The organism is Paenibacillus chibensis (genome assembly GCF_004001045.1).
Lineage (GTDB): Bacteria > Bacillota > Bacilli > Paenibacillales > Paenibacillaceae > Paenibacillus_AQ > Paenibacillus_AQ chibensis.
Genome location: NZ_BIMK01000018.1, coordinates 1 through 57,671 on the forward strand (window position 1 = coordinate 1; position 57,671 = coordinate 57,671).

At 53.6% G+C, this 57,671-nt stretch carries 47 protein-coding genes, 1 pseudogene and 1 riboswitch (1 of these 49 running past the window's edge); of the genes and pseudogenes, 12 read left to right on the plus strand and 36 right to left on the minus strand.

All coding sequences use genetic code 11. From position 1 onward, the window contains the following. Positions 1 to 29: 29 nt before the first annotated feature. From PCH05_RS15450 to PCH05_RS15465, 4 genes are all read right to left on the minus strand, one after another. Entirely contained in the window at positions 30 to 1,373 is a 1,344-nt protein-coding gene (locus PCH05_RS15450) for a glycoside hydrolase family 30 protein (protein ID WP_127603442.1), read from the minus strand. Positions 1,374 to 1,525: 152 nt separating this feature from the next. After that, positions 1,526 to 3,118, minus strand: a complete 1,593-nt coding sequence (locus tag PCH05_RS15455; RefSeq protein WP_127603444.1) for an extracellular solute-binding protein — start codon at positions 3,116 to 3,118, stop codon at positions 1,526 to 1,528. A 72-nt stretch (positions 3,119 to 3,190) separates the two neighbouring features. Next, on the minus strand, positions 3,191 to 4,072 hold the full coding sequence (locus PCH05_RS15460; RefSeq protein WP_127603446.1) for a carbohydrate ABC transporter permease: 882 nt from the start codon (positions 4,070 to 4,072) through the stop codon (positions 3,191 to 3,193). A gap of 88 nt (positions 4,073 to 4,160) precedes the next feature. Further along, on the minus strand, positions 4,161 to 5,075 hold the full coding sequence (locus tag PCH05_RS15465; protein ID WP_246049610.1) for an ABC transporter permease: 915 nt from the start codon (positions 5,073 to 5,075) through the stop codon (positions 4,161 to 4,163). A gap of 362 nt (positions 5,076 to 5,437) precedes the next feature. Here PCH05_RS15465 and PCH05_RS15470 point away from each other — a divergent pair, with 362 nt between their 5' ends. Beyond that, the gene (locus PCH05_RS15470) at positions 5,438 to 6,448 is read left to right on the plus strand and encodes a LacI family DNA-binding transcriptional regulator (RefSeq protein ID WP_127603447.1); all 1,011 of its coding nucleotides are present in this window, start codon (positions 5,438 to 5,440) and stop codon (positions 6,446 to 6,448) included. Positions 6,449 to 6,554: 106 nt separating this feature from the next. Here PCH05_RS15470 and PCH05_RS15475 read toward each other — a convergent pair whose 3' ends face one another. From PCH05_RS15475 to PCH05_RS15530, 12 genes are all read right to left on the minus strand, one after another. Further along, on the minus strand, positions 6,555 to 7,604 hold the full coding sequence (locus PCH05_RS15475; protein ID WP_127603449.1) for a glycoside hydrolase family 76 protein: 1,050 nt from the start codon (positions 7,602 to 7,604) through the stop codon (positions 6,555 to 6,557). A gap of 31 nt (positions 7,605 to 7,635) precedes the next feature. Beyond that, positions 7,636 to 9,177 carry a glycoside hydrolase family 76 protein gene (locus PCH05_RS15480; protein WP_127603452.1) on the minus strand — a complete coding sequence of 514 codons (1,542 nt, stop codon included), beginning with the start codon at positions 9,175 to 9,177 and terminating at the stop codon, positions 7,636 to 7,638. Positions 9,178 to 9,249: 72 nt separating this feature from the next. Next, positions 9,250 to 10,176 carry a carbohydrate ABC transporter permease gene (locus tag PCH05_RS15485; RefSeq protein WP_127603454.1) on the minus strand — a complete coding sequence of 309 codons (927 nt, stop codon included), beginning with the start codon at positions 10,174 to 10,176 and terminating at the stop codon, positions 9,250 to 9,252. Between the two features lie 13 nt (positions 10,177 to 10,189). Further along, positions 10,190 to 11,038, minus strand: coding sequence for a carbohydrate ABC transporter permease (locus tag PCH05_RS15490; protein ID WP_127603684.1), 849 nt, complete (start codon positions 11,036 to 11,038; stop codon positions 10,190 to 10,192). A gap of 120 nt (positions 11,039 to 11,158) precedes the next feature. Next, positions 11,159 to 12,460, minus strand: coding sequence for an ABC transporter substrate-binding protein (locus PCH05_RS15495; protein ID WP_127603456.1), 1,302 nt, complete (start codon positions 12,458 to 12,460; stop codon positions 11,159 to 11,161). Between the two features lie 62 nt (positions 12,461 to 12,522). Continuing rightward, on the minus strand, positions 12,523 to 13,815 hold the full coding sequence (locus PCH05_RS15500) for a glycoside hydrolase family 125 protein (RefSeq protein ID WP_127603458.1): 1,293 nt from the start codon (positions 13,813 to 13,815) through the stop codon (positions 12,523 to 12,525). Positions 13,816 to 14,087: 272 nt separating this feature from the next. Continuing rightward, the gene (locus tag PCH05_RS15505) at positions 14,088 to 15,248 is read right to left on the minus strand and encodes a GntR family transcriptional regulator (protein WP_127603460.1); all 1,161 of its coding nucleotides are present in this window, start codon (positions 15,246 to 15,248) and stop codon (positions 14,088 to 14,090) included. A gap of 362 nt (positions 15,249 to 15,610) precedes the next feature. Continuing rightward, the gene (locus tag PCH05_RS15510; RefSeq protein ID WP_127603462.1) at positions 15,611 to 16,354 is read right to left on the minus strand and encodes an ABC transporter permease; all 744 of its coding nucleotides are present in this window, start codon (positions 16,352 to 16,354) and stop codon (positions 15,611 to 15,613) included. A gap of 1 nt (position 16,355) precedes the next feature. Further along, complete coding sequence (locus PCH05_RS15515) at positions 16,356 to 17,072, minus strand: ABC transporter permease (RefSeq protein ID WP_127603464.1); 717 nt, start codon at positions 17,070 to 17,072, stop codon at positions 16,356 to 16,358. Continuing rightward, a complete protein-coding gene (locus tag PCH05_RS15520) occupies positions 17,072 to 17,986 on the minus strand; it encodes an ABC transporter ATP-binding protein (protein ID WP_127603466.1) in 915 nt (304 codons plus the stop codon). The genes PCH05_RS15515 and PCH05_RS15520 overlap by 1 nt, the downstream gene beginning before the upstream one ends. Positions 17,987 to 18,080: 94 nt before the next feature. Then, positions 18,081 to 19,529, minus strand: coding sequence for a sensor histidine kinase (locus PCH05_RS15525; RefSeq protein WP_127603468.1), 1,449 nt, complete (start codon positions 19,527 to 19,529; stop codon positions 18,081 to 18,083). After that, positions 19,526 to 20,200 carry a response regulator transcription factor gene (locus PCH05_RS15530; protein ID WP_127603470.1) on the minus strand — a complete coding sequence of 225 codons (675 nt, stop codon included), beginning with the start codon at positions 20,198 to 20,200 and terminating at the stop codon, positions 19,526 to 19,528. Before PCH05_RS15530 ends, PCH05_RS15525 begins: the two co-directional genes overlap by 4 nt. A gap of 329 nt (positions 20,201 to 20,529) precedes the next feature. On the opposite strand from PCH05_RS15530, the gene PCH05_RS15535 reads away from it, so the two are divergent. After that, entirely contained in the window at positions 20,530 to 22,275 is a 1,746-nt protein-coding gene (locus PCH05_RS15535; RefSeq protein WP_127603473.1) for an alpha-glycosidase, read from the plus strand. Positions 22,276 to 22,416: 141 nt separating this feature from the next. On the opposite strand, the gene PCH05_RS15540 is transcribed toward PCH05_RS15535, so the two are convergent. From PCH05_RS15540 to PCH05_RS15590, 11 genes are all read right to left on the minus strand, one after another. Further along, complete coding sequence (locus tag PCH05_RS15540) at positions 22,417 to 23,568, minus strand: ABC transporter permease (RefSeq protein WP_127603475.1); 1,152 nt, start codon at positions 23,566 to 23,568, stop codon at positions 22,417 to 22,419. 1 nt (position 23,569) lies between these two features. Next, positions 23,570 to 24,694, minus strand: coding sequence for an ABC transporter permease (locus PCH05_RS15545; protein WP_127603477.1), 1,125 nt, complete (start codon positions 24,692 to 24,694; stop codon positions 23,570 to 23,572). A gap of 23 nt (positions 24,695 to 24,717) precedes the next feature. Further along, positions 24,718 to 25,659, minus strand: coding sequence for an ABC transporter ATP-binding protein (locus tag PCH05_RS15550; RefSeq protein ID WP_127603479.1), 942 nt, complete (start codon positions 25,657 to 25,659; stop codon positions 24,718 to 24,720). 253 nt (positions 25,660 to 25,912) lie between these two features. Then, on the minus strand, positions 25,913 to 27,028 hold the full coding sequence (locus tag PCH05_RS15555; protein WP_127603481.1) for a sensor histidine kinase: 1,116 nt from the start codon (positions 27,026 to 27,028) through the stop codon (positions 25,913 to 25,915). 21 nt (positions 27,029 to 27,049) lie between these two features. After that, the gene (locus tag PCH05_RS15560) at positions 27,050 to 27,760 is read right to left on the minus strand and encodes a response regulator transcription factor (protein ID WP_127603483.1); all 711 of its coding nucleotides are present in this window, start codon (positions 27,758 to 27,760) and stop codon (positions 27,050 to 27,052) included. 130 nt (positions 27,761 to 27,890) lie between these two features. Beyond that, on the minus strand, positions 27,891 to 28,397 hold the full coding sequence (locus PCH05_RS15565) for a GNAT family N-acetyltransferase (RefSeq protein ID WP_127603485.1): 507 nt from the start codon (positions 28,395 to 28,397) through the stop codon (positions 27,891 to 27,893). Positions 28,398 to 28,442: 45 nt separating this feature from the next. Further along, a complete protein-coding gene (locus tag PCH05_RS15570; RefSeq protein ID WP_127603487.1) occupies positions 28,443 to 30,494 on the minus strand; it encodes a methyl-accepting chemotaxis protein in 2,052 nt (683 codons plus the stop codon). 90 nt (positions 30,495 to 30,584) lie between these two features. After that, positions 30,585 to 31,430 (minus strand): sugar ABC transporter permease, encoded by an 846-nt coding sequence (locus tag PCH05_RS15575; RefSeq protein ID WP_127603489.1) that lies wholly within the window; start codon positions 31,428 to 31,430, stop codon positions 30,585 to 30,587. Further along, positions 31,427 to 32,728, minus strand: a complete 1,302-nt coding sequence (locus PCH05_RS15580; RefSeq protein WP_127603491.1) for a carbohydrate ABC transporter permease — start codon at positions 32,726 to 32,728, stop codon at positions 31,427 to 31,429. The genes PCH05_RS15575 and PCH05_RS15580 overlap by 4 nt, the downstream gene beginning before the upstream one ends. A 207-nt stretch (positions 32,729 to 32,935) precedes the next feature. Beyond that, positions 32,936 to 34,258, minus strand: coding sequence for a sugar ABC transporter substrate-binding protein (locus PCH05_RS15585; RefSeq protein ID WP_127603493.1), 1,323 nt, complete (start codon positions 34,256 to 34,258; stop codon positions 32,936 to 32,938). A gap of 322 nt (positions 34,259 to 34,580) precedes the next feature. After that, positions 34,581 to 36,314, minus strand: coding sequence for an alpha-amylase family glycosyl hydrolase (locus PCH05_RS15590; protein WP_246049612.1), 1,734 nt, complete (start codon positions 36,312 to 36,314; stop codon positions 34,581 to 34,583). 593 nt (positions 36,315 to 36,907) lie between these two features. Between PCH05_RS15590 and PCH05_RS15595 the strand changes: the two genes are divergently transcribed. The 4 genes from PCH05_RS15595 to PCH05_RS15610 all read left to right on the plus strand — a co-directional run bounded on the left by PCH05_RS15595 (position 36,908) and on the right by PCH05_RS15610 (position 41,601). Next, positions 36,908 to 37,945, plus strand: a complete 1,038-nt coding sequence (locus PCH05_RS15595; RefSeq protein WP_127603495.1) for a LacI family DNA-binding transcriptional regulator — start codon at positions 36,908 to 36,910, stop codon at positions 37,943 to 37,945. 276 nt (positions 37,946 to 38,221) lie between these two features. Then, complete coding sequence (pgmB, locus tag PCH05_RS15600) at positions 38,222 to 38,893, plus strand: beta-phosphoglucomutase (RefSeq protein ID WP_127603497.1); 672 nt, start codon at positions 38,222 to 38,224, stop codon at positions 38,891 to 38,893. A gap of 112 nt (positions 38,894 to 39,005) precedes the next feature. Further along, positions 39,006 to 41,309 (plus strand): glycoside hydrolase family 65 protein, encoded by a 2,304-nt coding sequence (locus tag PCH05_RS15605; protein WP_127603499.1) that lies wholly within the window; start codon positions 39,006 to 39,008, stop codon positions 41,307 to 41,309. A gap of 103 nt (positions 41,310 to 41,412) precedes the next feature. Next, positions 41,413 to 41,601, plus strand: a complete 189-nt coding sequence (locus PCH05_RS15610) for a hypothetical protein (protein ID WP_127603502.1) — start codon at positions 41,413 to 41,415, stop codon at positions 41,599 to 41,601. A 44-nt stretch (positions 41,602 to 41,645) separates the two neighbouring features. Here the strand turns inward: PCH05_RS15610 and PCH05_RS15615 are convergent, their stop codons facing one another. From PCH05_RS15615 to PCH05_RS15625, 3 genes are all read right to left on the minus strand, one after another. Further along, positions 41,646 to 42,683: an EAL domain-containing protein gene (locus PCH05_RS15615; protein WP_127603504.1), complete on the minus strand. Its 1,038-nt coding sequence runs from the start codon at positions 42,681 to 42,683 to the stop codon at positions 41,646 to 41,648. A gap of 173 nt (positions 42,684 to 42,856) precedes the next feature. After that, complete coding sequence (locus PCH05_RS15620) at positions 42,857 to 45,124, minus strand: bifunctional 2',3'-cyclic-nucleotide 2'-phosphodiesterase/3'-nucleotidase (protein WP_127603506.1); 2,268 nt, start codon at positions 45,122 to 45,124, stop codon at positions 42,857 to 42,859. 245 nt (positions 45,125 to 45,369) lie between these two features. Continuing rightward, complete coding sequence (locus PCH05_RS15625) at positions 45,370 to 45,789, minus strand: pyridoxamine 5'-phosphate oxidase family protein (protein WP_127603508.1); 420 nt, start codon at positions 45,787 to 45,789, stop codon at positions 45,370 to 45,372. Between the two features lie 186 nt (positions 45,790 to 45,975). Between PCH05_RS15625 and PCH05_RS15630 the strand changes: the two genes are divergently transcribed. Further along, entirely contained in the window at positions 45,976 to 47,199 is a 1,224-nt protein-coding gene (locus PCH05_RS15630; RefSeq protein WP_127603510.1) for an MFS transporter, read from the plus strand. Positions 47,200 to 47,249: 50 nt separating this feature from the next. On the opposite strand, the gene PCH05_RS15635 is transcribed toward PCH05_RS15630, so the two are convergent. The 4 genes and pseudogenes from PCH05_RS15635 to PCH05_RS27925 all read right to left on the minus strand — a co-directional run bounded on the left by PCH05_RS15635 (position 47,250) and on the right by PCH05_RS27925 (position 50,954). After that, a complete protein-coding gene (locus PCH05_RS15635; RefSeq protein ID WP_127603512.1) occupies positions 47,250 to 48,386 on the minus strand; it encodes a Ger(x)C family spore germination protein in 1,137 nt (378 codons plus the stop codon). Positions 48,387 to 48,394: 8 nt separating this feature from the next. Next, a pseudogene (locus PCH05_RS27715) lies at positions 48,395 to 49,834 on the minus strand (spore germination protein). Beyond that, positions 49,831 to 50,409 carry a GerAB/ArcD/ProY family transporter gene (locus PCH05_RS27920; RefSeq protein WP_281278769.1) on the minus strand — a complete coding sequence of 193 codons (579 nt, stop codon included), beginning with the start codon at positions 50,407 to 50,409 and terminating at the stop codon, positions 49,831 to 49,833. The pseudogene PCH05_RS27715 and the gene PCH05_RS27920 overlap by 4 nt, the downstream one beginning before the upstream one ends. Next, positions 50,406 to 50,954: a GerAB/ArcD/ProY family transporter gene (locus PCH05_RS27925; protein WP_281278770.1), complete on the minus strand. Its 549-nt coding sequence runs from the start codon at positions 50,952 to 50,954 to the stop codon at positions 50,406 to 50,408. Before PCH05_RS27925 ends, PCH05_RS27920 begins: the two co-directional genes overlap by 4 nt. 186 nt (positions 50,955 to 51,140) lie before the next feature. Beyond that, a riboswitch (TPP riboswitch) is annotated at positions 51,141 to 51,252 on the plus strand. 183 nt (positions 51,253 to 51,435) lie between these two features. On the opposite strand from PCH05_RS27925, the gene PCH05_RS15655 reads away from it, so the two are divergent. Genes PCH05_RS15655 through PCH05_RS15670 form a run of 4 tightly spaced genes read left to right on the plus strand, consistent with a single transcriptional unit; the run spans position 51,436 to position 54,455 of the window. Further along, entirely contained in the window at positions 51,436 to 52,476 is a 1,041-nt protein-coding gene (locus PCH05_RS15655; RefSeq protein WP_127603518.1) for an ABC transporter substrate-binding protein, read from the plus strand. A gap of 50 nt (positions 52,477 to 52,526) precedes the next feature. Continuing rightward, positions 52,527 to 52,820 (plus strand): thiamine-binding protein, encoded by a 294-nt coding sequence (locus PCH05_RS15660; protein ID WP_127603520.1) that lies wholly within the window; start codon positions 52,527 to 52,529, stop codon positions 52,818 to 52,820. Next, positions 52,817 to 53,578, plus strand: a complete 762-nt coding sequence (locus PCH05_RS15665) for an ABC transporter permease (RefSeq protein WP_127603522.1) — start codon at positions 52,817 to 52,819, stop codon at positions 53,576 to 53,578. Before PCH05_RS15660 ends, PCH05_RS15665 begins: the two co-directional genes overlap by 4 nt. A gap of 28 nt (positions 53,579 to 53,606) precedes the next feature. Further along, positions 53,607 to 54,455 (plus strand): ABC transporter ATP-binding protein, encoded by an 849-nt coding sequence (locus PCH05_RS15670; RefSeq protein ID WP_127603524.1) that lies wholly within the window; start codon positions 53,607 to 53,609, stop codon positions 54,453 to 54,455. A gap of 101 nt (positions 54,456 to 54,556) precedes the next feature. Here PCH05_RS15670 and PCH05_RS15675 read toward each other — a convergent pair whose 3' ends face one another. Then, positions 54,557 to 56,464 (minus strand): beta-N-acetylhexosaminidase, encoded by a 1,908-nt coding sequence (locus PCH05_RS15675; RefSeq protein ID WP_127603526.1) that lies wholly within the window; start codon positions 56,462 to 56,464, stop codon positions 54,557 to 54,559. A 279-nt stretch (positions 56,465 to 56,743) separates the two neighbouring features. Between PCH05_RS15675 and PCH05_RS15680 the strand changes: the two genes are divergently transcribed. Next, complete coding sequence (locus PCH05_RS15680; protein WP_127603528.1) at positions 56,744 to 57,265, plus strand: DUF3888 domain-containing protein; 522 nt, start codon at positions 56,744 to 56,746, stop codon at positions 57,263 to 57,265. On the opposite strand, the gene PCH05_RS15685 is transcribed toward PCH05_RS15680, so the two are convergent. Next, positions 57,223 to 57,671: the final stretch of a B12-binding domain-containing radical SAM protein gene (locus PCH05_RS15685; protein ID WP_127603530.1), read on the minus strand. Its footprint extends 871 nt past the window's final position; 449 of the gene's 1,320 nt are visible here — the last part of the coding sequence; the start codon falls outside the window, past its right edge; its stop codon occupies positions 57,223 to 57,225. The two genes, PCH05_RS15680 and PCH05_RS15685, sit on opposite strands and share 43 nt — an antisense overlap.

Below are 57,671 nucleotides of genomic sequence, written 5' to 3' on the forward strand. Positions count from 1 at the left end.
CATACTGGGTGTTTTCTTTGAATATTTGCTTACCACGTCACCGTCGCCGCCGCACCGTCCGGAAGCGTCAGTCCGATGAACCCGCGGCCCGTATCGATCTCGACAAGCTGTTCTGCCTCCGTCCGGTTGGACAGGATCAGCACGGTCGTTCCGTCCGGGTTCAGGAAAGCCGTGCTTTCCAGCTCGTCACGGAAGGTGGTCGAACCGATCCGGTACGCGCCCGGCTCGACGAACTTGCTTATATGTCCCATCGTGTAATAGTCCAGCTCATATTTTACGGAACCGGTTGTCTGATGGATCTGCACCAGCCCCCGGCAGGTGCTGTTTGACAGCACGGTCGGGCCGTTATGCTCGTCGAGCGCGAGATTCCACCACACCACCGATTTCGACCAGTTGCGGGTCGTGCGGATGACATGCTTCATCTGGTCGAGGAACGCGGTGCGGAACGGCGGAATCCAGCTGCCGCCGGACGCCTCGGTGAACCAGGCTTCCTTGTCCGGATGGGCTTCCTTCACCTGCGTCATCGCTTCATGCTCGCCGCCGTACACATGCCAGGCGACGCCGGCCACGTATCGCGCAGCTTCCGGGACATTCAGAACGCCGAGCGGATGCTGCGGCACGTCCCAGTTATGATCGTAGCAGAGGATCTTCGCCTGAATGCCTGCCGCTTCAAAGGCCGGGCCGAGGTGATCGCGGATGAATGTCGCTTCCTCCTGCGGGGTCAGCAGCATGCCGGGGTACTCCTTCGGCTCATAGCCGGGCTCGTTCTGAATGGATACGGCGTAAATCGGAATGCCGGCTTCCTCGTAGGCCTGCACGAACTTCACGAAATACTGCGCATATACGCCGTAGCACTCCGGCCGCAGCTTGCCCGTGACCATATGGCCCGAGGTTTTCATCCAACCCGGCGGGCTCCATGGCGAAGCCATCACCTTGATCGCCGGATTCAAGCGCAGCGCCTCCAGCACGGCCGGGATGACGTAGGCGCGATCATGATCGATGCTGAAATGCTCCAGCCCGAAGTCCTCTTGGCCTTCCGGCATATCGTCATAGCTGTAGATTTCCGTGGTATAGTCGGTCGCGCCCATCGGTTGGCGCAGGAAGCTGATACCGATGCCAGCTTCCGGATCGAACAGCCGGGTCATGACTTCCCGGCGCGAATCTTCATCCAGTACACGGTACATAAGGTATGCGGATGCATCCGTAAAGGAAGCGCCAAAGCCGTCCATTGTCTGGTAACGGACCTCCGGATTCACTTGGATCCGTATAGCCCCCTGATCGGGCGCAGCTTCCCTGATCGCCACAGGCTGCTGCAGCCGCAGCTCCTGAAGCTGATCCACCGTGCTTAGCCATACGCTTGCCTGCTGGTTCATTGACTGATCCTCCTCGCAAAGACAGGCAGCTCCCCGTCGGCAGTCAGGGGATCGGCAGGCTCACCGCAGCTAGCCTTGTTCTACCGCTTCGCCCCGTTTCCGAGGTGCTGCCTGCTCTTCATTGATTCGTTTCTACGACATCTTCTCGCTCTCTATTTCAAACCTTTTTCATCCGCGTATGCGTTAACCTCTTTCTGTACGTAAGCCAGCACATCATCCACGCCGGCCGCCTTCAGCTTATTGCGGTAATTCTCGATCGCCTTATCCACATCCGGCACCAGTCCCATCATGAGCGGCATGCCGAACTGCTGGTACACCTGGTTGACGGCTGCAAGCTGGGATTTGACCGGCTGGTAGTCCATCAGGATCGGGGAGAAGATTTCCGGTTTGGACTCTGCCTTAAATTCGGCAATCAGCGCATCCTCGCCAGCCCAGCGGGAAGAGGACGGATGGTCGTTTTTGGCGTATCTCCAGCCCCAGCTTGCGATGCTGTAGCCTTTTTTCGGATCTTTACCCTCAGGCGGAGACGTGATTTCTCCCTTGTCATTCAGCGTATAATTCTCGCCTTCAATGCCGTAAGTCATCAGATCGTAGTACTTCGGATCGTTGCGCAGCTTCTCCAGCACCATCAGGGAACGCTCCGGATTTTCCGAATTTTTCGGAATGGCCATGCCGTTGTTGATGCCCAGGTTCGGTACCGCATAGTTATGGAAACGGGTGAACGGGAAGTAGCCCATTTTCTTGATCTGCTTGTAGTTCTTTTCGATATCGGAAATAAAACCCGATGCGCCGGGAGCGTTACGCCAGTATACGGCACCGGTTCCCGTCTTGATGAAATCGCCTGATTCCTGTTGGATCGAAAGCGTATTCGATGTCCAGTAGCCTTTATCCGCCCAGGTTTTCATGCGCTTCGCCCATTCTTCGAATTCGGTCGTGAACGGATAAGCCACCACGTCGCGCGGTGTGTCATACGATTTGGCCACGATGACGCCGCTGTCGCCGCCGATGTTCTTGAAATCATAGTAGCTGTGGAACAGCGTGTTGACCTCGTTCCATGCCTTGCCTTTGATCGGCGTCACTTTCTTGACGGTTTTCACGGCATCGAGATACTTCTCGATCGAGTCCAGATCCGTGATCTCAGGAACGTTCAGCTCTTCTCTCCAGTCCTCACGGTATACGAGACCGTCCGGCGTATATTCCGGATAGGTGCTTGGAACCGCAAAGATCTTGTCGCCTACCGTTACGTCCTTCCAATCCTGCTCCGGCACCTCTTTCCAGGTCTCCGGCGCATATTTCGGCAGCAGATCCTTCAAATCCAGGAACGCGCCTTGCTTCGAGTATTTGAAGAAATCGGCCCAAGAGGACGCGAACAGCATGTCGACCTTCTCCCCGGAAGCCAGCAGCAGGTTATATTTCGTCTGCCAGTCGTTCCATGTGGTGAAGTTCAGCTTGACCGTGGCATTGAGGTCTTTTTCCAGCATTTTGTTCCACTCGGCCACGACCTTCGGCGTATCGGCATGCGCGTCGCCCAGCAGATACCAGTTCAGCACCACTTTTTTGGATGTATCCGGCTTGCCGTCATCGGTTGTCGCCGTCGTTTCCTTCGCGGATGAATCCGTTCCTTTGCCTTCATCCGAACCCGTGCTTCCGCCGCTGCCGCCACTGCCGCCGCATGCGGAGAGCATTGCGGTCAGCATAGCCACGGCCATGCAAACGGTCATCAGCTTGAACAACCTCTTTTTCATGAGATACTCCCCCTGATATTTAATGATATATGAATCATGGCATCCGCCCGGACAGGCTAAAGAATCATCAGCCTAGCCCTTCACGGCGCCAATGGTAAGACCTTTGACGAAATAACGCTGCACGAACGGATAGAGGAAAATAATCGGGCCGGTAACGACGATGGCCACCGCCATTTTGAGCGTTTCGGCCGGCGCCTGAAAATCCGCGCCCAGATTCCCGGCAATATTGGTCTTGAGTACCGCTGCGCTCGCCAGGATTTTGTACAGCAGAAACTGCAGCGGATATTTGGACTCCGTCGTAATGAAAACATTGGCGGAAAACCAGTCGTTCCAGTACGCCAGCCCGAGAAACAGGCCGATTGTCGCGAGACCCGGTGTCGATAACGGCAGGATCAGCCGCCGGTAAATCGTGAATTCGCCGGCGCCGTCGATCTTGGCGGACTCCACGATGGAATCGGGAATCGATTTCATGAAATTCTTCATCAAAATAATGTTCCAGGCGCTCAGGAGGGACGGAACCAGCAAAGCCAGATAGCTGTCCTTCCAATTCAGATAGTTGACGATCATGATGTACCACGGAATCAATCCGCCGCTGAACAGCGTGGTGAAGTAGATGAAAAAAGCCAGCTTGTCGCGGTACTTGAAATCTTTGCGTGACAGGACATATCCCGCCATCGATGTGAAAAAGAGTCCCAGCACCGTTCCCGTCAGGGTCAGTCTGATCGTCACCTCGTAGGCTTTAAGAATCTGCATCGGGTTGCTGAATACAGCCTTATAGGCCTCGATGGAAAAATGCTGCGGAACGAGCCGGAAGCCATCGCGGATAATGTCGTCCTCCGCCGAAAGCGAGCCGGAAATGATCAGCCAGAACGGCAGCAGGCAGAGCAGGGTCAAGACCGAAATGACGATATAACCCATGATGTTAAAAACAATCGTCGAGCGCTCAGCACGCATATAATGCGGCACCTCCATTCAAAAGTTAGTCCTATCGGTTTCATTCGGATTCGCATACGCTGATGGGTCAGCTGAAGCCGGGTTTCTTTTAGAACAGCGCGTAATCCTTCTGCACCTTGCGTACGATCCAGTTGACGGTCACGACCAGCACGAAGCCGAAGAAGGATTGGAACAATCCGGCCGCCGTTCCCATGCCGATATCGAAATTGATGGCGAGCGAGCGGTACACATACGTATCGATAATGTCCGTCGCATCATACAGCATGCCGTTGTTGCCGACGATCTGCCAGAACAGGTCGAACTGCCCTTTCAGGATGCCGCCCAGGCTGAGCAGGATCAGCAGGATGAACGTAGGTCTGAGCAGCGGCAGCGTGATGTAACGGATCCGCTTGAAAATGTTCGCTCCGTCGATCTTCGCCGCCTCGTGATACTCGTCGCTGATGCCCATAATGGCCGCCAGGTAAATGACCGTTCCGTAGCCGAGTCCCTTCCAGACGTTGAAAAAGACGATGATGTATTTCCATGGGGCGGTATGCAGGTAAAAATCATACGGCTGCAGCCCCAGCTCCCGCAGCAGCGTATTGACTGCGCCGGTTTCAAAGTTGAACAGGTTATACACGAAAGCGCCGACCAGGACGAAGGAAATGAAGAACGGCAGGAACATGATCGACTGCGTCGTTTTCTTGAACCATTTGCCGACCATTTCGCTCAGAAAGACCGCGCATACGAGCTGCAAAATGTTGCCGACGAAAATAAAGGCCAGATTGTAGAGCACGGTATTTTTGGTGAGATTGTACAGCGCGCCCGATTCGAACAGGAACTTGAAGTTCTGAAGGCCCACGAACGGACTTCCGAACAAGCCGCCGTCAAAGCTGAAATTCGTAAACGCATAATAGACGCCCACCATCGGAATGTAGCTGAACACGATGAAGAACAGCAGCGCCGGCAAAATCATGAGAAACAGCGTTCTGTTTTTGCCCAGCTCTTTAAAAAACTCGCGCACCCTAGCTTCACCTCGATTTCTAAAAATAAAATCCGGAATTGATCATTTTAACTAACAAGCAAAGTTGTTCATTTTCTTGGAATCGATTTCATTTATGGATGTTATTCATTCTATTAACCACCTCTTTTAGCTAAAAGTTTAAATTTTTATCTCTAAATGAAATCGATTTCTTTTTATTTCAAAATAAAAGCCTCGTCTTTCGATTAAGATCGGGCTGATTTTGTGCTCTAAGAACGGTTAAGCTTAGCATCTTAGCAGATATTGTAATCGATTTCATTTTGAATTATAATTACGCAAGAAACATTTGTCAAACAAGGATTTCAAAAAAATCCAAAAAAATAAATTAAAGTAGGTTGAATCATATGGATGCAAAAATCGTCGACGTGGCCGCCAAGGCCGGCGTCTCCCCCGCTACCGTCTCACGCGTATTGAACCAGGCCAGCGGCGTCACCTCCAAAACCCGGAACAAGGTCATGAAAGCCGTGGAAGAGCTGAATTACCACCCGAACGCGGCAGCCAAAAATTTGCGTCAGCAAAAAACGATGAACATCGGGGTCATCGCCCAGGATATTAACAATGCCTATTTTACGGAAATCATTAAAGGCATCGAGAATATGGCTTACGCCCAAAAATACAGGGTGTTCATTTGCGATGCCGAGAACCAGCTCGAAAAAGAGCGCGAATATATGACCATGCTCATGGACCGTACCATGGACGGCGTCATCCTGATCGCCCCGCAGCTGCTGGATGAGGAAATTTGCGAAATGGCGGATAAGGGCTATTACGTCGCCGTCATCGGACGCAATATCGAGCATCCGAGAATTCCTTGCATTTATACGGACAACGTCAAATTTTCCCGCCAGGTGATGGAGCATCTCCTATCGAACGGCCACCGGGATATCGTGTTTCTCAACGGCTATCCGGAAGCGATCGACAGCTATGAGCGGCTGGAAGGATATTTGAAGGCGCTCAAAGACAACCAGATCCCTTTCCGCCCGGAGCTGGTGGAGAACGGGGATTTCAATGAAACGGGCGGATATGAAGCCATGAAGCGGCTGTTCGACAAGAACATTCCTTTTACGGCCGTTTATGCCGCCAATGATGAGATGGCGCTGGGCGTGTATCAAGCCTGTGCCGAGCGGGGCATCTCCATTCCTAACCAGCTTGCGGTCGTCGGCGTCGACAATAACCGGATCAGCAAATACGTCACCCCTGCCTTAAGCACGGTGAATCAGCCGAAGTACACGATGGGCGCCATTCTTGTGGAAAAGTTCATCGATCAGATGAATGACAACCAGTTTGCCGATCAGCGCGTATTTGTCGTGGATTCGGAGCTGCTTATCCGGGGCTCGTCGAATTACAAAATGAAGTGATGCATAGCAAGGCTTTATCCGCCAATCAAGGCATGAAAAAGCGCCCTTCGCATCACAAGCCGAAGGACGCTCCCAAGAAGGCGGTCCGCGTGTATGGGATTATTCGTCAGACCTCTTGAAAAAGCAGGCCCTTCTTTTCCATCTCTGCCATCCTCTCCAGCAGCTTGATGCCGCTGAGCTGCGTGCTCAGCGTAACGCGACCCGCGGGAGACGTTCTCCAGTCGGTTCCGAAAAGACGGTTGCCGCTGCTTCCCGCTGCCCATAAGCTCTCCGCGTTGCGGACAAGAACGGCTGCCGCCGGCTGTCCGGCAGAACCGATACACAGGCACAGCTCCGCCAAATACCTGGCCAGAATACCCTTGAACAGGCCGCCGTCACCGTCTTCCTCATCCGGGAAAATCCCGTCGGGACCGGTGAGTTCGGCTTCCGCCGCCGCTGCCGTCCGGAGCGCATCCTCCAGATAGCGGTCATCTCCGGTTACGCGGTACAGCTCGACGCCTGCACCAATGAATACCCCCTGGCAGTAAGTGAACTTCCATTCCTTATCGATGCTCCCGTCACCCGTACGGTTCATTCCATCCCACACAAAGCCGCTCTCCGGATCCACCAGATGCTGCTTCTGCCAGTCATAGATACGCTGTGCCCACTCAAGGTCATCCTCTCTGCCAAAGCTCTGGTACAGCCTTGCCGCCAAGATGACTGCCGGAGCGTTCGCAGGCGTATTTTTGTAATCCAGCTGCGATTTCTGCCAGGCTATGCCTCCGCCCATATGATCGTTCCAGCCCGTTTTGATATCCTCCCACAACAGGAACGCGGTTTCCTTATAAGCCTCCCGCCCCGTCGCAGCATACGCGCGGAGCCAGGCAATGGCCATCCATTCCATGTCGTCGTACAGCTCGTTCGGGAACGCGCCTCCGTTGCGGCGTAAAATGCCTTCATGAAGCTCCGCCAGCGTTCGGGCATAAATAACCCGTTTGCTTCGAAGAAATCCGTCCACCAGAACATCGACGGCATGAGCCATCCACCAGTAATGAAAAATCGTGTTGCATTCGCCGTTGGGGCAAGGCGTTTCAATGTTGTACATCGCGATATCCGGGTTCCAAAAATGCTGCTGGAGCGCTTCTTGTGCAGCTTCCGCGCGGTCAGACCACAGCATGCACTCTCCTCCTCTTTCTCTAGACCAAGCCTTACAGTCCGTATATTTTATCCAGGTTCAAATAATTCGTGTTTCCTTTCGACGCATCATAACCGATGATGATCTGGTTGTAGCCGGCCTGCAGATTGACGCTGAGCGTAACCGTCTTCCAGTCTCCCCATCCGCTTGTTTGCGCAAAGCTCAGATTGGATTGGACGACCGTCCCGTTCACCGAGACGTACCGGCTCGCATTCCCCGCTCCTGCTGCGTACCGGATGGTCACAGTGCGCGTGCTTGCCGAATTCTGGTTTACATTGAATTTCACGGCCGTTCCATTCGTGTTCCAGCCCGCTACGTATCCTCTTCCGGAAAATCCCGCTGTGCTGCTCTCCGTCAGGATGCCGCCGCCCCCGGCTTTGACAAGCAGGGTATTCTCCGCCTCATAATTCCCGTTCCCGGCGATATTCCCGGTATACCCGTCCGCAGGTACAAGCTGCAGGGCGGAAGCGCCCGCGGCAGCCGCAAGGCTCTGCACATATCCAGCTCCGGTCGGCCCCGTCCAGTCGCTGCCGATGATCTGGTCGCTTGCGCGCCGGTGATTATAGGCCTGCGTGGCGTTTTGCTGAAGGAAATTCAGATACGACGCGTTTCCGGTTGCTTGGCGAAGCTGGTTCAGGTTGCGCATGAAAATCATCTTGAAGCCGGCCCCATCGTTCTCCCCTTCATACATTGGCGTATTGGAGAGCGTCATATTGTTGATCACGTAACTGGCGGCGTTATTCGCGTCCGTCAGGTAAGACGCGGTGCCGGTCGCCTGGTATAAAGCAAGGGCCGCGCCCAGGTACGTCCCGTAGTTATAGCTGAAATCCCAATCGACCACCGAGCCGTTGCCGCTGCCCTCCACATGGTCCGCAAGCTTGCCGTTCCCGGCGAGCCTGTTTTGAATCCAGCTGTAAATATTTTGCGCTTTCGTCAGATAGGCTGTGTTTCCGGTCGCATTTTTCAGCTTCACGGCCGTCATGACCATGGGCGCATTGGTAGCCATGTTCTTTTGCGGGGATGTGCCGTCGCGTTTCCACCAGATTCCGCCGCCATAGGTTCCATCGTAAAAGCTGTAAATTTGATCAAAAAGGAACGAAGCCCGGTTGCGGTATTCGGCGGTGCCCGTGAGCTCGTAGGCCCGCATGCAGGCCAGTGCCCACCAGCCCAGATCATCGTTGAAGTCGTTGCTCATCATATCGGTATATTTCGCGTTAAAGCCCGTGTAGATATCATCGATCATCGATCGGTATGTGCTGCTGTGCGTACGCTCGTACGCATCCATGACCGTCTCCCACAGCTGGGCCTCCCACCAGAAATCCGTATACTTGCCGCCATCCGGCCCATACGCATGCTCGGCATGGATTTGGTGATCGCTGTTGGTGTAGAAATATTTGGCGGAAGCATCATAAAATACGTTCACGAACGCATTCATGGCCGAATCCGCATTCGCGGACGTAAAAGCAGCCGCTTGCTTCGGCACGGCCGTGCCCCCGGCTATCGATCCCGTCACCAGCAGCGCCGCCAGCGCCCATTTGCCCCAGCTTTTCATCATTTCCCCTTCAATCCTTCCCCTATGGATTTCGCCCGTTTGAGTATCAATTCCGCAGAAACGATGCTGCCACCGTCATCCCTTGATGCCGCTGAATGCGATGCCCTGCACAAAATACTTTTGCAGCAGCAGGAACAAAATCAGAATCGGCAGAATCGCGATCAGCGCGCCCGCCATCATCGGCCCGTAATCGGTCTGGTTGTTATAGGAAAAAGCCTGCAGCCCCATCTGGATGGTCGCTTTGTCCGGATCGTTCAGGACGATCATCGGCCACAGGAAGCTGTTCCACCCCGCCTGGAAGGTAAAGATGCTCAGCGTGGCCAGCGCCGGCTTCGTCAGCGGAAGATAAATGTTCCAGAAAATGCGGAATTCGCCGCAGCCCTCGATCCGCGCCATTTCCATCATGTCGGAGGGCAGGGTCAGAAAGAACTGGCGCATGAAAAAGACGGCAAAGGTGCCGGACGCCCCCGGCAAAATAATGCCCCAAAAGGAATTGAGCAGCCCCATTCCGCCGGAGCCGAACAGATCGTTGCCTCCAAGCAGCGGAAAATGGCGCAATACGTAAAAGCTCGGGATCATCGTCACGATGCCTGGAATCATCATTGCGGCGAGCAGCGTCCGAAAGATCGGCATATTACCGCGGAACGTCAGTTTCGCGAAGGCGTAACCCGCCAGGGAGCCGAAAAACAGGTTCGCGATTACGCCGGCGGCCGCCAGAATCACCGAGTTTTTGAAATACAGGCCGAACGAAACCGTCGTAAACGCCTTGATGTAATGCTCCAGCGTAAAATGCGAAGGCAGCCAGCGCAGCGGCACGGAAAAAATTTCGTCGCTCGGCTTGAACGACGTAATCAAGCTCCAGAAAAAAGGCAGAAACATCGCCACTGCGATCAGAATCGCCACCACGTAGAAAAGCACAGCTGCTGCGATTTTACCGAAAACGACTCCCGGCGGCTTAGAAAGCCTTCGGGTTCCGGCATAGGTATCAATATGGGTCTCCATGGTCTTTCCTCCTTTACACCACCGGTTCTTCCGCTTTATTGATGCGCATGTTAATGAGCGAGAAGATCAGAATGGCTATCGCCAGCACGAATGCCTGCGCCGATGCGTAGCCCATTTGCAGTTGCTTGAAGCCCTGCTGATAAATGAGATATACCGGCGTTTTCGTTACGTTTCCGGGACCTCCCTGCGTCAGTACGAAGGCTTGGTCGAACAGCTGCAGCGCGCCGATGATCGCCATGGTGCTGATCAGGAACGTCGTCGGTCTGAGCTGCGGCCATGTGATATACCGGAACCTCGCAAACGCCGAGGCCCCGTCCAGCTTCGCCGATTCATATAAATAATCGGGAACCCCCTGCAAGCCGGCAATGTATATCACCATGTTCGATCCGATCGACTGCCATAACGTCACCATGATAATGGAGGGCATGGCCGTCTCCGTCTGGGCAAGCCACGCTGGCCCCGTAATGCCGAACCAGCCGAGCATGCTGTTCACCAGGCCGAATTCCGGGTGCAGCAGCCAAATCCACACCGTTGCGGCCGCGACGGCCGAGGTCAGGGTCGGCAAGTAATTGAACGTACGGAACATGCGGACGCCGAACCGTTTGAAATTCATCAGCATTGCGAGTCCGAGGGACATCAAAATGTTCAGCGGCACGAAAATAACGGAATAAAAGATGACGTTTTTGAACGTGGTCCAGTACAGGCTGTCTTTGAACAGCCGCTTGTAGTTGTCGAGTGCCACCCAGTCCATCCGGCTCAGCACGTCATAATTGGTGAAGCTCAAATACAGCGCCATCACGACCGGAATGATCGTGAAAATCGCAAACAACAGCAGCGTTGGGGTGATAAACACGTAGGCCATTTTTTCTTGATGCCGGTTCAGCTTTCCTATGGAAGCCAACTCTATCCCTCCCTTAAGGTTTGGAGGGGGCCGTTAAGCCCCCTCGCACCCATTCATTGTAAAGCCCGTGAGTCCGCCGGATTATTTAACAACCGCATTGTCCTGCAGCAGCTGATCGCCTCGCTGCTGCGATTTGGCGAGCGTCTCTTCGGCGCTCATCTTGTTTTGCTGGAACAGCTGCAGGTTCGGAATCAGGCCGTCATCCTCCATGACGGAATACCCTGGATGCTGCGCACGGATCTTCGCGAATTCAAGCGTCTCCAGGAAAGGCTTCCAGAGCGGATCGTTCTGGAAGAACGGATCTTCGATCGCCGGCTTGAAGCCCGGAATGTTCAAGCTTGTTTTGGCCCACAAGAGAGCATTGTCCTTGTTAGCTCCCCACCATTTCATGAATTCCCAGGCTTCCTTCTGATGCTTGGAGCCTTCCGGAATGACAAGGCCGAGGCCACCCATGACGCTGCCTTTATCGCCATTTGGTCCTACCGGCGGCGTCACGACGCCAAAGTCGAGGTCCTTGCCGTATTTCTTGTACGTGCTGAGCATCCAAGGACCGGTATACTGCATCGCGAGCTTACCCGTCACGAACGCATCGGTGCCTTCCCCGAGCCCTTGCTCGAAGCCCACTTTATAGACCTTATCCTTGTTCAGGAGACGGTCCCAGAAGTTCAGCACCTCAAGCCCCTTCTCGTTGTTGAAGTTGGTTTTGGTGCCGGTCTCATCCAGCATTTGGCCCCCGGCCTGCTGCAAATACATGTTGAAAAGCCCGTTGTCCGCGAGGGAGAAGCCTGCCACCTCCAGCTTGCTTCCGTTCCACTTGGTCGTTTTGATCGCAGCCTGCTCCAGTTCGTCCCAATTGGTCGGCGGCTTCACGCCGGCTTCATCCAGAATCTTTTTATTATAGAAGAGTGCCCTTGCATCCACCGTCAGCGGAAGGCCGTACAGCTTGCCGTCATAGGTGAGCTCTTTGAGCGCTTCGCCGTAGAAGTCGTCTTTGTTGATGTTATCCTGCTGCATGAATTCGTCGATCGGATGGAACACGTTTTTCGGCGCATACAGCGAGGTCCGCCATCTGTCCCAGAACACGAGATCCGGCGCTGCGCCGCCCGAAGTTGCCGTAGTCATGAATTTCGTGATCATATCCTGCTGAAGCACGTATTTCACGTGGATTTTACTTTGGGACTTGTTAAAAGCGTCAACCATCGTTTCGAACTGCTTTTGCCCTTCGCCGGCCCAGTCTCCCCAGAATGCCAATTCCACCGGTTTATCGGAGGATCCTTCGCCATCTTTGGCGGGAGAACCGTTATCCGCTGCTTTGGAGCCGCACCCTGCCAGCAGGGACACCGCGACAAACATGGTCAGCAGCATCGAAGCCCATTTTTTCATAAACAAAAACCTCCCCTAATGTTCTTTATCTAAAGGTGAATCCTAGCTGCCTTCGCAGCCGGTCACCGTTTGACCCGAATCCCGCAATAATCCATCAGCAGCTCGCAAAACATCATATTGGCCCACGAGAACCACGGCCTCGTAAAGTCTGATGGCTCATTGGCGTTAAAGCTCTCATGCATCAGCCCGGTGCCGGCTTCCGTCTCGCTCATGACTTTCAGCAGCCGCTGCTTTTCCTCCGGCTGATCGTCCGTCAGCCCCTGCATAGCCAGGGCAATGTGCCAGATGCTGCCCTTGGGCGTGTGGGGACTGCCGATGCCCGCCGCAGCGCTTCCCTCGTAGTAATACGGATTGCTTGCGCTTAAAATAAACCGCCGTGTATTCTGATAGACCGCATCATCGGCTCCCCGGTATCCAAGGTAAGGAATCGACAGCAGGCTGGGCACGTTCGCGTCATCCATCAGGTTGTAATGCCCGAGGCCATCCGTTTCGTATGCGTAGATCCGGCCGTACTCCGGATGCTCCACGGTACCGAACTGCTGAATGCCCCGCTCAATCTCTGCGGCAAGGCGGTTTGCCCGCTTGCAGAGTTCCTCGTCTTGCAGCACCTCGCCCGCAATTTCCTGAAGATATCCCAGCACGACCACAGCGAACATATTAGATGGGATCAGATAGCCGTAATCGCAGGCGTCGTCGCTTGGACGGAAGCCGGACCAAGTCATGCCGGTATAGGCGGTTTCGGCGCCTTTGCCTTCACGGATCAGCGTATCGGTCGGCACGCAGTCCTTCCGCTGGAATCGGTAATTCGAAGCCGTCTCATGCCGCTGCTCCGTCGTCCAAAGATCCAGAATGGTCTCTGCCGCCGCTTTGAAATCAGCGCCGAACTGCGCGGTTCTTCCGGTATTTTTCCAGAGCAGATAGCTGAGCTGCAGCGGATAGCATAGCGAGTCGATCTCATACTTCCGCTCCCAGATCCAAGGAGACATCTCCGTTTCGTCGTTCTGATGCCCGTGCCCGTTAGCCGCTTCATTGAAAGCGTTTGCATACGGGTCGAGTACGATGGACCTCAGCTGCCTAACCACCAGCCCCTCGATCAAGTCTGCGGCTTCCTCATCCTCTGCGGCCAGAACCAGAAACGGCCGGACTTGAGCTGCCGAATCGCGAAGCCACATCGCGGGAATATCGCCGGTAATGACGAAGGTCGTTCCATCCTCCATTCTTTTCAGCGTCGTGCCCCATGTATTGCGGATGGCATTTTGGAAAATAGCCAGCAAATGCGGCGCCGAAGCCAATTTTTCGGACATTCTGTCCACCAGCCGCCCCAAAGAGGCGGGCTCTTGGCCCAAGGATTCCATATGCAATTCCTCCTGTTGTATGTAGTGAGGTAACCAAGTTCACGACAAGCATATATCAGGTATTGTTACCGCTTGCATAGACACATTATAATTTCGGTTAATTAACATGTCAATATGCTTTTTATAACATTTGAATATAATAATATAATATTTATGTAATTAACTTAATGAAATCCATTCCCCGTACGTTATGGAACAGGGCTTATCGATGTGAAAAAAAGGCGCCGTTCATCATGAACGGCACCTAAGCCCAGTCTCCTGTCCGGTTCTTATTATCCTTTACGGACAGGTCCCGTGGAAGAACCCTCGATGAGCTCGGCATCCAAAAGGATTTTGCTTGGCACGCTATGCCCGCTGCGGAGCTTGAGGACATTTTCAAAGGCCAGCCTGCCCATCTCCTCTTGCTTCTGACGCATATGTGTAAACAGAAAGCCCCCGGCATAATCCGGGCTGTCGAAGCATACGATCGACAAGTCCTCCGGAATGCGCAAGCCTGATTCGCGGGCCGCCTCGTAAGCCAGCTGGGCAATGTTATGCTCCATGGCGAACAGAGCCGTAATCTCCGGATGCTCCCGCAGGTGCTGCTTGATGTTCTCCTTTTCCTTCTCCTTATTTTCGGGAACAAAAGCAGTCGGGAGCGTGGCGGTAATATGGTCCATCCACAGCGCCTTGTCCACAACGATCCCGCTTTCGGCATGCGCCTGAATGAAGCCTTCGATCCGCTCCTCGATGGCTGTCGTGTCCTGCGGCGGGCTTGTCATGAGCGCGATATGCGTATGCCCGAGCTCAAACAGATAGTTAATCATATGCTTGGCTGCCGCCGCGTTGTTGGTGCTGATTGAGCTTGCCGAGACGCCCTTCAGGTGGCGGTCCAGCAATACAAACGGAAATTGGCTGATCACCAGCTTCAGAATTTCGGCATTAAAATACTCACCCTGCGCCGGGAATATAATCAGCCCGTCCACGCCAAGCTCGAGCAGTCCCTGAATGGCTTCCTGTTCATTGCTTGGCACCCCAAGCGATCTTCTAAGGATCAAATAGCTGTCATGCTGCCGGGATGCCTCTTCCATCCCGTAGACCAGTCCCGTGCCGTAGCTATCGCCAAAGTCCGTCATGACGAGTCCGATCAGCAGTTTGCCGTTTTCGCGGCGCTGCTTCGGGGTTCCTGCAGGCATGCTGACCGGAATCGCGCCGGCATTGCCGACATGCTCGGAGACAAAGGACCCCCTTCCCGGCTGTCTCACGATATACCCCTCCTGGGTTAGCATCTCCAGCGCCTTCTTGCTGGTAATCCGGCTGACGCGGTAGGTTTCGCCCAGTTCCTTCTCGGAAGGAATCCGTTCGCCCGGTCCGTATTCGCCGGCTGTGATCTGCCCGCGCAGCGCTTCGAATATTTGCTCATACATCGGTTTCGAGGATGATTCATGCGACATGGTAAAGCCTCCTCCATAAGAAAAACGTATATCGACGTAACTTTATGGAAGCCAGAACGCATCCATAGGTAGTTTTTCTTGCAATATCAGGTAGTAATGGCTCCGCCGTTTATACTTTCTGATATGATCAAAAAAACATCTATCCTTTCCGGGATAGATCGGCTCAGTGCTGCAGTTCAAACATTATATAATAATATATCATGTTATATTCACTTTGTGAATAGCAATCTATCCCTGCTTTAAGCTTTTTCCCGGGGAGCAACCCGAAAAAAGGGCGCCCCCGATGCCGGAGACGCCCTTGTCTAGGTTTACCCGCCGCATTCCGGCTTCAAACCCTTTTCATGAAATTTTCCCGTAAAATTCTAGACTTCTTTCATTCTGAAATAGATCCATCCAAAGGTGAAGAAGACGATGAAGCTGCCGACCACCGTGATCATCAGGTTCTCGAACGGCAGATTCAAAGCGCCGAAGCCGCCGCCGTCCATCTCGCTGCCGGGCAAGGTCGCAAGCAGCGGCTGGGCCCAAGGATAGAAGGGACCGTACGTGGAGGAGTTTGCGACCAGAATATTCGGGATCGTAAAGGTCACGTTCAGCGCCAGCGGCGCGGCAAAGCTGCTCCACATCATGGAGACAGCCAGCTGCAATGCGGCCAGCGGCAGGCATGCGATCCAGCCCCCGAGCAGGCTCCGCAGCATAACCTCCCATTCGATCGGCGCGTGGAATCCCTTGATATAACCGACCAGGAAAACCGCCCCGGCAAGGAGCAGCTGCGTAATCGCCAGCATGACGGCGACCACCGTGTATTTTGCGAAATAGACGCCCGTGCGTGAAACCGGTAAGACGAGCAGCTGTTTCCAGCCGCCGCCGCTGTGCTCGTAGCGGCAGATGAAGGCGGCGAAGATGCCGGACATGATCGGCATGAACAGCATCGCATGCATCATGCTCATGGTGAGCAGCAGGTGGGTCCATGGCATTGCCGTCTGGCTGACATTGGACAGCAGTCCGATCAGGATGGCGACCGCCGGGCTGACCAGCAGGAGCAGGACGATGAAAGAACGCGACATTTTCAGACGCTCGGATGATAGTACCTTGAAGTAGCCCCCCATGTTAGTCCACATCCTTTCTGACAAAATGCCCCGTCCCGAACAGATAAATCAGGATAAACAGGATGATCCCGGACGCCACCGGCATCGCGGGCTTGGCGTAATACGCAAGGAACGGCCAGGCCAAAGGCAGGATTTCCGGATAATTTGCGGCGAACATGGTCGCGATTGCGGCCGTAATGCCGATCATGATCGGCAGGGCCTGATTCTTGAACGTTAAGGAAAGATACAGCTGCAGCGCCAGCATCGGCAAGGCCCCGAGAAACGGAAGAAATGAGAGCTTCAGCAGCTTCAGGTAAGGAATATCCCCCGCGCTGAAGCCGAGAATCAGCCCAAGGCCGATCGTACCCGCAAACAGCAGCACGCAGGCAACCGTCAAGGCAATCACGCCTACCAGATACTTGGAAGTGAATACCGCGGCCCTTGAAATCGGCAGCGCCAGCAGCTGCTTCCAGGAGTTGTTCAGATGCTCCACGTTCGCAATCTGGGAAGCGATAAGCGTAGCTCCGAGAACGAGGACAATGGGAACTAAATCGAAAATTTCACCGGCCAGACCTCCCCATGCATCCTCTTTATACAGCTTTCCCACAAGATAGTCGTACCGGAGGCCGAAATTCAGCGCCTGCAGCACAACCAGTCCGAGCGAGCCTAGAAGTACCAGAAACCACACGCCTTTTCTGCGTATCTTGAGCAGGTCTGCCGACAGTGCTCTGAGGATCATCACTGGAATCCCCCCTGCTCGATCACCTGCATGAAGATATCCTCCAATGTCCGGCGCTTCTCTTCCACCCGGTAAATCGCATGGTTGTTATCCACCAGGCGTTTGACGAGCAAGGCCACCTCGGGATCGCTGAGCTGCTCCAGACTCAGTCCGCCGTTCTCCAGCTGCCCTGCATATCCGTGTCCCCGCACCAAGTGCAGCGCCTCCTGGGGCTCGGAGACCACTAGGCGGAAGCCTCCTGACGCCTGCTGCTGCAGGTTGCTGATCGTATCCTGGAACACCATTTCGCCTTCGCGGATGATACCGACGGTTCCGGCCATCTGCTCCACCTCGGACAGCAGGTGGCTCGAGACCAGTACGGTAATGCCATGCTGCTTCGGCATGCTGCGGATGAGCTCGCGGATTTCATGGATGCCCTCCGGATCGAGTCCGTTGGTCGGCTCGTCCAGGATCAGCAGCTCCGGATTGCCGAGTAGAGCCGTCGCGATGCCCAGACGCTGCTTCATTCCGAGCGAGTATCCCTTCACCGGACGCTTCGCTTCCTTCGTTAATGAAACGATGTCCAGCACCTCATCGATGCGCGACTTGGGCACGTCCAGAATGCGGCGCACCGCCTCCAGATTTTGTGTCGCCGTCAAGTGGCCGTAGTTGGACGGGTACTCCACCAGCGAACCGACCTTGCGGAGAATATTCATCTTTTCCTTCTTTAAATCTTGGCCGAAAATCCGGATCGATCCCATCGTCGGACGGATCAGGCCCAGCAGCATGCGGATTGTCGTCGTTTTGCCCGCGCCGTTCGGCCCGAGGAAACCGTAAATTTCCCCTCTGGCTATTTCCAGGTTCAAATGGCGCACGGCATACCGTCCGCCGTATTTCTTATTCAAGTCTTTCGTCTGGATGACGAGTTCACTCACGATTGATCACCTCGGAATCCATGTTATCGTTCCAAGGTTAAAAGACAGGCAGGCCCAAGTTTAAAATTCGTTTAAACTAAGGGCCTGCCTATGGTTAAGCTTTATTCGCAAGCTTCAGTCCCGGTTCGGTGCCGGCAGCCTGGTATATGAGAATGTTCGTGCCTTGGGTCGTACTGTTCACATCCATGACCAGCCCCATTTCCCTCGCGAGAAAACCGACAATCGCAAGCCCGATCCCGGCCCCCTTGTCACCCGAAGATGCCGCCATCCCTTTGCCTTTGTCCGAAACGAGGATGGCTGTTTGGCCGCTAGGCAGCGCCCGGGCATGCAGCCCGATATATTGCCCGCTGCGGGCATGTCTAACCGCATTCTGGAACAGATTATCCAGAATTCTGCGGAACCACTGCGGATCGATGATCCAGAACAAGGGCTCCTCCGGCAGATCGATATCCGCTTCAAAGCCTTCCTTTTCCCAAAGCGGATACCACGCCGCCGCGCTTTCCCTGACAATGCGGAGCACATCGCAGCGTTCCGGCTCAAGCGTGTATTTGCCGCTGGTCAGCAAATTGTAAGACAGCAGATTGTCGATGAGGCCGGACAAATCACCGAGCTTGGTTTCCGTCAGCTTCAGCAGCTGCCGCCCCTTGTCCGACAGCTGCTCCTTCTGGAGCGAATACACATGGCTGCGGATTACCGTGAGCGGCGTTCTCAGATCATGAGACAGGTTGGCGATGAGCCGCTTGCGCAGCTCCGCTTCCTCGCGCTCGCGTTTCAGGCTGCCGCCCAGCCGATCGACCATGCCGTTAAAAGCATGCTCCAGCTGACCGATTTCGTCCGTCTTTCTGATCAGGATCGGATCGGGCAGCCCTCTGCCGTCCTGCACCGTCATCGCCGATTGGAGACGGAGCAGCCGTCTGCGCATGTTCACGAAGAACATCCAGGAGACCGCGATGAACAGCAGAAACATGAACAAAATAATGCCGAAGAAAATCATCGAGGTCCGCGCCGACATTTCATAGCCGCCTGTCCTCAGCTCGGATCTCGACACCTGCATCACCATGAAGCCTTGATTCAGCTTTTGATCGTCTCCGATAAACGCGATGACGGAAAACTGCTGCGTCGCTTCCCTGTAGCGTTTCATGTAGGCGACGGCATCCGCGGCTTCCCAGGTTTGGGGAAGCTTGAGCTTGCCCGTCCCGGGCTGCCGTACCCGCGACTTCGCATCCACCCAGAACATATCCACTTTCGAATAGGACGCTTGGAGCTCCCCGATTCTTGCATCGATCATCTCCGGCGTGTTTCCCTTCAGCCTTTTGGCCTCCTGATGCCACATCTTTTCCAGATGCATGGTTGTGTAAGGATCGTTCTTCGCCTCCGGCTCCGGAAACATATTGTCGACGACCATGCTCTGCACGACCTGATAGCCGATCAGCGAGGCCGGGAACACGACCGGAATGAATAACAGCGCGATGACGATGATGAGCAAGTATCTGGAGAGCAAGGAGCCGCGAAAACGGGATTGGGGCAGCTTCTTCTTTCTCATGCTTTCACCCGGTAACCGACCCCGCGCACCGTCTCGATAATTTCCGGATTCGCCGGATCACGCTCCACCTTTTCCCGCAAATAACGGATATGCACCATCAGCGTCTTGTCCCCGTCCAGATAAGGATCGCCCCAAACCCCCTCGTAAATTTGCTCTTTGGTCAAAATCTGGCCGAGATGCCGGAGCAGGTATGTGAATATTTGAAACTGCTTGCCCGTCAGCAAAATCTCTTCCCCCGTGTCGTTATTGACGATCCGGTTCTCTCGCTCATACACATGCAGATGCTTCAGCGTCAGCGGCTCGGAGGAAAAAGAGCCGGAGCGCCGCAGCAGCACCTCAATCCTTGCCGCAAGCTCATCCGGATGGAACGGCTTGGTCACATAATCGTCCGCGAACTGCAGCCCTTCCAGCTTGTCGTCAATGGAGGTCCGCGCCGACAGCATCAGAATCGGCAGATCCGGATAGGCTTTCTTAAGCCGCTGACCCACCGTGAAGCCGTCCAGTCCCGGCAGCATAACGTCCAGAATAACCAGACGGCAGCCTGCGGCCTTTTCCACAGCGCGTTCCCCGCTCTGCAGCCAGGTTACCTCGTACCCCCGTGACTTCAAATCCTCGTTGACCCAAGTGCCGATTTCGGCATCATCTTCGATATATAATAAGTGAATTCCCAATATCTCTCTTCCTTTCCCGGCGAAGCAGTCGATAGCATTCGGTATATTCCGTATTCCTGCCATTTTACGTGTTGTGCACGCTTTGGAATCATGTTATATTTTACGTGTCAGGCATTGTCGTAAAAGCACAGCGTGCCGACACTACCAATTTAAAGGCTATGCTACCTTAAAATCAAGGTACAACCTCGATGACTCCGGTTTTCTAGAGTCCACGGGTTGTACCTTTTTTGGCGTGTCTCCACAACAACGGCTGTGCAAATCAGAAACGTGTATCCAGCGATTCATCGCGGAAACGCAAACGTTTCTTATACATGGAGGAGGAATATGAAATGTTGCTAGAAGCCGTGTATCACCGCCCGAAACTGAACTGGTGTTATGCCTATGACGGCCGCACCATCCATCTGAGAATCCGCACGAAACGCAATGATGTAACCGCTGTATCGGCCCTTGCCGGTGACAAGTATATTTGGGATCAGTCCAAGGCTTACGTGCCGATGACTATTATGGTTTCCGACGAGCTATTTGATTACTGGGAATGCGAAATCGTTCCGGAATACCGCCGTCTCAAGTACGGCTTCCTGCTCGAAAGCGGAAAAGAGAAATATTGGATGACCGAATATGACTTTTTGAAGCAGCCTCCCGAAAATCCGGACCGCCTGTTCGAGTATCCGTTCATTAATCCGGCGGATGTCTTCAAGACGCCCGCTTGGGTCAAAGACGCCGTGTTCTATCAGATCTTCCCTGAGCGCTTCGCCAACGGCGACCCGGAGAACGATCCGAAGGGAACGCAGCCTTGGGGCGGTGCTCCGGAGCGAGACAATTTCTTCGGCGGCGACCTGCAGGGGGTTATCGATCATATCGACCATTTAACGAACCTGGGTGTGAACGCAATTTATTTTACGCCGATCTTTACGGCGACGACCAATCATAAATACGATACCGAGGATTACATGCATATCGACCCGCAGTTCGGGGATATCGATACGCTCAAAAAGCTCGTCAAAGTCTGCCATGAACGCGGCATCCGCGTGCTGCTCGACGCGGTGTTCAACCATTCCGGCAGAACGTTCGCCCCGTTCGTGGATCTGCAGAAAAACGGAGAAAACTCCCGCTATAAGGACTGGTTCTATATTCGCGAATACCCGATTGCCGTCAAAGACGGCATTCCGACCTATGATACCTTCGCCTTCGAGCCGCTGATGCCGAAGCTGAACACCGACAATCCGGAAGTAAAGGAATATTTGCTGAAGGCTGCCGCTTACTGGATCGAAGAGGCCGATATCGACGGCTGGCGCCTCGATGTGGCCAACGAGGTCGATCATGAGTTTTGGCGCGAATTCCGGCGGGTGGTCAAAAAGGCCAAGCCCGACGCTTATATCCTCGGCGAGATCTGGCATGAATCGTCCCCTTGGCTCATGGGCGACCAGTTCGATGCGGTTATGAACTATCCGTTTACGAATGCGGTGCTGGACTTCTTCGTGGATGGAACCCGCGACGCCAGAAGCTTCGCCAACGCGTTAAGCAAGCAGCTCGCGAATTATCCGCGTCAGGTCAATGAGGTTGCCTTCAACCTGCTCGACAGCCATGATACAGCCCGGCTTTTGACCAAATGCGAAGGCAATAAAGATAAAATGAAGCTCGCTGCCCAGTTCCAGTTCACCTATTCAGGAACGCCTTGCATCTACTACGGTGATGAAATCGGCATGACCGGCGGACATGATCCGGACTGCCGCAAATGCATGGAATGGGATACGTCCAAGCAGGATCTCGAGCTGTTCTCCTTCTATCAGGAGCTGATTGCCCTGCGCCTCAAATACAGCGCGCTGCGTACCGGAAAAATCACCTTCCTCTCCGCGGAAGCCGGCAGCGGATCGCTCGTTTATACACGCGAGGACGAGGAAAATCTGTTTATCATCCTGATGAATAACAGCGAAACGCCTGCCGAGATCTCCACTTCGGTTCAGGTGAACCGCCTGGAAAATGTCCATACGGAGGAAGCCGTCAACCTTAAGGGCGGTAAGCTCGCAGTCAAGCTGCCTGCATATGGATGTGTGATGTACAGAGCTATCCAATAGCTGATGCCCTAAGCTGTTCGTAAACCAGCGATGCATTCGTTATCGCGGATGCTCGCCATGTTCACGCACTATAGCCAAATAAAGAAGCTCTCCGGACTCTCGTTCGGGAGCTTCTTTGTCATTCACAGCCTTAACTATTCACTACACAAAATTGCGCGTATCGTTGTTGCGCCCGAATTTGTATGTCGCAAGCAGGAAGAACACGACGGCAAAGGCAAGCAGGATGACCAGGTTAAAGCCGATGTTCATCAGCGTGTCTCCCGCCTGCAGCTTTCCGAGCGACTCCAGTACCCAGTTCTGGGGCAGAAAGTCGGAGATCCGGCGAAAGGTTTCGGGCATGATGCTTCTTGGGAAAAAGCAGCCGGAAAGCAGGCAGGTCGGGGTCACGATCAGGTTCTGCAGCGCATTGGCCGAAGCCGTGCTTTTGGAGAAAGAGACGATGACCAGCGAGATACTGACCGATACGAGCGCGAACAAACCGAGGATGAAAATCATCGCATCGAGCGGAATGCCCGGATCGATGCCGAATACCACCGTCATGAAGAACAGCGCGACGGCAATCTGGATGATCATGACGATCAAATTGACGATCACGTTCGACAGGACATAGGTCCGGGAGCTGACCGGCGAGGCCAGCACGCGGAAGTAGGTCCGGTTCTCCTTGTTCTTCAGGATGAGCTGCGACAGATTGACCGCGGAAGTCATCATGAACATGATGAGGAAGCCGATCGACTGATAAGACATCTCCTTCGTCTTGGACGTATCGTTCACTGATTCCGACGTCAGCTTGAACGCCCCCGCCTGGTAACTGTCATACAGCTGCTGGAACTTGCCCCCGTCCCCCGCGGCGATCGTTCCCATCGCCGTAACATTCCCGATATAGCCGTACAGCATGGATTTGATATAGGACGTCACCGAAGCGCCCTTGACCGACTGGATGGCGATATGCCCGGGTTTGCCCTGCAGCACGCTATCAGCGAAGCCCTGCTCGAAAATCAGACCCGCATCCAGGTCGCTCGCGGCGATTTTCGCCTTCAATTCCTCGCGTGTCGTATTTACAAGCTTCACGTGATCGAGTCTCTCGACGAACCGGATCGTGTCGGACGTGACGGACTTGCCGGCATCCTCGTTGACAATGCCTACGCGCAGGTCCGGTGACGACTGCGATCCATACAGCATGGTGGATACCAGCACGCCGGCAATCGGCAGCCCGAAGTACAATATCAGGTTTTTCCGCTTCCGAAACGTGGTCAGCAGTGTCATACGAACCAAAAACCAAATTTCGTTCCACATGTCAGATTCCCTCCTTGCGCTGCATCATGACGGCGGCCACGGCGATAAACAGCACGGCCAAGCCGGTATTAAGCATCATGGCCGTCCAGGCCGATGACATCGAATGATTGTATATAATGCCGGTCAACGCCTGATTCGCCCAGCGAATCGGTGACAAGCCGGCGACGCTGCCGAGAAACCCGCCGATATCGTTCCCCAGGGGGAAGTATGCCCCGCCAAGAAAGGATGCGAGCTGCACGATGATCATGACCACCCCTCCGGACGGCTCGCCCTTCATCATATAACTGATCGCGAGACCCAAGCTGATCGACATGACCACCTCGGTAAGCAGCACGAGGAAGACAGGAAGCAGATGATCGCCCCAGTAGGCTTTGAATACGTATTTGCTGAACATAACGATCACCAGTACGCACAGCATATTAAGGACGACGCTTCCAAGCACCTTGCCGATGAAAATATCGCTTTTTCTCACCGGCGCCGCGGCCAGCCTTGCCGCCGTCCCGCGCACGATTTCGTAACGGATCAGGGATCCCCCGCTCATCGCGCCCCAGAGGCCGATCATGACCGTCATCGCGATCGCGTAGTAATCGATCGCACCCGGCTGCCGCTCCGCATCAATGGACGAATCTTGGATATATCCTTCCGGACCCGCCGCCGCCAGCAGCGTCGCAACCTTGGCCGGATCCTGCTTCGCCACCGCGGCAGCTGCATTGTACCGGTCGGCAAAGGAGTTCATCATGCCTTGGACAATGTTGCTCTCGATCGTACTCCGGCTGCTGCCGTACAAATGAATGCCGCCGTCGCTGATCTCCAAATAATCGGTGTAGCGGTTCTGTTCGACCTCCTCGCGTCCGTCCATACCCGTTTTCACGTCTTCGAACACGATGCCGGTTTTTCCGGCTTCCTCGGCAAATGCCGCATACGCTTTGGACAGCTGACCGCTGCTCGTATTATGCACCAGCACCTTCACGTCTTTGATCGTTGCATTCGAGCTGAATGCATTCGTAAGGGCGAATCCCAAGATCAGCATGAGCAGGATCGGGAATGCCAGCAAAAAGACCAGCGTCTTCACGTCCCGGAAATCATGGCGCATTTCCTTCCAGGCCATCGATAATAGGTTATTCATCGGCTTATCTCCTCCCCTTCATCCTAATCCCGTAAATTTCTGCCGGTAAGCGTCAGGAATACCGTTTCCAGCGTGGGCGCCTGTTCCGCCACGGACCGGATTTCCATGCCGCCGTCGATCAGCTGCTTCAGAATCTTGCTCAAGTTATCGACCGCGGCATCGCTTTGAATGCGGACCGCATGTTCATCCTGCTGCACACTGAGCACGCGGATGCCGGGAATGGATTGCAGGAGCGCAGGCTCCAAGCCGTCCAGCGTTTTCAGCCCGATCCGGATATCCTTCACGTCGGTAATGGTCGCCTTTAATTGCTCCTTGGTACCTTCGGCGATGATTTTGCCATGGTCCACGATCGCGATACGGGAACAGATTTCCTCTACTTCCTCCATGTAGTGGCTCGTATAGATGATCGTACAGCCTGTTTCGTTCAGCTTCCGGACCGACGTCAAAATATAGTTCCGCGACTGCGGATCGATGCCGACCGTCGGTTCATCCATGATGATCAGCTTCGGCTTATGGGCAATGGCGCACGCGATGTTGAGGCGGCGCTTCATGCCGCCGGAGAAGTTTTTCGGGAAGCTCTTGGCCTTGTCGCTTAAGCCCACGAATTCCAGCGCTTCCTCCACCCGCTCCTTCAGCTCGCTTCCGCGAAGTCCGTACAAACCGGCAAAAAAGCTGACATTCTCGAAGGCAGTCATATCCTCGTATATCGCCAGATCCTGCGGCACGATGCCGAGGTTCATTTTGGCGAAACGCGAATGCTTGGCGATGTCGCGGTCCAAGATTCGGATTTCGCCGCCGCTCGGCCGCAGCAGGGAGGATACCATATTAATCGTCGTGCTTTTGCCGGCCCCGTTCGAGCCGAGGAATCCGAAAATTTCTCCCTCCCGAACCTGCAGCGACATGTTATCCACGGCGAAGAAATCGCCGAATTTTTTGGTCAGGCCTCGCAGTTCCAATACGTTCATCATCCGCTCTCCCCATTCTTTTCTTATTCTTTTTCTTGGTTTCCCAATTTGTTATCTCATGCTCAGGCTTGCGTTGTTATCGATTGTATTTTCATCGTCATCGTCCGCGTTGATCGCGTCCGTTTCATGGTTCCATCTTACAAAAAAAGGATGCCCTTACGTCAGTGCATAAGTTCATCCTTGCGATATGAGAAATTTCATGTTTTTTCATGAGCTTAAGGCGCGTCCCCGGCAAAAGCCGGCATGAACATCTTCATCCCCGGCCGTAAGGGATCAGCGTCGTCACCGTAAATCCCGAAGAGCCGTCGGCGATGACCGTCCCGCTCACCGAAGCGGTCCGCTCCTCCATGCCGAGCAGACCGAGACCCTTTACGATCTGGCCCGCACCCTTTCCGTTGTCCGACACCACAGCCTGAATGAAGCGGTTCAATACGCGGACCTCGACGTTCACGGCGGTCGCCGAAGCGTATTTGGCCGCATTCGTCAGGCATTCGATCACGTTTTCATGTATGATTTTCCACTGCAGCGGCGTGATGGCTTCCATATTCCCTTCATGGACCACGATTGTGCGCAGATCGGACTGCATGCCGAAAGACTCCACCGCCGACTTCAACCGGTTCAAGCCGAGCTGCTCGACCAGCGGCTTGTTGTTTTTCAGGGTGAGACGGATTTCCTCGATGCCTTCCTTGGATATGCCGATCGCGTTTTGGAGCAAGGTGCCAGCCATGGCCGGATCGCTGTTCAGCAGCCGCTTGGCCGCCTCCATCTGGATAAGCGCTCCCGTCATCGCGTGTCCGAGCCCGTCATGGATTTCCTGCGCGAGCCGGTTACGTTCCTCCAGCTTGACCATGTATTCCGAGGTTCGGGCGAACATGTCGTTGTCGTTCTGTTTTTTGGCCAACCGCTGCACGTCCCGGCGCAAACGGTCCATGGCATCCTCCTGCCGGTTCGCCTTGGCCGTGTAATGGCCGATTAGCGCATAGTTTACGAAGGTGAGCATCGCGATGAAAACATAGCTTATGAGTTCGTGGCCCCGAAGCGCAAAACCCGGCAGCACCAGCATGGCCAGCAAGGGCGCATACCGCCGTCGCCCATCCAAAAGCATGGTCAGCTCACACAGGCTCAGCGGAAGCAAAAGAATGAAATTCGGCTCTTCCCTCCATGCGCAGCCGATGGTGTAAGCCAAAACCGCAAAAAGCAGCGCTCTTTTAAGCCGGGCATTCTTCACGATATGGAGCGCCAAGTTGAGGGCAGCATAAATCAACACGAGCAGCACCATCCACCGGCTCGGCTCCCGATCGGAAAAATACGTAACGATCACGACATATAACAGCACGATCGCCTTGTTGCCGATTGTCCATAATTCCATCCCCTGCCACGGTCTCCCCTCTTACCGGATCTTTCCCGTCAGATAATAGATCGCGATCTGCGTACGGTGCGAAAGTGCGGTTTTGTTCAGGATGGAAGTGATATAGTTGGCCGTCGTGCCTTCGGAAATAAACAGCTCTTTGGATATTTCCTTGTTGGATAGCCCCTGCGCGATGCGGGACATCACATCCAGCTCCCGTTCGGTAAACTGGCTGCGGTCGAACGGGAGCGCCCCTGTCTGCTCCGGTATCATGCTTGCGGTTCCTGCGCCGGCTGGCGAATTCTCCATCTGCTCCGGCTTTTGCTCCTGTCCGCCGCCCGCCATCTGGGATTTCAGCTTTTCCAGCACGACATCTTGCAGGACGCTATGTCCGTTATGTACGCTTTTGATCGCATCGCGAATCCGCTCCGGATCGTTATTTTTCAGCAGATACCCCTTCGCGCCGAAGCGGATGGCATCCAATATGTACTCATCGTCATCGAAGGTCGTCAGAATCAGTGGCTTGGCCGCGGTATGCCCGCTAATCAGCCTTGTCGCCTCCACGCCATTCATCTTCGGCATCCGTACATCAAGCAGAGCTACGTCCACCTCATGCGTCCTGCAAAAGTCTACGGCTTCCTGCCCGTCGCCGACCGTGGCCAGCACGTCGAACTCTCCAAAGGTATTTAAAATAATTTTCATCCCTTCGCGGATGAATGAATTGTCATCGGCTATCAACACGCGGATCTTCATGTTACTCCCCCTTGTGGCCCTATTGTACCCGACGGATGTATTTTATTGGAACAATAATTTCATGCCTTTCCTGCTTCATTCCCCCAAAAAAGAGCAGTTCATCTCCAGATGATCTGCTCTCCCTTTCGCGCTATCCCAGCTTCAGTTCATACACGGACTCTTCCTGCTCCGTATCCTCAAACCATTCGGTGCCGGCATATTCGAATCCGATCTTTTTCAGAATGTGATGCGAATCCAGGTTATTCGGGTCTACCGACGCGCTCACCCGCTTCACGCGGCCATTCTCCCTGGCCAGCTCCAGGCAGGCCCTTGCCGCCTCGGTGGCATATCCTTTTCCCCAGCTGGATCGGGCAAAATGGTAGATTAGCTCTACGTCCTGCACATCCCCCGATATATTAAATCCGCACGCGCCGATCACCTCTCCCGTCACCTTCTCCACGACCGCGTACACCGACAAGCCTTTGGCCTGATGGCAGTTGCGGTATCCCTGAAGGATCAAGGGCAGCTTGTCATGCGATGTGGCGCCAAGGCAGTACCGCATGACCTCCTCGTCTCCCCAAAATTTCTTGGCCGCTTCCGCATCGGCTTCTTCGAACGGACGCAGCAGGATGCGCTCGGTCTGACAACATACCTCCATCGGCTTTCCCCCTGTATCAAAGCATGAGAATGATGATTCTTTCCTTTATATTCGGAATGAAGCCATCGACTCCTGCAATCCCCGCGACGTCTCCTCCAGCCGTGCCGAGAGCGCGACCAGCTTCTCGCTCACCGCATGCTGCTGCGAGGACATGGCAGCCACCTCTTCCGTTGCGGCCATGGTTTCTTCCACGACGCTGCCAATGGAACCAATCGAGGAGGCCAGCATCTGCTGGGCGGCGGACACATCGTCAATGGAAGCCGAAGAGCCTTCGATCCTCGCGAGAACGTCATCCATCTGATGCTTGACGCTTTGAAAAATCGACGAGGCTTCCTGCACCGACTGCAGCTGTTCATCGTATACCGGCAGCACGGCGGTCAGCGATGCCACGGTATGCTCCACGCCGCGTGTGATGTCGCCGGTCATTTCCGCCGCCATCCGGATGGACTGCTTGGATTCTTCCGCCAGCAGGCGGATCTGATCCGCAACAACCATGAATCCGCGTCCGGCCGATCCGGCCCTCGCCGCCTCAATGGCCGCGTTCATCGACAGGATATTCGTCTGCTTCGTGATCGTATTCATGAGCTCAAGCAGCTTGTCGATCGAAGAGGCGTGGCCTTTGAGCTCCTCCGCACCGCGGACGATCTCGTGGCTGCGGTGGACGAGTTGGCCGGTTTTGTGTACCAGCTGCTTCATATAGTCCGCCCCTTGGCCGCTGGCGTCCCGCACGAGCGCAGCCGCGGACTCCACCATGCCGTTGGCTTCCGCGACCTGCGACATTTTGCCGGTCATCCCTTCGGCCAAGGTGTTCTCCGTCTCCGATTCGGCGGCCAGATGGGCGGCACCTTCCGCAATGCCTCTTGATGCCAAAGCCAGCTCGCCAGCCGTCATGGACGTGCTTCTCGATGCCTGCTGCAGCTCCCCCGCGGTATCCAGAACGGCCTGCGCAGACTCTTGGGTCTTCTGCACAAGCCCGGAAATATGCTCCATCATCCGGTTAAAGCTCTGTCCCAGCCGACCGATTTCGTCGCCTCGGCGAAACCGTGTCCTCACCGCGAGATTCCCGTTCTCCCCTTCCTCCATCAGCTTGCACAGCTTGCCGAGCGGCCTGCCGACGGAGCGTCCGGCATACCATCCGATCAGGAGCGCCAGCGCGACGGCAGCCACGATGACGATGATTGTCGCGTAGAGCAGCTTTTGCGTGCCTTTGACGAAATCGCTGACCGGCGCGTAGCCTACGAGCAGCCACTTCGTGGATCCGAGCGGTTTATAAACCACGAGCTGCTCTTCACCGTTCTCGCCTGCCGCCGTCAAGGAGCCCTCGTTCAGCCCGTCCGTCTTGCCAATTGGCAGACCGAAAGCTTGTCCGAGCTGCGAGCGGTCCACGGCGTGGACGATGTTTCCGGCCGAATCCAGCATGACCGTATGCCCGCTTTCCCCGAGCTTCAGTCCCGCGAGCATTTGATCCAAAGCCTGCTCCTTGATTTCGAATAAAAGAATATATTCCGCCTGCGGATCCTTCATGTTCCGAAGCAGCCTGCCCAAGGTTAAGGTCGGCTCCGCGTAGGCGCTGAAAAATCCTTTCTGCTGCGCGGGGAACCATACGGTTTGGCCCCCGGCGTCCGTAATGAGGCCGATATTGCGCTTGATCCCTTCATCCGAGCGCAGATTGCTGATGCCGCTCGATTTGTAGGACATGCTGTCCACGAGGCTCTTGGAGACGAGCCGGACGCCAAGCAGCCGGTCATCGGAGCTTTTGATGGAATCCAGCCTGCGGCGGATTCGCTCCTCGGCCGCGTTCTTTTCCACGATGCCTATGCCCGGTCTGCTGACGGTTTCCATATCGCTTTTGAGGGTGCTGTCCACCGCAAACTGGCGGGATAACCCCTCATACTGCTGAAACAGAAAATCCAGCTTATCCGCCGCCTGCGCAACAGCCAGCGTCGAAGAAGCAGATACCTGCTCTGTGATGATGCTTTTGGACGTTTGGTACGATATCAGCCCGACAGCAGCGGACAGCAGCACGACCGCCGCTACAATAATAAGAAACAGTTTTACGCCTATGTACGGAATCCGGAAACGCTGTTTTGTGATCAAAATTCTTTCCTCCTCGTCTTTAGCCGCAAAAAAGGTACAGCCGCGCATAAGCCATGCAGCAGCTGTACCTTCTTGATGTCGTAATGCAGATTAGCCTTTGCTTGCGCCTGAGGTCAGGCCGTCCACAAGCAAACGCTGCAGGAATATAAACAGGATCGTGATCGGAACGGCGATCAGGACGGATCCTGCGGCGAAGGCCGTGAAATTCGTGTTCTGGTTGCTGGCGACCATATCGTACAATCCGACGGCCAGCGTCCAGTTTTCCTTGGTGCGCAGCACGAGCCTTGCAAAGATATAGTCGACCCATGGACCGACGAATTGCGTCAGGGCCATGTAGGTGATCATCGGTCTGGATAGCGGCAAGATGATCCGCGTGAAGATCATCCAGTTGCTGGCGCCGTCGATTTTGGCCGCTTCGTCCAGCGTGCGCGGAATCGTGTCCAGGAAGCCTTTGGCGATGAACGTTCCGCCAAGAGGTGCCCCCGCCGCATATACGATCACAAGCGCCAAATGCGTGTCGAGCAAATGCCATTCCTTCAGCAGCAGGTAGATGGCGATCATGCTCATGAAGCCCGGGAACATGCCCAGGATCAGGATCGTGGACAGCGCTGTTTTGCGTAAGCGGAAACGAAACCTCGATAACGCATAACTCGTGAGCAGGGTCAGGAATACGCCGATGATCATCGATAACGTGGCGATCTTCAAGGTATTCAAGTACCATTGCCCGAACAGGATACTTTGAGAGTTAAACAGCTCCCGGTAGTGCTCAAGTGTAAAGCTCTCGGGAATCAAGGTTTTGCTGTACAGCGATTTGCCCGGGCGGAACGAGCCCAGAACAACCCACAACGCCGGATAAACCGCCCCGATCGACAAAATGATCAATACCAAGTAGCTAAGGCCCAGACGTACCCCTTTTCTCGCTTTGCGTCCGTTCATTGGATCATGTCCTCCTCTTTAAATGACTTGGTCCGGCGATAGTTGTAGATGGAGAACGAAGCGATAATCAGGAAGATAATAATGCCGACGGCCGAAGCCATGTTGTATTTGTTCTGATCCAGCGTCAGTTTGTACAGCCAGGTCACGAGCAAATCGGTCGCGCCTGCGTACTGGTAATCCCCGACGACCGGATTACCGCTCGTCAGCAGATAGATAGCGTTAAAGTTGTTGATATTGCCCGCGAACAGCATGATAAGCGTCGGCGCGGTCGAGAACAGCACCATTGGCAGCGTGACGATGCGGAATTTCTGGTAACCGCTCGCGCCGTCCATTTCCGCCGCTTCGTACATATCTTTTGGGATTGTCGTCAGGATACCCATGATCAGAATCATGGACACCGGAATGCCGACCCACATATTGACGACGATGACCGTTACTTTAGCCCAGAACGGATCGGTAAGCCAAGGAAGTCCGGCAAGCCCGAAATAGCTGAAATACTGGTTGATCGGGCCGAATTGGCCGTTAAACATATTCCGCATGACAAGCAGCGATATTAGCTGCGGAATGGCGTATGGTATAACCAGGATGGTCCGCCACAGACCCTTGAATTTGATGCCCTGCTGGTTGATCAGCAGCGCGACGAGCATGCCGCCCAGATACGTGGTCAGTGTGGACAGGACCGCCCAGATAATCGTCCAAGTTAATACACCAAAAAACGTATGGCTCCAGGTTTTCAGAGACAACAGGTCCCTGAACGTCTGAAAGCCGACCCAATCGACGAGCTTCGCCGGCGGAATGTGGTTCGGTGCTGAATAGTTCGTGAATGCCAGCATGATCATGAACATGATCGGCATGATCGTGAAGAACAAAATGCCTAAGGCCGGCAAAGAAAGAAAAGATTGCGCGAATTTATAGTCCAGAACATAACGGACCGATTGCTTAAAATCATTGGGCTTTCTGCCCTCTTCCCGGTTTCGCGCCGTTTTATAGGCATCCCGGATGTTCATAATATATACGGCAATGAACAATGCAAAAAACAATAACGTGATCAAGCTCTGAACCAAAATGAAGATGGAATGGTCTCCTTCGAGCCATTTTCCCTTTACCAATCTCCGCGGCTCATCGCCCAGGGTTACGATCCCCCATAAAGCTCTGCCTAAAGTGCCGCTGAAATAAAAAATGCCCCAAGCCTCGACAAGCAGGAAAACGATGCCCTTGATGATCTGGCGGTTATATATTTGTCCCAGTCCCATGCTGAAAATCGACAGTATCGTTGCCTTGATGCGGTACCCTTTCATCAGCCCTCTCCTCTCCCCGAACCCTAACGCTTTTTTTCGGGCGTACTCCCGTTTTGTGCAAATGCCGCCGATCGCGGCTGTTTGTTGCTTCCCAAGATATCCACTTCTTCCTTCGAACGGAAGGTCCTCACATCTTAAGGAGAACTACCCGCCGCTCCCCGAGCGGCGGGTAGGTTCACTATGGCTTGCACAGCGTGCTTCCAGGTATTACTTGGTTGCGCCGTTGTTCAGATCTTTGATTTGTTGAGCAGCCTTATCCATGGCTGTCTTCGGATCCGCATTGTTATCCCAGATTTCAGGAAGCGCCGCGTTCACAGGGCTCCATACGTTGCCCATTTCAGGAATGGAAGGCATTGGCTGCGAGTTTTTGGCTTGCTCTGCAAATGCGGATACATATGGATCGTTTTTGATTTGGTCGGATTCCAGAGCTTCCTTGTTTGTTGGAATGGAGCCGACCTTTTCGTTCAGCAGTAGCTGTGCGTCCTTCGTCGAAGCGAATTCAGCGAACAGTTGGGCTGCGTTCGGATACTTCGTAAAGGAGTTTACATACCAAGCTTTAATGCCGGAGAAGGAAATTGCTGTTTTGCCGCCGATCGTCGGAATCGGTGCTACGCCAAGGTTGTCGCCGAGCGCTTTTTTGTAGCCGCCAAGCTCCCAAGGTCCGTTGATATCCATCGCTACGTCGCCGGAGTTGAACAAGCTGCGCTTGATGTCCGGGTTGATGTCGCCGCTCTTTATAGGCAGGATGGATTTCAGCTGCTGGTACACTTTCAAGCTTTCCAGGGCGCCTTCATTGTTGATGCCGATATCGTCTTTATCAGTGCCGTTCTTGCCGAAGATATAACCGCCTGTCGTAGCGATGAACGGGTAGTTGAAGTACATGTTGCCCGTTTCCCACATGATGGCGTATTTTTTCTTCGCGTTGTCTGTAAACGTTTTGCCGAATGCCAATACGTCTTCAAACGACTTCGGAGCTTCCTTCAGGATGGACTTGTTGTAATAGAGGGCATAGGTTTCAGCCGCTCTCGGATATCCGTAAAGCGTGCCGTCATAGGAAGCGCCTTGTACGGAAGCCTCCGTATTGTTGTTGGTTGTCTCGTCTTTAAATGCATCGTTTGAAAGCAGAAGTCCTGCTTCAACCGCTCTGCCCAGGTTGTCATGCGGGAAGATCACGACGTCCGCAGCCAGTCCGGATGGTCCGTCCTGCGACAGTTTGGTTACTTGATCCGTCGGGGCAACTTCTTCGATTTTGACGGGAACGTTATATTTGGCCGTAAATTGTTTGGCGATCTCATCGGTGAACACTCTTTCGTCTTTACTTTCCCAAACGACGAGCGAAGCTCCGTCTTCAGGCTTCAGTGCTTCCGTGGTTGTTGATTCATCTTTGTTATCTGCCGGCGTTGTTGTCTCTGTATCCGTGCCAGTCGAGGAAGCCGGTTCCTCAGCTGTTTTGCTTGAACTGCCGCATGCCGTTATGGAGAATGCCATGGTCAGCGTTGCAGCCAGTGCCATAAATTGTTTCATTTTCATTTCAAAATAACCCCTCTCCAAGATTTATATTTGTACGCCCCTGATTTTAGCGCAAACGATTTCACAAAAAGGATGACGAGTCTATTTTTTATGTATACAGATTGAATTAAGGCTTGTTATTCCATGAATTCAATCTATGTTATAGACCGGGTATCTCAAGTTTTTGGTAAGTAAGCGCTTTAATCATGGGTTAATCATACACAACGCTTTATATTTTGTAAAAACGTTTGCACAGTATATTTTCAGCCATTTATGACATTGTGAAGCGGATTATCTCCCGTTTTCTTCCGATATCGCATAATACCTTTGTTTTTCTCCCGTTTTATTGCAGAACAACGGTGGAATAAGCTGGGACCATTACAATATTTTCGTGAATTGACGCGGTGCCGCTGCTGCTTCTGATCATGCTGGCGAAGGACGCCGTATCCGCTGAGTCCAGTTTGACTTCCTGTGATTGCCCCGACAGGTTGTGCAAAACTAGCACAGATTGCTGTGCGCTTCTGCGCACAAACGAAACGATGGCCGAATTTTGGGTGTCGACACTCTTCAGATCCCCATCGCGGAGCGCAGGCAGTTCATTTCGCCAGCCGATCAGCATCCGGTATGTGGACAGCAGTGAACCCTTTTGTCCTGTTTGGGTTTCCACGTTGGCATCCGCCTGATTCGTTCCGCTGACAGCAGCCTTTTCCCAAGTGGTCTGCCCCTTGTCCTTTCCGCTCCCGCTCCATGCGAACGGTTCACGGATATGCTCGTCAGGCTTCACGCCCTGCATGCCGATCTCTTCCCCGTAATATATAAACGGGTTGCCCGGGAGCGTCAGCAGCAAGGCCGCCGCCATTTTGGCATGATTGACATCGTTGCCGAGCTGGCTCATCACCCGGTCCTGGTCGTGGTTCGTCAAAAAGACGGCATCCACGAACTTGTTGCCGGATTTGTCCATATAGAATTGATTTGTGCGCTCCAGCGTAAATCCGAGATTGTTGTCCTTCTCTTGCTTGACCGCGCTGATGATATTCTCCGCAAGATTAAAGTCAAAAGCCGAATTAAAGGCATCGTTCAAATACGGGGCGATGGCGGCCGCGGATTTCTCCCATACCTCGCCGACCATATAAGCATCCTTGTTCACCGCATTCATGCTTCCGCGGAATTCCTGCCACCAGGCCTCATTCTTGGCTGTCGTAGCGGGGCTGCGGTCGCTTTGCAGATTTTCATAGATGTGCTTGGCCCCGTCGACCCGGAATCCGTCCACCCCAAGCTTCAACCAGAATTGCCCTACGTCTTCGATTTCCTTACGCACTTCCGGATTGTCGTAATTCAGATCCGGCATGCCTTCCCAGAACGTACCGAGATAATGGGCACCGCCGCGTTCGAACCACGGATTGCCGCTTCCTGCCGCACTCGTCCCGCTAGGCGCTACGCCTTGATCTTCTGCCCATACATACCAGTCGCGGTACTTGCTGTTTTTGTCCTGAGCGGCCTGGATGAACCATGGATGCTTCACGCTCGTATGATTGACGACCAGGTCCATAATGACCTTGATTCCGCGTTTATGCGCTTCTTCGACCAGCTTCTTCATGTCTTCCAGCGTCCCGTAATCCGGATTGATATTCCGGTAGTCGGTGATATCGTAGCCGTGATAGCTCGGGGACGGGTTGACCGGCATCAGCCAGATGCCTCCCACGCCCAGGTCATCATGCGTGTCCGGATTGCCGTCATTCAGATAATCCAGCTTTTCTGTCAATCCTCTGAGATCGCCGATGCCATCCCCGTTCGAATCATAAAAGGAACGGACGAACACCTCGTAATAAACGGTCGACGGCTGCTCGTGAATCTCGGCGGCCTGCGCCTTTTTTCCGTTCTCCGGCGCCGATTCCCCTTGATGCAGGGTTACGCCTGCCTCCTGCTTCGTCCCGTTCCCCTGCGCGATCGGCTTGCTATCCGATCCGGCCGGTTTATCCGGATGGCTGCAGCCTGCAATTAAAGAACCCGTTAACATCACGGCGCCCATGCCGGCTCCCCAACGCCGCCACGCCGCAGTTCCTGATTTTCTCACCATACATCCAGCCTCCCTTCTTTCGTTTAGCACATGCAGCCGGTTTCGAACAACCGGCATGCTTGCAACCAGGCTGTTCCAGCGAAACTTGCCGGCTTCTTGCTCTTGTGCTCTTCATTACGAAGAATACGATGCGCAAAAACGTTTGCGCAACCCCTTTTTTTCTTGAAATTTACATATCGCGTTTGGTAAAGCCCTCACTCAGGCAGAAGAAACGCGGATGCGCAGTGCATTGCATATTTTCTTGAAAATTTTCCGGGCGGTGAGGAACCATATTTACAAGCCAGAACCTTTGGATTAAGATAGCAAGTGTAAAATCAGCGTAAGAATCCCTCACAAGGTTAAGCCTCGTGTCGAGGCTGATGCAGGTATTCTGCTGGGCAAACGCTCAATAAACAAATTCAAATGGATAAGGCCAAACGCTTTATCCATGCCTCTGCCATGATGCCTAAAACACTCTTACGGCGCACCAGGCCTCGAATAGCCCTTTTTGCGTGTTATGCGTGGCTTTAAGCGTTTAAACTCTATCATCATAAAAGCGGGTGAAGATGTCCCCGTCTATCTAGGAACGCAAACGTTTCCACAGGGAGGTCACAATGTCTGTCACGATAAAAGATGTCGCCAAAAAAGCGGGCGTTTCTCCCTCCACCGTGTCCCGTGTGCTGTCGAATAACACCAGAATCAGCCGAGAAACGTCCCAAAAGGTCCGGGATGTCATGGAGGAACTCGGATATCATCCGAATATTATGGCCAAAAGCCTGGTGTCGCGCACCACGGAAAGCATCTGCGTGATTTTGCCGAAGCCGGCCGAGGAGCTGTTTCTGAATATGTTTTTCATGGAGCTGATTCGCGGTATCGTTACCCAGGCCAATCGCTCGGGATATGACGTGGTCATCAGTTCCGGTGGAAGCGAGCAGGAGGAAATCGAAGCCGTATCGCGCCTTCTGAAGGGCAAGCGGGTCGACGGCGCCATCCTTCTCTACTCCCGCAAGGATGACCGGGTGGTTGAATTCTTGAAGAATAACCAGTTTCCGTTCGTCCTTGTCGGAAGAAGCGAGAAATATCCGGATATTCTGTCCGTGGATAACGACAACGTCCAGGCTGCCTATGATGCCACCAAGCATTTGATTTCGCTCGGCCATCAGCGCATCGGCTTTGTCAGCGGTCCCCCGAATCACATCGTATCGCGCGATCGCATGAAGGGATACGTTACCGCACTGGACGAAGCAGGTCTTGCCATGCGCAAGGATTGGATCGTTGAAGGCGAATTTTTGCAGGAAAGCGGCTATCGGGCCATGTCCTTTTTCATGAATCTGCCGGAGAGACCGACTGCGCTCGTCGTTGTGGATGATCTGGTATCCCTCGGTGTTCTGCGCGGACTGCATGAGCTCGGATACAAGGTTCCCGAAGATCTGTGCATTGTCAGCTTTAACAATCTTTCCATTGCCGAGCTGTCGACGCCGCCTGTCAGCAGCATGGATATCGGCATTTATAATCTTGGCTATACCGCGTCGCAAGCCTTGATCCAGTCGATTCAGCATGACGGGGAGCAGCAGTTCCAGAAACGCCATATTATTCCCCATCGGCTGGTCATCAGAGAATCTTCGATCTATTCGCCGCCGAGGCCATCTTAAGCAAGCCCGTATGCTTCGCCGGAATGCCCGGCCCAATCCAACGAATTGCCTATCCGCGTTTTTATCGTCCTGGGTATTCGAAAAAACTACTTGACGACCGGGCCGGTTTAACGTTATTTTCAACTCAGAAGTACCCCGCTTCTCCTCTTGCCCGCATTCGCGGACAACGGAAGCATGTCATACAAATGTATTTCAATCCGTGGAGCATCTTTGGTGCTTCCTTTATTTTCAGAAATTGTTCAAACGTTTGCACAAACTCAAAGGAGGATTTCACCAATGACGCTTCACACTCCGATTCGCGCTTGTCTGTTCGATCTGGACGGCGTGCTTGTCGATACTGCGAAATATCATTATCTGGCCTGGAAACGGCTTGCCGAAGAGCTCGGCTTTGATTTTACGGAACAGGATAACGAACGCCTGAAAGGCGTAAGCCGGATGGCTTCACTCGACATTCTGCTCGGGATCGGCGGGTTAAACCTGGATGAGGAAACCAAGCTCGCCCTGGCCGAGAAAAAAAATGCATGGTACGTGGATTACATATCCCGTATGGATGAATCGGAGATTTTGCCGGGCGCGCTTGCCTTTTTGCAGGAGCTGAAAGCCGAAGGCATTCGGATCGCCCTCGGTTCGGCCAGCAAAAATGCGATGACGATCCTGAACAACACGCATATGGTGCCATATTTCGATGCCATCATCGACGGTACGAAAACGGCGAGCGCCAAGCCGGACCCGGAAGTATTTCTGCTGGGCGCGCAGGAGCTGAAGGTAGACCCGGCCGAATGCGTCGTGTTCGAGGATGCCGAAGCCGGGATTGAAGCTGCGATCCGCGCCGGAATGCGCAGCATCGGGGTCGGCTCCAAAGCGACGCTTGGCCGTGCCGATGACGTCGTGTCTTCGCTGCAGGAAATGTCGGCTAGCCGCCTGATGAAGCTGTTCCCGGTCCGCTAAATTCGGGATATTTCCCTGGAAATCGAAAATAAATGACATCAAGTTTTCGCAAAATATAGAAACCATCTTTCGGATTTGTTACTTACTATGCCTTCAAAAGGAGCCGGTTACTGTGAAGCAATATTTAAAGCTCGATAAATGGAATATTATCGAAGAGGATTTTCAACTGCATCAGCATGAAATCTCGGAAAGTATTTTCAGCATCGGAAACGGTTATATGGGCCAGCGCGCCAACTTTGAGGAGTCCTTCAGCGGACCTTCGCTGCAGGGCAGCTACATGGCCGGCGTCTACTATCCCGACAAGACCCGTGTCGGTTGGTGGAAAAACGGCTATCCGGAGTATTTTGCTAAAGTGCTGAACAGCACCAACTGGATCGGCATCGACATCGACATCGACGGCGTGAAGCTTGATCTTGCCGCCTGTACGGTAAAGGATTTCTCGCGGGTGCTGAACATGAAGGAAGGCACGCTGTCCCGCAGCTTCACCGCCGAGCTTGAGGACGGCAAGGAAGTGCGCGTGGAGGCGCTCCGCTTCGTCAGCATGACCCGCCATGAGATTGGTGCCATCCGCTATGCGGTTACCCCGCTGAACTTCAGCGGAACCTTGACTGTAACGCCATATCTGGACGGCGACGTGCAGAATAAGGACTCGAACTACGAGGAAAAATTCTGGACGGAAGTATTCAAGGAATTCGGCGAAAAGGATGCCGTGTTAACGGTCAAAACGAAAAAGCTCGACTTTCACCTGACCTCGGTCATGACCTTCGAAATCAGCAAAAACGGCGATCCGCTTGCCCTGCAGCCCGAGCACATCGAAAAAGAGAAGTATGTTGCCGCCCGCGTGCAGGTGGAAGCCGCCCAAAATGAACAAATCGTCATTTATAAATACGTTGCAAACGTGACTTCCCGCGATTACGGCTTTGGCCAGCTCGTCGATGCCGGACGCGCCGCGCTGCAAAGCGCCGTGGAGGCAGGCTTCCAGGAGCTGCATAAGGAGCAGATTCAAGCTTGGGCCGACAAATGGCGCGACAGCGATATCGTCATCGAAGGCGACGTGGCTGCACAGCAGGCGATCCGCTTTAACATTTTCCAGCTGAACCAGACGTACAGCGGCGAAGACGACCGGCTCAATATCGGACCGAAAGGATTTACCGGCGAAAAATACGGCGGCAGCACCTACTGGGATACGGAAGCCTACTGCCTGCCTTTCTACCTCAGCACAGCCGACGCTTCCATCGCCCGCAATCTGCTGATCTACCGCTACAAGCACTTGGAAAAAGCAAAGGAAAATGCGCGCAAGCTCGGCTTTACCAAAGGCGCCCTCTATCCGATGGTGACGATGAACGGCGAAGAATGCCATAACGAATGGGAGATCACCTTCGAGGAGATCCACCGGAACGGCGCCATCGCTTACGCCATCTTCAATTACGTGAATTACACCGGCGATCTCGATTACCTCGGCCAATACGGCCTTGAAGTGCTCGCTGAAATTTCCCGGTTCTGGGAAGAGCGCGTCAACTATGTGCAGGCCAAGGATCAGTATGTGATGCTCGGCGTCACCGGACCGAATGAATACGAAAACAACGTCAACAACAATTGGTACACGAACCGTATTGCGTCATGGACCATGGAATACACGCTTGAAGTGCTCGACTACCTGCGCGAAAACGAGCCTTCCCGTTACCAGGAGCTGACGGATAAGCTGCAGTTGTCCGAAGAAGAAACCGCGAAGTGGCAGGACATCATCGACAAAATGTACTATCCGTTCGATCCGGAACGCGATGTCTTCCTGCAGCAGGACGGCTTCCTCGACAAGGATCTGACGCCGGTCAAGGATCTCGATCCGAAGCATCTGCCGCTGAACCAGAACTGGTCCTGGGACCGGATCCTTCGTTCGGCATACATCAAGCAGGCTGACGTCCTGCAAGGATTGTTCTTCCTGGGCGACCGCTACGACCTGGCCACGAAGAAGCGCAATTTCGACTTCTACGAGCCGCTGACGGTGCATGAGTCTTCCCTCTCCCCTTGCGTGCATTCTATTATCGCCTGCGAGCTGGGCTACAAGGAGAAGGCTTACGAAATGTACCTGCGCACCTCGCGCCTGGATCTGGATAACTACAATAACGACACCGAGGACGGCTGCCACACCACCAGCATGGCCGGCACCTGGATGTCCGTTGTTCATGGCTTTGGGGGCCTGAAGGTGAAGGACGGCGTCCTGCACCTGAATCCGTTCAATCCGGGCCACTGGAACTCCTTCGCCTTCAAGGTGATGTTCCGCGGTTCCCGCCTGAAAGTGACGGTTGGCGAGCATGACGTGCTCGTGACCAACGAATCAGAAGTTCCGGCCGATATCAACGTATACGGCAAGGATTACACGGTTGGCGGCATGGGGAACGTTAAAGTCACGCATTAAGACAGATGAACAGATCTATAAAAAGAGCTTTCCCGCGAGGGATAGCTCTTTTTCTTGTTTATAATAATACGAATAAACAATCCATCTTTAGGAGGGGATATTCATGGAATTGGCATTCATTCAGCTCATTTCCGTTCTCATGCTGATCATCAGTGTTTATACGATGTTCAGCGTCATCAGTCATGTTCACCGATCGAAAAAACATGATGAGGAATTGATTGCACTCCTGAAAAATATCCAGGAAAATAGCCCGCAAGGGATAAACGATTCTATTTACAACAAAAAACCGTAATCCTGCGCAGGATTACGGTTTCTCTATGCTGCCGATAGGAGCTGCTACACAGCACGCAGTGCCCCAAACGGAGGGCGGTCCGACGGTTTGCCGAACAGGTAGCCTTGAGCAAGATGTATGCCGGTGGTCCGGCAGAATTCGAATTCCTCCCGCCGCTCGATTCCCTCCGCAAGCACTTGCCCGCCGAATTTGTCCGCCCGGTCCATAATGCTCAGGATCAGCTCTCTTTTCGAAGCATCCTGGTCACAGCGGTCGATGAGGCTCCGATCGATTTTGACGTAGTCCGGCTTCAGCATGGACATCACTTCCAGGGTAGAATACCCTGAGCCTACATCATCGAGCGCTACCTTCATACCGTGGTCTCGGTATGTTTTAAATATTTTCAGAAGATGATCCATATCCTCGATTTGTTCCGTCTCCACCACCTCGAACACAAAATCCCGCGGATCCAGGTGGAATTTATCGATGGTTCTAAAGGTATGGCTGAGGCAATATTCGGGATTATATATGGATGAAGGCAAGAAATTGATAAAGCGTTTGATGCCCCGCGGCAACCACTGGGCGCTCGTCTCGATGGCCGATATGCGGGCCGCCCGGTCCAGGAACGAATGCATGCCGGTCTCCCTGGCGATTTCGAATAATTGATAGGGCTGAAATGGAACGCCGTTCGGTGCGGGACGCAGCAAAAACTCGAAGCCGACAACGTGTTCCGAAGCGTCGACAATCGGCTGCATATGGCTGGAGAATTGGCCCTGCTGGATAATTTCCACCACGTTCACATGATTCATTCTAGCCTTCATTTGGGCAAGCGAAATCCAGGGACTGTTCCTCTCATCCCGCCCTCTTCCCGTAATGGAAATATCTGTCGCCTCCACGACCTCTGTCGGAAGGGTATACAAACTGTGCACCAGATCAAGAAGCTCATCCTTGGTATCATACGATACAATGATTTCCTCAGCGCCTGTTTCCGATGCAAGCCGACTTTCATGAATTACTGCAGAGACCAGATGATGTCTAGGCTTGAATCGAACCCTTCCTTGATCCTCTACAGGTTGTATGGGGGCGCATCCGCTGCAGCTCATGTGGTTCCTCCTTGGCATATTTTGCCGAAAATTGTTGTCTTGATTATAGCACGGCGCCCACGGTTTGTGTGTGAGGTTTTGTTAAATTTAAACAAGTTTTTAACAAAAACAAGCCAGCGTTTAAGATTAAACGCCGGCTTGCTTCTTTGGCTATAACATATGTCACAGTTGACTTAAGGAATCATGATTTGCTGGCCGATTTTCAGGCCGCGGACATTGCTGATTCCATTGGCTTTTGCAATTTTCTCCCAGCTCACGCCGAACTGCAGTCCGATGCGGTACAGGTTGTCGCCTTTTTGGATGACATATACCTTACCGTTTGTGGACGGCTTGGAAGGTTCCGGCTTCGTTGTCGGTTTAGGATCCGGCTTGGTTGCAGGCTCGGACGGCTTGGTTGGTACTGAAGGTGTTACCGGTTTTTCCGGCTGAGCAGGCGTTGTCGGCTCTGTCGAAGGAGCCTCCGCTTTAACGGACAGATCCAGACTGTACTTGGCGAAGCCGTTGTCTGCAGCGCCAACGTAAGTCATGTTTTTACTTTTCGCTACCAAATCCTTCGCATCCGGCGAAGACGTGAACGTTACATTCAACTTCTTGTCGACCGGTGCGAACGACCAGTTATTGTCCGCGGACGGGTTGATGGTCTTATTGTCGCGGATGTAATCGATAATGACCTGACGGTTTTCGTCCGGAGCTGCCATGATGATGCGTTTGCCGTCCGGATTCGCCAATTTGGAAGACGAAGCGCGATAGTTGTTGGTTGCCACAACGAATTTTTGCTTCGGATCGATCGGCTTGCCGTTGTACTGCAGATTTTTGATGCGGTTTGCATCCGGGTTCACGACACTGCCCTTCAGATCATATTTGTTTGGCTGCGTAACGTCGATTTGATAGGTTACACCGTCAATCACGTCATAGTTGTACGTCGGGAAGTCGTTGTTGATCAGCGGCTGCTCCGTCGTTTTGGATGGATCGATCTGATTGAATTGGCCTGCGGACCATTCGAGCCAGTTTTTCAGTTCATCCCCGTTGACTACGACTGCATGTACGGTATTCGGGTATACATACAGGTCGGAAACGTTTTTGATGGCGATCGTTCCAGCCGGGATATTGGTATAGTAGGAAGCGCCGGAACGTCCGCCTGCTTTAAACGGCGCGCCTGCAGACAGAACCGGAAGGTTCTCGTATTCAGTGCCTTTCAGGTTCTTTTCCACGTACCATTTTTGTGCATTGGTTACGATTTGAATGGACGGATCATCTTGTACCAGCGCAAAATAGCTGTTGATCGGCGCAGTCGTCTCGCCTACGGGGCCACGAACGTAATCGATGGTCGCATCATGCTCGGTTTTGACGGCGTCGACGATTTCCTCATCGGCATCCACCAGCGCTTTTTTGTTCGCGACATCATATACGGCGCGGGTTTCGGTTTTGGAGCCGCTCACCTTCCACTTGCCGTCTACTTTTTCAAGATCCAGATCGATGATGCCGAGGTGATCTCCCCAGTATCCCGGCTCAACGGACGGAACACCGTTGATCGTTCCCTTGTCCAGGTCAACGCCCTTTTTGCCTTTGAACTCGGCGCTAGGGAATGTCTTGTGGGCATGTCCGAACATGATCGCGTCGATGCCTTCCACCTGGCTCAAATAAAGCACGGAGTTCTCCATCAGTTCGGTTTGCGGAATGTCCTCAAAACCGGAGTGAGGGATGGCGACAATAATGTCGGCTCCTTCTTTCTTCATCTGCGGCACGAATTTCTTAGCTGTTTGGATGATGTCCTTGGCGATGACCTTACCCACAAGATTCGCGCTGTCCCACTGCATGATTTGCGGAGGAGCGAATGCGATCACGCCAACCTTGACGGTTTGCTCTTGACCGTTCTCGTCAATCACTTTCTTGTTCAGTATCGTATAAGGGGTAAAATAGTTCACGTCATTGCTGTCATCATTATCGCCGTCGTCCTTGTAAATGTTTGCGTTGACGATCGGGAAGTTGGCGCCTTTTTCGGCCAGTTTCAGAAAATCGAGTCCGTAGTTGAATTCATGATTTCCTACGCCGCCTGCATCATAGCTCATCAAATCCATCGCTTTATATACCGGATGGATTTCGCCCGGCTTCAGCGGGTTTACTTTTGCCACGTAATCTCCGAGCGGATTGCCCTGCAGCAGGTCCCCGTTGTCGAACAACAGGCTGTTCTTGGCTTCCTTGCGCGCATTGTTGATCAGCGTAGCTGTTTTGGCAAAACCATACTCGTCGGTAGGCTTGTCTGCATAATAGTCATAATTGACCATGTTGACATGCAGATCGGATGTTTCCATCAAGCGCAGCTTGACCTTCGAGGTTGCTGTGCTTCCGTCAGCATAAACTGCGAACGGAACCGCCAGGACATTGATGGCAACGGCGGCAGCGGTAATACTTTTTAATACTTTTTTACGGGACTTCGACATTTTACCCCTCCTAAAATATATACCTGAAAAGCAATGATGGCAGACCCTTCTTGTAACCGTTTACCTTAATAAACCAACGGTTAAATCTATGGCCGGGTCCAATAGTAGTTTATATCCAATCCAAGCCAAAATAAAGACAAAAACATCCATATGTAAAAAAATAATACCTGGGACACCGTCCCAGGTATTATACAATATTATACATACATTCTTTGGGCCTATGGGCCTATTCCGATATTCGTGTACTACTCGATCCACTCATGCTTTTCGCCACTGTCGGAGGTATACTCGATCCGCACCGGCTTGATCTTCAGAATGACATAATCCGGATCCTCCGGACCTGTGAACATCCCTTTGAACTCCGGCTTCCAGATTTGCTTGCGCAGCTCGTCGTCATCCGAAACGCGGCAGGTACCCTCGATTTCCACCACGTCTTTGGTGCCGCCTTTTTCATATCCAAGCAGCAGGGATACGTGCGGATTCGCTTCAAGCTCCTCCACCTTATGGGTTTTGCGGTCCGTCACCAGATGGATGCTAAGCCCCTGATTATAGAGCGCCATATAGCGCTGCTTGGGTCTGTTTCCTTCCACGGTGGCAAAAGAACAGAATTCGTTATGATCCATAATTTTTGTGATATTTTGTTCCATTACGATCTTGGCTTCCATCTCAATCCGTCTCCTATCCGTTGGTATAATGGCTAAAATGCGCGTATATCTAGTGTACCCTTTCCCCAATGGGATGAACCGCGGCCGGTCATAATTTTTCAGAACCGATATACGCTGGGGGTATTGCTTGGTATGATGGTAAGACAGTGCCTAAAGGCACAATCACCCCTCATAAAGGAGTTCATCATGAAACGGTTATTATGGATCGGCTGCTTATCCTACTTTTTGATCGGTCTGGCTCATGTCGTGCTCGGCTCGGTGCTACCCGTGCTGCTCGAGCATTACGGCCGTGAATACAGCGAAGGCGGGACGCTCATCTTCACCCAGTTTGCCGGTTTCCTGGCCGGGGTGCTCGTCTCTCCCATCCTCAACAAGCGCTTCGGCAAAAGAGGCGGCCTGCTGATCGCCGTCGGGCTGCTGTGCGTGGCGGAGCTCGCCTACATGCTGCTGCCTCCTTGGGAGTGGCTGTACCCGATTGCCACATGCGCAGGCTTTGGCTTTGGTATGATTGAAGCGGTGATCGGAACGATCATCATCGCAGCGATTACCGAGAAAACGGCGGTAGCCATGAGCCGCCTTGAAGTCTTCTTCGGCGTTGGAGCCATGGTCATGCCGCTGATTGCCAGCGGACTGATTACGCAAGGCTGGTGGCGATTCTCCTTCCTTGTCATATCGTTGTTCTCGCTCGTTACGTTTCTGTTCTGGTCCAAGAGCTCTTTCGGCCAAGTCGATGACGTACTGAAGAAGCCGGCCGGGACCCGCGGCGAAGCCACCCAGGATTCGGAAGTCCGAAAACCTTTTCCCTACCCGGGAAAATCGCTATGGCTTCTGCTCCTCTTTATCCTTTTCTTCTTTATTTATGTCGGTACCGAAATGAGCCTTGCCAACTTCATGCCTGCCATTCTGATCGAAAAATTCGGCATGAAGGAAGCCGGCGCCGCGCTCAGCGTGACCTGCTTCTGGATCGCCATGTCCGTGGGCCGGATCTTCGCCGGCGTGATCGCCGAACGCATTCATTACCGCGTATATGTGCTCAGCAGCTGCGTGGTGACACTGATTCTGCTCGCGATCTTCCCTATGACCCGTGGCGTGGGCTCGGCCTTTATCGTTATTCTGCTGCTGGGCTTATTCATGTCGGGCATCTTCTCCATCGCGCTCGTGTTCGCGAGCAAAATGCTGGCCGGCAGCGAAGAATCCACCCCCAGCGTTCTAATCGCTTCCGGAGGCGTCGGCGGGGCTCTGATTCCGCTGTTCATCGGCTGGAGCATGGATCATCTTCAGGTCAATCAGACCTCCTGGATGCTGGCGCTGTTTACGCTTCTCATGGTACTCATCAGCTTTGCAGCATTCCAGATTCAGCGCAAGCAGGGGATACGTCAAGAACAGCGCACGGTTCAGGCCGGATCCTAAGCATACTTACTCATCCATAAGCGTTCCGGTAACCCCGGAACGCTTATTCGTTATCTCATCTTGGAGATGCCGCCGCTGATCAGATTGACCTTCACGTCAATCTGTCCAATGCTTTCCGAATCAAGCGGCAATTGGTTGTTATGACTCCATTTCTTCCATTCCTTCGGCATGCTGCGATGGAGTACGCCGGATAGCCCATAAACATCCGCATCCATTTCCAGCCCCTTCTGATAGGTTTTCATGATTTGGCCTCGGATTTCTTTAATCGCCTCCAGCTCGAGTTTTTTCTTGTGAAGTCTTGTGCTCAGCTGCGGAAGGGTAGCTTGCATGGATACCTTGATATCGAAAACCGGCTTGCCCCGGCTTATTCTAGGACGAATGGACGGCTTAATTTTATTCATGACCATCATGGCCTCCACTTCTTTGTGATGCATGATCGCGAGCGGCGTCCTTTTTGTTTTTCGCTCCAGCCACCGGAGCCCCAGAATGTCGCCATCGTCAATACATCCCTTCAGCTTCTGATCATTCAGCACGCAAACCCCGGACATGCTAATATTGGGCGAAGGCTTCTGGTTATCCGTCCAACCCTTCACGATTCTGATGAAAGGCAGCAGAACCGCTTCCCCCTCCTCCTTCCACTTCCATATGAATTTGTACAAGTATATCGGCGCCACCATGGAGCTCTGCTCATAGGTGCGCATCGGACTATTGAGCTGCGAATAAATAACCGACAGATCGCTGATGGAAGAGGTATTCAGCACTTCTTCCAGCGGATCCTTGGTCGCCATAATCCATACCGTATACCGAAATTCGTAGTAACGGTCCCACACTTCAAGCACTTCTTTGATCAGATTGTGCTTCAGTGCCGCTTCACTGAATACGACCGTTTTGACATTGCTCCAAATAATCCGCTGCGGGCTTGAAGCATATAAATTAAAGATCGCGGTATCAAATGAATCGCCCTCCGCTCTCCCCACGGACGTCTTCTGCGGTTGGGATTGCCCCGACTCTTTCTTGGCTATGCCGCTGAAATTCACCATCTGAATGTAGATGACTACTTTGCCTTTTACGTAATCGACGCCGACTGTATTCGCATAGATCATGTGCTCGATTTCCTTGGCTCCCCAGCAGCCTGTAAGAAGCGTGGAGAACAGGATCGCGACAAGCACGCATCTGAATATTTTCATGACCACCCTCATCCTTTGTTGTCCGGGTTGTCGGAGGTGAATTTCTCCTTGCCCCACGGCATCCTGAAAATAACCTTATAGATATCCTTGAATCTCGGGGGAGATATAGGCGTCAGGTAGTAGGTTCCGAATGAGCGCAGATTGACCATGAAAAGAACGAGCGCCAACAGGCTGACCAGCGTGCCGAATAGCCCGAGAAACCCGCTGATGAAAAGTACGGCCATGCGGACCAGACTCACCATGCTGACTAAAGGCTGATTGACGAGCGTATAGGTGGAGAGTACGGAAATCGCCGTGATAACAATCGTTCCGGGAGCCGCAATGCCGGCACTGATGGCGGCTTGGCCGATAATCAGCCCGCCTACGACCGACATGGTTTGGCCGAACGAGGAGGGCAGCCGCATTCCCGCTTCCCGGAATATCTCAAACAAAAGGAGGCTGACCACCGCTTCCAACGGGACCGGCAGGGGTACGCCCTGTCTTGAATTCACGACCGTTGCAAGCAGCGTAAACGGAATCTGGTCTTGATGGAACGTCATGATGGCTGTTCAGAACCCTGGAAGAAAAATCGAGAGCAGGACCCCGCATATCCGTAAACACCTCGCGAACGCGACGAAAATATTCGCGTAATGGGCATCCTCCGACGTATTGAGCAAAAAGGTGAACGTCGCCGGTCCGATAATCACCGTCGGCGAACCCGCCATCACCAGCAGAAACTTGCCGTGAAGGAGCGAATTGGCGGCATAATCCGGCCTTCCGGTAAAGGACAGCAGCGGGAAAAAGGAGAATCCCATCAGACTTTCTTCGAGCTGCGTATTGCTGACGATCCCCTTGACCTTCACATGTGACAGCTTCGTCCTGATTTCATCCAGAACATGCGGCTTGACCGTATCTTTCAAATACAGCAGATACACCTTCGTCGCCGTCTGGGTTCCGACCGTATATCCTTCGACGGCCAGCAGATCGGTCTTGATCCTTCTCCGGATCAGTGCGATGTTGGTAAAGGCGTCCTCGATGAAACCGTCTCTTGGCCCCCGGGTGGAAATTTCCGTATTCGGCTCCTCCGGCTGCCGTTTGGGCGGGCTGGCCAGATGAACCGAGTAAGCCCGGTTGGAAGGCATAAAGATAAGCAGGAGATCGCCGTCCAGCACGGTTTCACTCATCAATGCTTCCGCTTGATCCGTTTGAAGGGGATTCAACTGAAACGGAATTTTTTGCAGAAGGTCCATTTCATCCGACTGAAAAATATCCTCGGGGATATTTTTCAATTCAGGAATAATGTACTGCTCCACCTTATTGATATCGCACAGTCCTTCACAATACACCAGGTGGACGTTATAATCCGAGTTTGCCAAACAGATGGTTCTTTTCGTAATATCCACGCTTGATCCGAATAGGCGTGCAGACACCTCCTCCAGCGGCGGCACTTCCTTCCGATAACGATTCATGACGTCACCTTTCCTTTCAGGCGGGCCAGTCCGATGAGCCCGGCAATAATAATGGAAAAAATCAGCATCCCCCACATGGAAAGCGGAAGCACGTAGGAGGACATCATTCTCAGAAAAAATTGATCGCTAAACGGAATGACCGTGAATCCGATCACGCTGAGAGACAAGCAGACCAGCGTCCACAGCTTTCCCTTTTTGCCGCGGATCCGAAAGATATCAAGAATAAGAAACATCGCGAGGGAAATGCGCAGAAAAGCTCCGCTGAACCATTGGTACACGCTAAAGAAGTCCATATGCTCGATATAGCGCCCGATCATCAGCAGTCTCCATTCCTCATAAGCCGGAAAGCGAAGCTTATCCGCCTCATCCGGACCAAATTCAACAATCGCACCGGTTACCGGACCGATGGTGAGCCCCAGCAGCAGGAGAATCATAATGATGAAAGACAGATAGGATAACCGTTTCCGGATATGATGCTGCATAAAAATCAGCATGATGACTTCTACAAAGCCGGCTCCTACGTAAAGCGCTCCATCCCATACCGGCTGCATGCCGTGTTCCATGATCGGTCTCAAGAGGGAATAGTCCTATGGGGCATATTCGACAGCATGACAAAGAAACCCAGCAAAACCACTATAGGCAGCAAAATCCCGGCCGTATTAGCTAAGGAATGGATTCCCAGATAGGCATTGACCGCCGAAATCAGAAGGAAGATCACCGTGAAAACGATAATGGGCATCTCCGGAGAAAAGGTCAGATGAATCCAGTACACGGTGTCCCGGGCGGTAAGGGCACAGATGGCAAACAGATATACGCCAGCCACGACGGCCAGAATACGCCCCACGATCGGATGGTAGGCCTTGGACAAAAGCTCGAACAGATGCTGCTTATGCACTTTGGTAATGCCGAGATACAGGATGAATACCCATACCAGCGCGCAGGCCGCTGCCAGCAGTACCGACAGCCAGGAATCCCGTTTGGCTGCATCCAGCAGTACCGACAGCCAGGAATCCCGTTTGGCTGCATCCAGCAGGATGGGAATAACGATCACGTGGTTCAAGAGCCCCGTACTCAACATCATGATCATGACCGATTGAGCAAACGAAATTTTTGTATTCATCTTCCTCTTCCTCCTATATCCACCGGACAGATCCCCACCCTTATCTTGGCAATATACGGATAATTTATACTTCCTGCTTTAGCAGAGACTCGTAACATTGGCAATGGCATCCGTGAACCGGAAGCGGGAATGGATTGAATTCTTACGGAGATAAGGCTATAATACACATGAAATAACCCGTAACTTCATAAGAATCCGGGGTGCTGGAATTGGCCGGCTGAGATTGTATCCCTTCAAGATACTGACCCTTAAACCTGATCTGGGTAATGCCAGCGTAGGAAAAGCTTTGTCATGGCGAAGTACAGCCATGCCCATCTTGCGCTCTTTAAGCGTCCCGTATGCGGGGCGCTTTTTTGTTGAATGCTAGAATTGTTGGCAGCCTTAGCCTATGGCGACCATGATTCGGCCATTCACCTCTCAGATATTTGGAAGACGATTCTGGCAATGAAGGGGAGAAACCTGACAAGGAGAGAGAAAAGCAATGAAGATGAAGAAAACCGGGCTGCTGCTGCTTGCCCTCCTGCTCGTGCTGGTCGCTGGCTGCGGAAGCAAGAACGCCCAAACGGCCGATGAGGGCAAATCCTCCGGGGAAACATCCTCTGCGGCAAACGGAAAAGAGAGCAAGCCGCTCAAGGATGTCAAAGTCGTCCTCGACTGGACGCCAAACACGAACCATACCGGCCTCTATGTCGCCAAGGATCAAGGCTATTACGAAGCGGAAGGTCTGAACGTCGAGATCGTGCAGCCTGGCTCAGGCGGCGCGGATGCCATGGTGGCATCGGGCAAAGTGCCATTCGGCGTCAGCGTTCAGGAGAACGTGACCCAGGCCCGAACACAGGGCGTGCCCCTGGTGTCCATTGCGGCGGTTATCCAGCATAACACCTCCGGCTTTGCCGCACCGGTCGACCGCAATATTAAGACCCCGAAGGATTTCGAAGGGAAAACCTACGGCGGCTGGGGCTCCCCTGTTGAGCAGGCTGTCATCGGCTCGATCATGGACATCGACAAGGCCGATGTCAACAAGGTTAAGATCGTGAATATGGGCGAAGCGGATTATTTTACGGCCGTGAAGCGCGATATCGACTTCGCCTGGATTTTCTACGGCTGGACCGGCATCGAAGCCGAGCTGCGCAAGCAGCCGCTCGACATGCTGTACGTAAAGGACTTTTCCGATAAGCTGGATTACTACACGCCGGTGCTGGTGACGAATGAGAAACAGATCAAGGAAGACCCGGAGCTGGTCAAAGCCTTCATGCGCGCAACATCGAAGGGCTACCAATATGCTATCGAACATCCGGAGGATGCCGCGAACATCCTGATCAAAGCCGTGCCTGAACTCGACAAGGATCTCGTGATGGCCAGCCAGAAATGGCTCAGCCCGAAATACCAGGACGACGCGTCCCGCTGGGGCGAACAGAAGGAGCAGGTCTGGAAGGGCTACTCCGATTGGATGTATGAGCATAAGCTGCTCGACAAGCCGCTGGATGTCGCAAGCGCGTATACGAACGACTTTTTGCCTTAAGTGGATAAGGTCAACGTGAATATATCTCATAGAAAAGGAAGTGATCGGGTATGGCACATACCCTGCTAAGCATTCAGGTCATCCCCAAAACGCCGAATAATGAGAACTCCATTCCATATGTAGACCGTGCGATCGAGGTTATTCAGCAGTCCGGCGTGAAGTACGAGGTGCATCCGCTCGAGACGACGATGGAAGGCGAACTGGAGGAGCTGCTGGACGTGGTACGCCGGATGCACGAAGCCCTCGTTGAGGCCGGCAGCCCAAGCATCATCTCCCAGATCAAAATCGCCCATAATCCCAGCGGCATCAGCATGGAACGCCTGACGGAGAAATACCGTCCATGAGACGCTGGTGGAGTCTGGTGTGGCCGCCCGTTGTGGCGGTCCTCTTCTTTTTGATCGTATGGCAGCTGTGCACGTCGCTGTTTCATATTGAGGATTGGATCCTGCCGTCCCCGGCCGATATTGCGAAGCAAACCGCAGAGGGCGGCGGGGACCTGTGGGGCCATGCCCTGGCCACGGTCCGGCTGACGCTTGAGGGCTTTATCATCGGGACCCTCGTGGGATTGGTCCTTGCACTTATTCTTCATTTAATTCCTTTTCTGAAGTCAGCCTTGTATCCGCTGCTCATTCTTAGCCAGAATATCCCGACGATTGCGCTGGCACCGCTCCTGATGATCTGGTTCGGCTTCGGCCTGCTGCCCAAGCTGATCGTGATCACGCTCGTCTGCTTCTTCCCGGTTGCTGTCGCAACCATGGGCGGCCTGAAGCAAACGGACCGGATGATGCTGAATTACATGCGAATGATCGGTGCGAACAAAAGCCAGATTTTTGCCAAGCTGGAGCTGCCGCATGCGCTTCCCTCGATCTTTTCCGGCATTAAAATCGCGGCGACCTACAGCGTAATGGGCGCGGTCATTGCCGAATGGATCGGCGCGGACAAAGGCATCGGCTACTACATGATGCTGCAAAAGGCCGGCTACCGCACGGACCGGATGTTCGTCGCCATTATGCTGATCGTGGCGCTGAGCCTGCTCATGTTCGGACTCATTGCCCTGCTGGAGAAATGGCTTGTCCGCTGGAAGCCGAAGCAGGAAAGCTGATGCCGAGTAAGAAAGGAGAGGTTACCTCATGACCATTTCAGAACAAGCACGGGTGGAGGATCGATCCATCCCGTCTCAACCGGAGCTTCCGCCCGCACTTGAGGCAGCCGGCATCAGCAAGGCTTTTCGCGCCAAGCGCAGCAGCCTTAAGGTGCTGGACGACATTACGCTTACCGTCAACAAGGGAGAATTCGTCTCCATCGTCGGTCCGTCCGGCAGCGGCAAAAGCACGCTGTTCCACATCATCGGCGGGCTGGTGAAGCCGGATGCGGGAACGGTGCGCATGAACGGCAAGGATGTGACCGGCGAGCAGGGGCATATCAGCTACATGCCGCAGCAGCCGGCGCTCTTCCCGTGGCGGACGATCGAGGATAACGTGCTGCTCTCGCAGGAGGTTCAAGGCCGCGTTGATCAGGAGGCGCGGGAGAACGCCAGGTATTGGCTGGATAAGGTCGGCCTTGGCGGCTTCGAGAAGGCCCATCCGCATACGCTCTCCGGCGGGATGCAGCAGCGGGCAGCGTTTCTGCGCGCGCTGCTCAGCCCGCAGGAGCTGATGTGCCTGGATGAGCCGTTCAGCGCGTTAGACGCCCTGACGCGCAGCGATATGCAGCGCTGGCTGCTGAATCTGTGGGAGGAAAGCCGGCGCTCGGTCCTGTTCATCACGCATAATATTGAAGAGGCGCTGCTTCTATCAAACCGCATTTACGTCTTTTCCGGACGCCCGGCCTCGGTGCTGCAGGTGGTCGATGTGCCGTTTCCGCGTCCGCGCCGGGAGGATATCATCGAGCATCCGGATTTTATCCAGCTCAGACGGGAGCTGTCCGGGTGGATGCGCGATGAGCAGCAAAAGATGCAGGGCCATCGTCCTTTAAAATGATTCCCATCCGGGATGCAAATGGATAAAGAATTGGGGAGAAAGGAAATAAAAAGGGATGTCCCGCGCGGTCCATCGACCCCGCGGGACACCCCTTTCTTTATTTACACGAACGCTCCGGCCGTTACAATGCTCTGATACGTGGCGTTAACGTTCAGCGGGCCGGCCTCCGGCACGCCGGTCTGGTCGTACAGCAGACGCTCCGCCTCCAGCTCCTCGAGCTTGTCGACGCGCCCTTCGGCGTAATCCAGCACGCGGTCTTCCGCGGAACGGATCCGCGCCAGCAGACCGCCATAGCGGATGTCGAGCACTTCCCAGCCGAACGGCTTGTAGGTCTGCATCCACATACGGCGGTGCGCGACGCGCAGCTCATCTGCACGGCGGTACAGCTCGGGCAGCGTTTCCTCCGCCAGGCGGCGCAGCTCGTCCTTCCGCCCTTCGTCATAGCAGCGCTTGAGCTGCACGCCCAGCGTACTTTTCAGCGCCAGCACACGCGCCAACCGCTCATACAGGCTGAACAGCTGGTCGAACGGCGACTCCAAGGCATCGCGGTACCCGCCGAGCTCCCGGGCCATTTCCTCGTAATAACCCGGCAGAACAGCTTCCGTATCCGGTTCGATATGCTTGTCGAACAAGCCGATCAGCAGATCCTGCCACAGCAGGTATTTGGACGGATTCGCCATCCAGTAGTTCTCCGGCAGGACGCCAGGCACTTCATCCATCCGGCTGAGCGCAACCACCGGCTTGAACAGGTCAAGACCCGTACAGATACGTAGGCGCTGCCGCAGGCTCTCTTCATCCGTTTCACGGCCATACCCGTGCTCCGCAAACAGCTGAAGTCCCGGGAGGATGGTGAGATGATTGTTCTCGTTCCCGTTATCCGCCCACGCGGTTGCCAGCACCTCGTCCAGCTGCTTGGTTTTGGCTGCGCGCAGCGCAGGGTTGCTGATATTCCACGTCTTGCCGTAGTTCGGAACGATATTGTTCCAGATATGAATGCCCCCGGCAAAAATCGGCTTGGAGCCGAATTTCAGATGCTTCTCATACATCAAGCCGTAGCCTTCTTCATCCGCCTTGCCGTAATCCCAGTACACAAACTGAACGCCCTTCGGAATCTGGTCCATTTTGTCCTCGGAAAAGTCGGCATTGATGTTATACAAACCGCCCTGCGTATCATTGGACAGCAGATTGAAATACATGTCGCTCCAGATCATCGGCTTCAGGCCGTAGCGCTCCGTAATCTCCAGCACCTTCGCCACATGCTCGTTCATCAGCTCAAAACGGTTATGGTAGCCATGCTTGCGCAGGTAGTTGCCGAGGCCCACCTGAAACGCTTCGTCCATGCCGATATGGATGCGTTTGGTCCGATAGGTTTGGGCCGCAGCAGCGATCATCCGCTCGATGAACTCATAGGTCTGGGGCTCGCCCACCAGTAAAATATCCTGATGATCCTTCATGCCTGCCGCATAATTCCATTTGAGCGCCTGCGCCAGGTGCCCGAGCGTCTGAATGCAAGGGATCATCTCGATGCCCAGCATGTCCGCGTAAGCGTCGCATTCCCGAAGCTCTTCAGCCGTATAACGCCCGCGCATATAGCCGAAATAAGGCAGCCCTTCTACCTCAAACGTATCTTCGGTATACATCATCAACCCGTTCAGGCCCATCAGCGCCATATAGCGGATAAAGCGTTTGACCATCGGAACCGTCAGCACGCCGCCCCTTGAAACATCCAGCATCGTCCCATTGAACGTAAACTTCGGCTCCTCCGTGATCTCGAAGCTGTCCGACTCCGCCGCATGCTGCACAAAAAGTCCCAGCGCCCGGTAAAAGTGGATTTTCTCCTGATAGCGGATGCTTCCTTTTCCGTCCTTCAGCGTGACCTGAAGCGGTCCCTCGGCTTGAACCGCCTCCAAAGGCACGCCGTCCGCATGCAATTCTATATGTAGTATTTCAGACAGCTCTTCTATGCCTTCGATCAATTCGCTGGTTTGTCCGTATACGTGAATTTTCACTGCTCTTCCTCCTCTGAAAAAATGCAGGCCATATTGAACCCATCTGCCATGGCAAATATGACGAACATCTTGATCTAAGTACTATAGCATTTTAGGACAGGAAGCGGTACCACCGAGAAGCAGTTTTTGCGCCTCGCCAGGAAGTTTCCGTTTTTGTTCACAGGGTTTATTTTTCAGGACGTTAAAAAGATGGTCTTCTCCGCAAATTTATAAAGGCTTCTTCCTTAAATCCGAATAATTTTGACGGAACGTGGGGACGTTGTAATACGAGGTGAATCTATGAAAACCCGAATGCGGCTCTTTCTGTTTATGTTGTCCATGCTGCTGTTTGCCGTTCCCGTGACCGCCGCTGCGGCGGAAGCCGCCCCCAAAGAACCCAAGCTGCTGCTGTACCAGGACATTATGATGGAGCTCCTTCTCCCTGACATTCAAAACGCGGTCAACGATTATTATAAAAGCAAGCTGACCGAGAATCCGCTCGTCTATCCGTACCAAATCGATATTGTCCAGGCCAAAAGAGTCAATGGCGGACCGGGGGACCGTGGCTTCCATTTTTCGATTACATTGGAAACCACGCCCGTGCTGGGCCCTCATGTTTCCGTCGGAAAAGACCGGATGACCTTCGAGATTTCCCCCCTGTTCCCGGACAAAATCCAGCTCGTCGCCTTTCACCATCTTCAGACCTTCGAGCTTCCGCCCAATATGCAGGATCTGCTCAAGCGTTCGGAGGAACCTTCCGGATCGAGCCCAGAGACGGATCAGAACTCACCCGTTTCCGGATTCCAGCCGACCCGTCCATAATTCCGCAGCGCCAGATGGTATCCGGCATTGCGGACGATGTTCCACCAGAGGCCCGTTCTCGACTTCCACATGCGTTCCAGAATGGAGGGAACCGAATAGAACTGACGGGCCGCCCATTCCATGCCCATCAGCAGTTCCTCGGGGGACATGAGCGCAGGCTGGTACACGACATCTTTTTTGCCGTTGTATTTGGACCAGTCCCGGGTCAAAATCCGGCCTTCGGCATCCAGCCTCTGAAACAGAGGCGTATTCGGGAACGGGATCAGCACGCTGATGGTCGCCGAGTCGAGCCCGACCTCCCGGTAAAATTCCACGGTCGTGCGAAAAATACTTTTGTCGTCATGATCAAAGCCGAATACTGTCCCGGCCTGCACGGCAATGCCGTAATAGTGAAACCTCCGGATGA

Bases quoted from the DNA above. Each gene is read 5' to 3' on its own strand.
- PCH05_RS15450 (WP_127603442.1), bottom strand. From the start codon at position 1,373: ATGAACCAGCAGGCAAGCGTATGGCTAAGCACGGTGGATCAGCTTCAG.
- PCH05_RS15455 (WP_127603444.1), bottom strand. From the start codon at position 3,118: ATGAAAAAGAGGTTGTTCAAGCTGATGACCGTTTGCATGGCCGTGGCT.
- PCH05_RS15460 (WP_127603446.1), bottom strand. From the start codon at position 4,072: ATGCGTGCTGAGCGCTCGACGATTGTTTTTAACATCATGGGTTATATC.
- PCH05_RS15470 (WP_127603447.1), top strand. From the start codon at position 5,438: ATGGATGCAAAAATCGTCGACGTGGCCGCCAAGGCCGGCGTCTCCCCC.
- PCH05_RS15475 (WP_127603449.1), bottom strand. From the start codon at position 7,604: ATGCTGTGGTCTGACCGCGCGGAAGCTGCACAAGAAGCGCTCCAGCAG.
- PCH05_RS15480 (WP_127603452.1), bottom strand. From the start codon at position 9,177: ATGATGAAAAGCTGGGGCAAATGGGCGCTGGCGGCGCTGCTGGTGACG.
- PCH05_RS15485 (WP_127603454.1), bottom strand. From the start codon at position 10,176: ATGGAGACCCATATTGATACCTATGCCGGAACCCGAAGGCTTTCTAAG.
- PCH05_RS15490 (WP_127603684.1), bottom strand. From the start codon at position 11,038: ATGGCCTACGTGTTTATCACCCCAACGCTGCTGTTGTTTGCGATTTTC.
- PCH05_RS15495 (WP_127603456.1), bottom strand. From the start codon at position 12,460: ATGAAAAAATGGGCTTCGATGCTGCTGACCATGTTTGTCGCGGTGTCC.
- PCH05_RS15500 (WP_127603458.1), bottom strand. From the start codon at position 13,815: ATGGAATCCTTGGGCCAAGAGCCCGCCTCTTTGGGGCGGCTGGTGGAC.
- PCH05_RS15505 (WP_127603460.1), bottom strand. From the start codon at position 15,248: ATGTCGCATGAATCATCCTCGAAACCGATGTATGAGCAAATATTCGAA.
- PCH05_RS15510 (WP_127603462.1), bottom strand. From the start codon at position 16,354: ATGGGGGGCTACTTCAAGGTACTATCATCCGAGCGTCTGAAAATGTCG.
- PCH05_RS15515 (WP_127603464.1), bottom strand. From the start codon at position 17,072: ATGATCCTCAGAGCACTGTCGGCAGACCTGCTCAAGATACGCAGAAAA.
- PCH05_RS15525 (WP_127603468.1), bottom strand. From the start codon at position 19,529: ATGAGAAAGAAGAAGCTGCCCCAATCCCGTTTTCGCGGCTCCTTGCTC.
- PCH05_RS15535 (WP_127603473.1), top strand. From the start codon at position 20,530: ATGTTGCTAGAAGCCGTGTATCACCGCCCGAAACTGAACTGGTGTTAT.
- PCH05_RS15540 (WP_127603475.1), bottom strand. From the start codon at position 23,568: ATGTGGAACGAAATTTGGTTTTTGGTTCGTATGACACTGCTGACCACG.
- PCH05_RS15545 (WP_127603477.1), bottom strand. From the start codon at position 24,694: ATGAATAACCTATTATCGATGGCCTGGAAGGAAATGCGCCATGATTTC.
- PCH05_RS15550 (WP_127603479.1), bottom strand. From the start codon at position 25,659: ATGAACGTATTGGAACTGCGAGGCCTGACCAAAAAATTCGGCGATTTC.
- PCH05_RS15555 (WP_127603481.1), bottom strand. From the start codon at position 27,028: ATGGAATTATGGACAATCGGCAACAAGGCGATCGTGCTGTTATATGTC.
- PCH05_RS15560 (WP_127603483.1), bottom strand. From the start codon at position 27,760: ATGAAGATCCGCGTGTTGATAGCCGATGACAATTCATTCATCCGCGAA.
- PCH05_RS15565 (WP_127603485.1), bottom strand. From the start codon at position 28,397: ATGGAGGTATGTTGTCAGACCGAGCGCATCCTGCTGCGTCCGTTCGAA.
- PCH05_RS15575 (WP_127603489.1), bottom strand. From the start codon at position 31,430: ATGAACGGACGCAAAGCGAGAAAAGGGGTACGTCTGGGCCTTAGCTAC.
- PCH05_RS15580 (WP_127603491.1), bottom strand. From the start codon at position 32,728: ATGAAAGGGTACCGCATCAAGGCAACGATACTGTCGATTTTCAGCATG.
- PCH05_RS15585 (WP_127603493.1), bottom strand. From the start codon at position 34,258: ATGAAAATGAAACAATTTATGGCACTGGCTGCAACGCTGACCATGGCA.
- PCH05_RS15590 (WP_246049612.1), bottom strand. From the start codon at position 36,314: ATGGTGAGAAAATCAGGAACTGCGGCGTGGCGGCGTTGGGGAGCCGGC.
- PCH05_RS15595 (WP_127603495.1), top strand. From the start codon at position 36,908: ATGTCTGTCACGATAAAAGATGTCGCCAAAAAAGCGGGCGTTTCTCCC.
- pgmB (WP_127603497.1), top strand. From the start codon at position 38,222: ATGACGCTTCACACTCCGATTCGCGCTTGTCTGTTCGATCTGGACGGC.
- PCH05_RS15610 (WP_127603502.1), top strand. From the start codon at position 41,413: ATGGAATTGGCATTCATTCAGCTCATTTCCGTTCTCATGCTGATCATC.
- PCH05_RS15615 (WP_127603504.1), bottom strand. From the start codon at position 42,683: ATGAGCTGCAGCGGATGCGCCCCCATACAACCTGTAGAGGATCAAGGA.
- PCH05_RS15620 (WP_127603506.1), bottom strand. From the start codon at position 45,124: ATGTCGAAGTCCCGTAAAAAAGTATTAAAAAGTATTACCGCTGCCGCC.
- PCH05_RS15625 (WP_127603508.1), bottom strand. From the start codon at position 45,789: ATGGAAGCCAAGATCGTAATGGAACAAAATATCACAAAAATTATGGAT.
- PCH05_RS15630 (WP_127603510.1), top strand. From the start codon at position 45,976: ATGAAACGGTTATTATGGATCGGCTGCTTATCCTACTTTTTGATCGGT.
- PCH05_RS15635 (WP_127603512.1), bottom strand. From the start codon at position 48,386: ATGAAAATATTCAGATGCGTGCTTGTCGCGATCCTGTTCTCCACGCTT.
- PCH05_RS27925 (WP_281278770.1), bottom strand. From the start codon at position 50,954: ATGAATACAAAAATTTCGTTTGCTCAATCGGTCATGATCATGATGTTG.
- PCH05_RS15655 (WP_127603518.1), top strand. From the start codon at position 51,436: ATGAAGATGAAGAAAACCGGGCTGCTGCTGCTTGCCCTCCTGCTCGTG.
- PCH05_RS15660 (WP_127603520.1), top strand. From the start codon at position 52,527: ATGGCACATACCCTGCTAAGCATTCAGGTCATCCCCAAAACGCCGAAT.
- PCH05_RS15665 (WP_127603522.1), top strand. From the start codon at position 52,817: ATGAGACGCTGGTGGAGTCTGGTGTGGCCGCCCGTTGTGGCGGTCCTC.
- PCH05_RS15670 (WP_127603524.1), top strand. From the start codon at position 53,607: ATGACCATTTCAGAACAAGCACGGGTGGAGGATCGATCCATCCCGTCT.
- PCH05_RS15680 (WP_127603528.1), top strand. From the start codon at position 56,744: ATGAAAACCCGAATGCGGCTCTTTCTGTTTATGTTGTCCATGCTGCTG.